Source organism: Streptomyces sp. NBC_00094, assembly GCF_026343125.1.
Classification (GTDB): Bacteria; Actinomycetota; Actinomycetes; order Streptomycetales; family Streptomycetaceae; genus Streptomyces.
Window position 1 is genome coordinate 8,067,124 of the sequence record NZ_JAPEMB010000001.1, and the last position, 57,508, is coordinate 8,124,631.

Below are 57,508 nucleotides of genomic sequence, written 5' to 3' on the forward strand. Positions count from 1 at the left end.
GGGCAAGCCCGATGAGGATCGGTGTGGCGAGGTACTGCAGGAACGTACGGACGGAGGGCCCTTCGAAGAAGGTGCCGGACGAGGAGACGCCGAGAGCGACGTAGCCGACGAGGACCACGGCGAGCAGGGTGGTCGTCGTGGAGCGCGAGAAGCGGCGCAACGCGGACCGAGCCGCCGCCTTCCGGTCCTGGAACGGGGTCATGTGGAACGCACCACCTTGCGGTAGGACACGACGGTGCGAACCCGGTCGGCGGACAGGGCCAGGAGCAGGACGCAGCCGAGGTAGATGTTGAGGCTTTCGAGGCCGACGCCGAGCAGGTCCAGGCCCTTGCGGATGACGCCGACGAGCGTCGTGCCGAGCAGCGCCCCGAGGACGGAGACGACACCGCCGGTGAGCAGCGTCCCGCCGAGGACCGCTCCGAGGAAGGACGGCAGCATGAAGTCCTCGCCGATGGAGGCGCGGAACGTACCCGTGCCCACGGCCGCCATGAAGCCGGCCAGCGCCGCGAGCAGACCCGACAGCGCGTGCGCGAGAACGATCCTGCGGCCGGTGGGGATGCCCGACAGCTCGGCGGCCTTCGGATTGGCGCCGGTGAGCAGCAGCTCACGCCCCATGCGGGTACGGGCGTAGAGGAAGCCGAGGCCGACGAGGGCGAGCAGGGTGAACTGGGCGATCTGCGGGACGGCGGCGGAGCCGCACACGGGTCCGAGACAGATGTCGGCGAGCGAGGCCGAGCGCATCTCGGTGAGCCCCGCCGGGCGGGTCGTGAACGCGGCGTTCTCGGTGAGCGCGGAGTACAGGAGGGAGACCAGACCCAGGAGCGCGAAGTCCATCGCCAGGGTCACCACGAACGAGTTCACACCGGTGCGGGCGATGATCCACCCGGTCAGCGCGCCGATCGCGCAGCCGGCCGTCAGACACAGCACCAGGCCCAGCGGCAGCGACAGACCGAGCCGGTCGTAGCCGAAGCCGGCGAAGAACGCGCCGAAGGCCGCCATGCGCCCGACGGCGAGGTTCATGTGCCCGATGGACAGCACCACCATCTGAGCCAGGGCCACCACGGTCAGCGTCGCGACGTCCCGCAGCAACGGGAAGAGGACCAGGCGCTCGTCGAAGAAGGCCGGCCGGGCCACGCCGAACAGCGCGCCGAGCAGGACGATCAGGACGAGCAGGCCCATCCGCTGGTTGACCCGGAACGGCAGCCGGTGCGCGCGCCGCGCACCCTCCGTGGGGCGGCCGGTCCCGCTCTCGGGCGGGGCTACGGCGGTCTTCACGAGACCCTCCGGTCGTCGAGGGCGTCCCTGTCCCAGTCGATGCCGATGCCCGGCTCGTCCGGGGCGACGGCCAGCCCGTCACGCACGGTCAGCTCGGTGCGGGTGACCGCGCGCAACTGCGGGATGTACTCGACGTACGCGCCGTTGGAGACCGCGGCGACGAGACTGACGTGCAGCTCCATCAGGAAGTGCGGGCAGACCTGGACGTTGAAGGTCTCGGCGAGGTGCGCGACCTTCAGCCACGGCGATATCCCGCCGACGCGCGCCACGTCCACCTGCACCACGGAGGCGGCACCGGACTCCAGATAGCTCCGGAACTGCATCGGCGCGTACATCGACTCGCCGACCGCGATCGGGATCCGGGTCGAGCGGGCGAGCCGGGCGTGCCCGCTGACGTCGTCCGCGGGCATGGGCTCCTCGAACCAGTACGGGTCGTACGGTTCGAGGGCGGCGGCCAGCTGCACCGCGGAGGAGAGCGACTGCGACTGGTTCGCGTCGGTCATGATGTGCAGGTTCGGGCCGACGGCCTCCCGTACGGCGCGCAGCCGTTCGGCGTCCTCGGCGGCGTGCGGCTTGCCCACCTTGATCTTGACGCCGGAGAACCGCGCCCGCTGCGCCGCGAGGGCCGACTCGACGAGCTCCTCGGTGGACAGGTGGAGCCAGCCCCCCTCGGTGTCGTACACCGGGATCTCCCGGCGGTGGCCGCCGGCCAGCCGCCACAGCGGTTCGCCGGCGCGCTTGCAGCGCAGGTCCCACAGGGCCGTGTCGATCGCGGCGAGCGCGAGCGAGGTGATGGCGCCGGTGGTGGTGGCACGGGTCAGGCCGAACAGCTCCTGCCAGAGCCCCTCCACGTTGCGGGCGTCCTTGCCGGCCAGCAGGGGCAGGAGGTGGTCGCGCAGCAGGGCCAGGACGGAGCTGCCGCCGGTGCCGATCGTGTACGCGTAGCCGGTTCCCTCGATGCCGTCCGTCGTGGCCAGGGTGACGAGGATGGTCTCCTGTTTGACGAAGGACTGCACGGCGTCGGTGCGGTCGGTCTCCACCGCGATGTCGGCCAGCAGGGCCGTCGCTTTCGTGATGATGGTCATGCGCGTGTGCTGACTTTCTCTCGTCGTGCCGGGGACGGTCAGCCGCAGGAGAGGTACTCGTCCGCGAACTTCTTCTTCAGCTCCACGGTCTTGGCCTTGCGCGCGTCGTCGTAGTCGGCGACGTTCTGCCGGGTGACCACGAAGGATCCGGAGTCGACGATCAGGCCCGGCTGCTTCATCGCGCACTGCTTGCTCTGGAGCAGGGCGAGCGCCCAGGCGCCGATCTCGGCCTGACCCACGGGGTTCTGCACGACGGTGGCGCTCACGGAGCCGTTCTTGATCGAGGACAGGATCTTGGCGTCGTCGTCGATGGCCACGACCTTGGCCTTCGAGCCGGTCTCCTGGACGGCCTCGGCGGCGGCGACCGCGGGGTTGTAGGCGGTGGTGACGATGCCCTGGATCTGCGAGCCCTTGGTCGCGAGCAGGTCGGAGACGGCCTTCTGCGCGGTCTGGAGGTCCTTGTCGATGTCGGTGATGTTCTGGAGCAGGGAGACCTTGCCGCCGGACTCCTCCACGGCCTTCTGTACGCCCTTGATCCGCAGCTGCGTGTTGGCGTCGACGTTGTTGCCCGTCAGATGGACGAGCGTGCCCTTGCCACCCATCGCCTCGATGGTGGCCTTGGCCGCCTTGTAGGCGGCGAGTTCGACATCGGTGGAGAGGCAGAAGTCGGCCGCGTTCTTGCCGTTGGCGGGGCACGAGGCCAGGGACGCCACAGCGAAGCCCTGGGACTTGAGGTCGGCGAAGGTGGTGTTGATGTCGGTGGGGGAGACCCCGAAGACGCCGAAGGCGTTGTAGCCGCGCGCGGCCAGGGTGGAGAGGAGGTTGTTCTGCTTCTGCTGGTCCCACTCGGCGGTCTCGTCGAAGGTGACGTCGCCCAGCTTGAGCGCCTTCCCGGCGTCCGCGCCCGCCTGCTTCCAGGGCTGGAAGTACGGGTGGGCGCCGCCCGGGACCAGGGCGACCTTGGTGCCGGAGCCGTCGGCGAGTTCGGCGGTGCCGGTGCCGGTGCCGGCAGCGGACGTGGCGGGGGTGTCGCCGGTGGCTCCGGTGTCGCCCGAGCTCTTCACGGTGCACGCCGAGGCGGACACGAGGGCGAGGAGGGTGGCGGCTGCTGCTACTGCGGTTCTGCGACGCGTCATGGTGACTGCCCTCGACTTGAATCAAATAGGATTCTGTTGCCCGTGATGCTGCGGTAGGGGCTGTCGCCTCGTCAAGGGGTGTGCGTCAGGCATCCTGAAATCTCCTCCGTGCTTCGAGGGGAGTCGCGCGGAAGAGGGGGGTGGACGGACTTCGTCGTGACAGGGCATGGACTCCACCGGGCATCGATCGCATAGGATTCCGTGTATGGGGAGAGATGCGAGCGTGCGGCGGGAAGTGCTGACGGACAGCGTCTACGAGGCCGTCAAGGCGATGGTCATGGACCACGTGATCCAGCCGGGCGCCAGGGTGGGCATCGACGCGCTGTCCCGTTCGCTCGGCGTCTCGCCCACGCCGGTACGCGAGGCCCTGGCCCGCCTCGAATCGGACGGACTGGTCGTCAAGCGATCGCTCTCCGGCTACCGGGCCACGGTCCTCCTGGACCGGCGTGGCGTGGAGGAGCTGTTCGAGATGCGGCTGCTGCTGGAGCCGAGAGCCGCGGCCCTGGCGGCGGAGCATGTCGGCGAGGCGGAGCTCGACCGGATCGAGGCCCTGGTGGAGGAGATGCAGGGGCTCCCGGACAAGGGCGAAAGCTACGCCGTGTACGGCCGCTTCGCGGTGCTGGACCAGCGGTTCCACGACGCGCTCGCCGTCGCGTCCGGCCGCACCATGCTCGCGGCGGCCGTGGAACGGCTGCACACGCACCTGCACCTGTTCCGGCTCAGTCCGGTCGCGGGTGGCAGCCCCGCCACGATGGGGGAGCACAGCCGCATCCTGCGGGCGGTCCTGCGACGTCACCCGGAGCGCGCGGCGGAGGCCATGCGGGAACACCTGGAGCTCAGCCTGGACCGTCACCTCGGCCGGTACCGGAACGAAGGTGCCTGACCACTCGCGCCGCCCATGCTGTGGTCGGACCATAGTTAGGATGGCCGGATCGGGGTGCGGTGCGGTTCGCGCCCGGTCAACGAGATGGGGAGGTATCCGTGACGGCCCAGTGGCGCCCCGTGCGGCAGTCGCGGACGCATGAGCTCGTACTGGAGAGCATCGAGCGGCAGGTGCTCGCCGGCGAACTGAAGGCGGGAGACCGCCTGCCGCCCGAGCGGGAGCTGGCTCCGGCGCTCGGAGTGAGCCGGTCCGCCCTGCGCGAGGCCCTGCGGGTCATGGAGACGATCGGCGTCCTGGTCGCCAACGTCGGGCGCGGTCCGGACGCCGGTGCCCGCATCGTGCGCAACCCGGATGACGCGCTCGGCCGGGTGCTTCGCCTTCACCTGGCCCTCGGCAGCTACGGACTCGAGGACGTACTCGAGGCGCGTGTGGTGCTGGAGCGCTCCAGCTTCGAGGCGGCCGCCCGGTCCGCGTCCGAGGAGGTCCTGGCCGAGGCTCAGGAGCTGCTCGGCCGGATGCGCGAGGCCGAGGCCGACGTGCCCCTCTTCAACGAACTGGACACCGCCTTTCATGTGTTGATCGCCCGGGCGTCGGGAAACCGGCTGATCTCCACGCTGACCTCCGCGGTCCGAGAGTCCGTGCGGACCTTGATCCTCCAGGCGGAGGAAGGGGCCGAGGACTGGGCGGCGACCGCCGCGGGGCTCAACGCCGAGCACGAGGAGCTGCTCCGCCTGCTCGCGGCCGGCGAGGGGTCGGCGGCGGCCGACCTCGTGGAACGGCACATCCGCGGGTTCCACGGCGCGGTCGTCGGTGACCGCGAGGGCGGTGCGCCGGCCCGGGAGACCCCGGATCCCTGACGCGGTGAAGGCGCCGACGCCGCTGACCAGCCACCGCTCCGGTCGGTTGCGCGTCCCGTCGCCGCAGCATGATCCGCCGGACAGGCCGCCGGTTGTTCCTACTCCTCGGTGGGGCCGAGGTCGGGCGTCTCGCGGAAGTCGACGGTACGGGCCCGGGGGCCGGCGTGGAGTTCCAGGACGACGACCTCGTTCGTGCCGGCGCGCAGGACGGGGGCGGGGACGTACAGCGAGCGCTGCGGGCCGCGGGACCAGTAGCGGCCGAGCGGGAAGCCGTTCACCCAGGCGTTGCCCTTGGTCCAGCCGTCGAGGTGGAGGAAGGTGTCGGCCGCCTCGGTGACCTCGAAGGTGCCCCGGTGGAAGGCCGGGCCCACGGGAGTCGAGGTGGTGACGGAGAAGGGGATGTCCTCCTGTCCGGTGAGCGGAAGCGGCCGGTTCGTCCAGGCCACCGGCTCGACGCCGTCGAGGAGGACCGCGCCGAGGAGTCCCTTGCGGTCGTGGATGCCCTGGCCGTAGTTCACCCGGCCCTGGTTCTCCACCAGGATCGAGAGCACGCTGCCGGCCCGGGGAACGGTGAAGGCCAGGGAGTGCTCGTGGTTCTCGCGCTCCAGGACGCCCACCGGCTGCCCGTCGACGAAGACCTGGGCACGGTCGCGGACGTGCTCGATCTCCAGCAGGGTGGGTCCGCGCAGCGGCAGGGTGGTCTCGTAGAGGACGAAGCCGAAGTCCTGCTCCAGCTCCTCCATGGTCAGCGGCCGACGGGAGTCGATCCGCGGCGCCGACGCCGCCGCGCTCGGCAGCAGCTCGGCGCTCTCGGTCAACCTGACGGCGGAGACGGCCAGTTTGGCGCCCGGGGCGGGGACGGGGCCGCTCGGCACGGGCGCGTACTTGGCGATGACGTCGCGGAAGGCGGTGTACTTCTCCGTCGGGTCGCCGGCCTCGTCGAGCGGGGCGTCGTAGTCGTAGGAGGTGACGGTGGGGCGGTAGGTGTGCTTGTCGTTGGCGCCGTTGGTGAAGCCGAAGTTCGTACCGCCGTGGAACATGTAGAAGTTGACGGAGGCTCCGTCGGCGAGCACCTCGTCGAGCTCGCGGGCGGCGTCGCCGGAGTCGCGGACCACGTGCCGGGCGCCCCAGCGGTCGAACCAGCCGATCCAGAACTCCGTCGTCATCAGCGGCCCCTCGGGGCGCAGCGCCCGGAGGGCGGCCAGGTGGTGGGCCGAGCGGCTGCCGAAGTTGGCGGTGGCGAGGACACCGGGCAGGGCGCCCCGCTCCAGGTCGACCGGCTGGTCGCAGGTGAACAGGGGGACGTCGACGCCGTGGCCGCGCAGCGCGTCGGCGATGTGCTGCAGATAGGCGGTGTCGTCGCCGTAGGCCCCGTACTCGTTCTCCACCTGTACGGCGAGGATAGGACCGCCCTGCGAGGCGAGGTGCCGGCGGAGCGGGGGGAACAGCCGGCCGAAGAAGTCGTCCAGCGCCGCCAGGAACCGGGGATCACGGGAGCGCAGCCGTATGTCCGGCTCACTGAGCAGCCACGAGGGCAGACCGCCGCCCTCCCACTCCGCGCAGATGTACGGGCCGGGGCGCAGCAGGACGTGCAGCCCTTCGGCGGCGGCGAGATCGAGGAAGCGGGGCAGGTCGAGCCCGCCGTCCAGCACGAAACGGTCGGGGCGCGGCTGGTGAAGGTTCCAGGGGACATAGGTCTCGACGGTGTTGAGTCCCATGAGCCGCGCCTTGCGGAGCCGGTCCTGCCACTGCTCGGGATGGACCCGGAAGTAGTGCAGCCCGCCGGACAGGAAACGGAAAGGTCGGCCGTCGAGCAGGAATCCGGCCTTGTCTGTCTGGAGAACGGGCATGCGCTGCTTGCTCCTGTACGTGAAGGGTCGTGCGGGTGGAGACGTCGCACGCTGCATGTTTACGCGAACATCCAGGGCGCGACAAGCCCTTTCCATGGGCTGGAGGGGGGCGGAGCCGGGATGCGGCTCCGCCCGGATCCGTAGGCTGGGGCTACTTGTTGACGGTGAAGCCCTGGTCCTTGCCGTAGGTGATGCTGGCGTCCTGCCAGGCCTTGAGGCCGTCGGTGAGGGTGGTGGGGGAGACGTAGGCCTTGCCGACGGTGTCGTTGAAGATGGAGTTGGCGTAGACCTGGTAGGGGAGGTAGGACCAGTTGGCGCCGACGTTGCGGGCGGATTCGGCGAAGATGCGGTTGGCCTGCTGGCCGCCGAAGTAGGGGAACGTGGTGTCGAGGAAGGCCTTGGATTCGAGGTCGGCGCGGGTGGCGGGGAAGGCGCCTTCGGTGACGCGGGTGCTGGCTCCGGTGCCGGTGGTGGCGAACTCGGTGAAGGCGTAGGCGAGTTCCTTGTTCTTGGCGGCCTTGGGGACGGCGAGGGAGCTGCCGCCGTTCTCGGCGCTGGTCTTGTCGCCCTTGGTCCACTGGGGCAGGGGGGCGACGCGCCAGTCGCCGGAGGCGGCGGCGACGCCGGAGGTGAGGTTGGCGGGCATCCAGGCGCCGATGGAGAGGGTGGCGAGGGAGCCGTCGGCGAGGCCCTTGTACCAGGCGTCGCTCCATGAGGAGACGGGTGCGAGGAGCTTTTCGTCGAGGAGCTTCTGCCAGGTGGCGGTGTACTGCTTGGTGCCCTTGTCGGTGAAGTCGATGGTGACGTCGGTGCCGTCGGTCTTGTAGGGGCGGCCGCCGGCCTGCCAGATGAGGCTGGTGGTGGCGCCGGCGTCGCCGGTGTCGTTGGTGATGAAGATCTTCGGGTCGGCCTTGTGGAGGGCGCGGGCCGCGTCCACGTACTCGTCCCAGGTGGTGGGCACGGCGATGCCGTGCTTGTCGAAGACCTTCTTGTTGTAGAAGAAGGCCATGGGGCCGGAGTCCATGGGCAGGGCGTGGATGGCTTCGCCGCCCTGGGTGACGGCGTTCCAGGGGCCGGGGGTGAAGGTCGTGCCGTACTTCTGGGCGCCGTAGGCGGTGAGGTTCTCTATCGACTTGCCGATGGCGAACTGGCCGAGGGCGTAGTACTCGATCTGTGCGACGTCGGGTGCGCCGGATCCGGCCGTCATGGCGTTCTGCAGGGCGGTGTACTGCTTGTCGCCGGTGCCGGCGTTGATCAGTTCGATGTCGACCTTGGGGTACTTCTTCTCGAAGTCCTCGGCCACCTTCTTGAGGGTGGGCTCCCAGGCCCACACGGTCACCTTGCCGCCCTTGTCGAGCGCCGCCTGGACGTCCTTCGGAGAGCTCTCGCCCGTGCCGGCGTCCGAATCGTCGGATCCACAGGCCGTGGCGGTCAGCGCGAGCGTGGCGAGTACGGCGAGCGCGCCGAGCAGTCTGCGGGTGGAGGAGTGAGTGCGCATGGGAGGTGCTCCTGGTCGATGGTGCGGGCGGGGAGGAATGGTCCGGTAGACGGGGAGCGAAGCAGTGGGCCTGAGGCCGGGAGCCGACCCTGCGGGAGGGTCGACCGATGGATGTTTACGTAATCATCGGTAGCGTGATGGTGGCATTCCGGCCAATGGGCGTCAAGCACGAAGTGGCAGCGAATGGGAGGCGTTCCGGTGACCGAACAGAAGGCGACCTGTCGGTCGGCGCTCGCTGTGAACGACAGCCGACGAGGGCCGCGAACCAGGCCGCGCCGCGTGTCCATGGCGGACACGGCACAGCTGGCGGGGGGCCTCCTCGCAGACGGTGTCCCGCGTCTCCACCGCTGACGCGGCCGTCGCCGAGGCTGTCCGGACGATGATTCTCGACGCGATACGAGGAGCCGGGATATCGCCCCACAGCTCCGCTCGGGCACTGAACGTGGTGAATTTCGAGCCATCGGCGCCATCGCCACGGGGTTCACCAGTGCGACCCGGCTCCCCTCCTCGCCGGGCGAGAATCGAAAAGGGCTAAATTTGTCACATGAGCGGAGAATCGGGTCAAAAGCGAGGTGATCCAGGCGAAAAGCCCGCCGGGGGCCCGTGGAGCATCGGATCCTGGTTGACCACGCGCAGCGTCGCCCGCCAGGTCTTTCTCCTTCAGCTGATTCTCGTGGTGCTCCTCGTCGCCGCCGCGGTCGTGGCGATCGTCGTGCAGGCCCAGCGCGACACCATGACCGACGCCCGGCACCGCACCATCGCCGCCGCCCAGTCCTTCGCGCACGCCCCCGGCCTCGCGCGGGCACTGGAGAACGACTTTCCGACGGTCGAGCTCCAGCCCCTCGCCGAAGGGGCCCGCAAGGCCGCCGGCATCGACGCCCTGATCGTGTACGAACTCGACGGGATCACCCTCACGCACAGTGACCCCACACAGCTCGGCAAGCACGTCATCGGCCCGTACGCCGAGGCGGCGGCCGGTCAACCCTTCACCCGCACCTTCCAGGGCGCCCTGGGCCTCTCCGTCGTCTCGGCGGCCCCCGTCAGGGACGCCCGGGGGCAGGTCGTCGGGATCGTGTCCGCGGCGGTGACGGTCGAGAAGGTCCGGGACTCGGTGGACCAGCAGCTGCCGGTCTTCCTGGGCAGCGCGGCCGGTGCCCTCGCCCTCGTCGCCTTCGGTACGGGCCTGGTGAGCCGACGGCTGCGCCGCCAGACCCACGGCCTTGGTCCGACGGAGATGACCCGGATGTACGAGCACCACGACGCGGTCCTGCACGCCGTCCGCGAGGGCGTGCTCATCACCGGACGGGACCGCCGCCTCCTGCTGGCCAACGACGAGGCGCGTCGGCTCCTCGACCTGCCGGCGGACGCGGAGGGCCGCCGCGTCACGGACCTGGGGCTCGACGCCGCCCTCACGGCCCTTCTGGCGTCGGACCGGATCGCCACGGACGAGGTCCATCTGGCGGCGGACCGTCTCCTCGCGCTCAACAAGCGGGTCACGCTGCCCGTCGGTGGTCAGCAGGGCAGCGTGGTGACCCTGCGTGACACCACCGAGCTGCGCTCACTGTCCGGGCGGGCCGAGGTGGCGAGGGAGCGGCTGACCCTGCTCTACGACGCGGGGGTGCGCATCGGGTCGACCCTGGACGTCGTGCGTACCGCGGAGGAGCTGGCGGAAGTGGCGGTCCCCGGGTTCGCCGACGTCGTCACCGTCGAACTCCTGGATCCGGTGCTCCGTGGTGAGGAACCGGCCGGGGCGAGCGCCGAGCTGCGCCGGTCGGCCATCGCCGGCCTCAGCGAGGACCACCCCCTCTACCCTTCCGGAGAGCTGATCCGCTTCGTGCCCGGATCGCCGGTGGAGACCAGTGTCAGCGAGGGCCGCTCCGTGGTGGTGGCCGACCTCGCCTCCTCGCCCGGATGGCGCGCCCAGGACGAGGAACGGGCCCGGCGGATCCTCCACTACGGCATCCACTCCCTGGCGGTCGTACCGCTGCGCGCGCGGGGTGTGGTCCTGGGGGTGGCGAACTTCTGGCGGGCGGGTGTGTCCACGCCGTTCTCCGACGAGGACCTGTCGTTCGCCGAGGAGCTGGCGAGCAGGGCCGCGGTCTCCATCGACAACGCCCGCCGCTACACCCGTGAGCACACGATGGCGGTCACGCTGCAGCGCAGCCTGATGCCGCGCACCCTCCCCGACGACGAGGCGCTGGACGTGGCCTCCCGCTACCTGCCGGCGGAGTCCGGCGTGGGCGGCGACTGGTTCGACGTGATCCCGCTGCCCGGCGCCCGGGTGGCACTGGTCATCGGTGACGTCGTCGGTCACGGCCTGCATGCCGCGGCGACCATGGGCCGGCTGCGGATCGCCGTGCACAACTTCTCGGCCCTCGACCTCTCCCCGGACGAGCTGATCGGGCATCTGGACGAGCTCGTGGCGCTCCTCGACGTGCAGGGCGAATCGTCCGAGGGCGGGGGAGAGGTGATCACCGGAGCCACGTGCCTGTGTGCCGTGTACGACTCCGTCTCCGGTGAGGTCATCGTGGCCACGGCAGGACACCTCCCGCCGGCGGTCGTCCGACCCGACGGAACCGTGGAGTTCCTGGCATCACCGGTCTCCCCTCCCCTCGGGCTGGGCGCCGGCATGCCCGTGGAGACGACCCGTACGACCCTGCCGGAGGGTTCGAGGCTCGTGTTCTACACCGACGGGCTTCTGGAGGACCGCAGCCGGGACGTCGACGCGAGCCTGGATGCCCTCCGCGAGGCCCTGGCGGGGCCCGACCGTACGCCGGAGGAGACCTGCGCCGCCGTCATCGACACGATGCTGCCGGCGGGATCGAGCGACGACGTCGCCCTTCTCGTGGCGCGCGTCGGCCGCCTGGACCCGGACCGGGTGGCCGAGTGGGAGGTGGCGCGCGACCCTGCGGCCGTGAGTCCGGTCCGCAACGCGTGCGCCCGCAAGCTGGCCGAGTGGGGCCTGGAGGACATCGCCTTCGGTACGGAGCTCATCCTCAGCGAACTGATCACCAACGCCGTCCGCTACGGCATCGAGCCCATCCGGGTGCGTCTCCTGCACAGCGGCTCCCTGATCTGCGAGGTCTCCGACGGCAGCAGCACCTCCCCGCACATCCGGCGCGCCGACGACACCGACGAGGGAGGCCGGGGCCTCTTCCTCGTCGCCCAGTACGCCGAGAAGTGGGGCACCCGCTACTCCCCGCGGGGGAAGACCATCTGGGCGGCCCAGGCGACCGGCCCCGGAGCGGGGCCCGACCTGGACCAGCTGGGGGAGGACGACATTCTCGGCCAGTGGGACGACGTGGAGCTGTGAGGTCCCGCGGGCGGGCGCGCTCCTCGCGGTCAGCCCCGGGACGCCCGAGTAGGCTGAGGTGTACCCGTACCGATCCCCTGGCCCTTGTGGAGACGCCGTGGTCGGACCTCCCCGGATGCGTGCCGCCGCCTTCGTCGCCTGCCTCTGCGCCGTGGCGCTCGGCCTCGGTGCATGCGGGGAGGGGAACGAGCCGGTGCGGGTGGTGCCTCCCTCCGCGGCGAGCTCCGCCGAGGAGGCGGGCGGCATGGACGCGCTGATCGAGGCGGCGAAGAAGGAGGGCACGCTCCACACGACGACCCTGCTGCGTCACTGGGCGAACTACGGCGGCCTGATGGACGGCTTCGAGGAGAAGTACGGGATCAAGATCGTCAACAGCAACCCGTTCGGGTCGAGCCAGCAGGAGATCGACGACATCAAGCGGAGTCGTGGCAAGGCGACCGCCCCCGACGTGCTCGACCTCGGTGACGCCTTCGCCCAGTCGGCCACGCGCCAGGGCCTGCTGGCCCCCTACCGGGTCGCCGCCTGGGACGAGATCCCGCCGAACCAGAAGGACCCGGACGGCGCCTGGTTCAACAGCTACGGCGGCTATGTGTCGATCGGCTGCGACCAGAGCCGGGTCGCGGTCTGCCCGGTCTCCTTCGCCGATCTGCTCAAGCCGGAGTACCAGGGCATGGTCGCGCTCAACGGCAACCCCACGACGGCCGGGTCGGCGTTCGCCGGCGTGTACGCGGCAGCCCTGGCCAACGGAGGCTCGTTCGACGACATCCAGCCGGGCATCGACTTCTTCGCCGAACTCGACGACGTCGGTAACTACAACCGCGGTAACCCCAACCCGGAAGCGATCGTCCGCGGCGAGACCCCGATCAGCATCGAGTGGGACTTCCTCAACCTCAGGCATGTCGACGAGCTGCGGGGTACCGATGTGCGCTGGAAGGTGTCCATCCCCTTCGACGGAAGCTTCTCGCAGTACTACGCCCAGGCGATCAACAAGCATGCCCCACACCCGGCCGCGGCACGTCTGTGGCAGGAGTACCTCGCGGACCCGGAGGGCCAGAACCTACGGCTGACGGGCTATGCGCGCCCGGTCCTCATGGACGTCATGGCCAAGGACGGCACTCTCGACGAGGTGAAGGCGTCACGTCTCCCGACGGTCGAAGGCGGAGCCCCGGCGTTCCCGACCGCCGCGCAACTGGCCAAGGCGCTGCGGGTGGTGGAGAAGAACTGGACCGCGGCCGTCGACGGGTGAACGCCGAAGGCAGCCACACGTACTCAGACGAGGTCGCGGTAGAGGCAGGTGGCGCGTCCTATTCCTGCGCGCCGACGGGTTCCGGTTCCCGGACGACGTGCCGGGTTCGGGCGGCGTCGTGAGACGCCGTCAGACGGCACTGAGCTGTGTTACCCCGGGGGCCCTGAGCCGGGTCGCCTCACCTGAGTGCGGGGTCCCGTTGATACGAGAAGGTGCCGGCTTCCTGAGCATGGGGTGCCGGGCGCGGACACGACGTCGGGCGGGGATTCGAACTTGGCCGAGCGGTGTGCCCGACGCGGATCCGGAGCGAGCAGCTGAAGGCGAGCGCTCCGACTGCGTCATCAGCGTCGAGTTCGTCTTGCCGTCGGGCGGGCGTCTCGCCGAGGCCGGCGCCGCCGTCGCCCACCTGGCACCCGGGCAGGTCGCGCGCGGCCGGGCCGTGAGTCTGCCGCAGGTCGACTGCCCGTCACCTGCCGGCTCGCCGACGTCGTCCGCGTCGCTTCCTGACCTCAGGCGGTCCGCTACCCGCTACCCGCTACCCGGTGACGTGGACCCGGAGCTCGTATCGTGCGGCGCTGCTGATCGCTTCCCCTGTCCGGTGAGGTCGACGGGGGTGAGAAGCCGAGGAGCGCGGCATCGGCGGCCTCACGCAGCAGCGGCACGATCTCGTCGGCCGGCCGTGGTGGGAGACGGTGAGCGGGTGTGGAGGCTGGGGAGGTCGTCGCGCCGGACGGCATCGAGCCACTGCGGCAGCCTTCCCCTTGGCGCTCGGTGAGCATCTGGGCGAAGGAGCGGACGTGAGTGGTGCGCGGCGACCAGTGAGGCGGCGGAGGCCTGTGGCTGGCGCTATTCGGTGATCACGGGATGGCGTCCACAGGTGCTCTCGGGTCTGGACGCGCTGTCGGCTCAACGGCGGCCGTTGACGGACCAGCTGGGCTGCCAGCCGGCCCTCCTCGCGGCCGCCGACGGGCCGGTTCCGTTCGGGGAACTGGTACAGGCGACACGGCTGCCGGCGGTGGGCCGGGCCCACGCGGTTCAGCGCTCGGTGGCGGTCGCGTCGTAGCCGGCAGGGGAAGTGGGGGGCGAGGTGGCGGTGCCGTGGTCGGTGCCGGGGGTGTCCTTGGGTTCCGTGATGCCTTCCATGCACCGACGGTATCGGGCAGGACGGACACGTGGGGTGAGGACGCGGCTCGGCGCCCCCTGGGGGTGCCGCCTCAGGGCCGGAACTCGTGCGAGTACAGGCCGCGTTCGCCGACGGCGACGAGCCCGCGGCCGTCGGGCAGCCAGGCGCAGGAAATCAGCGGCGTCTCGGCGCGGACGCTGGCGACGGTCCGGCCGGTGGCGGCGTCCCAGACGCGGAGCAGGGAGCCGGCGGTGGCGATCCACTTGCCGTCGGGGGAGACGGCGAGGCCGTTGACGGGGCCGTCGGGGTCGGCGACGGTGGTCAGGAGAACGCCGGTGAGCGGGTCCCACTGGCTCACGTCTCCGCTCAGGGACGTGGTGAGGAGGCGGCTGCCATCGGGTGTGACGGCGAGCCCGGTGAGTTTCTCGTTGCGGTGGATCTGGACCTGGCGGCCGGCGACGGCGCGGCCCCCCGCGAGGCGGACCACCTGCACCAGGGACTCGGCACCGGTCCGGCCGGACCGCGGCCGGTGGCGCAGCACGGCCAGCCAGGTCCCGTCAGGCGCGACGGCGACGGTGTGCGCCCGGCCGTCCGCACCCCACGGACCCGGCACCGTGGCGGTCCGGACCTCCCCGAGACGGTTCCACAGCTGGAGCGCTCCTGCGGAGTCCGCGACGGCGAGCCACCTGCCGTCGGGGGCGACGACGAGGGCCTGCGCGGTGGTGGAGGGGCCCAGCGGGAGGACGGCGGGGTCCACGGTCGCCGACTGGCCGATGGTCTTGATCTCGACACCGTGCAGGTGGCCCGCCGCGTACCAGCCGCCGTGCGGCGCGAAGGCGACCGGCCCCTGGTACTCCCCGTGACGTGACGACAGGGGGCTGCTCCAGGTGTCACCGTACGAGTCGCAGAGCCGGGTGCTGCCGTCGCGGTGGGCGACGGCCAGCCACTCGGCGTCGCCGACGACGGTGACCGTCCGCATTCCCTCGCCGTCGCCGGAGCGGATCCGCTCCGGCCCCCTGCTGTCCCAGACCCGTACCGTTCCGTCCTCTCCGGTGCTGATCACCCGGCCGCCGTCCGGTGTGACCGCGACGGCGTGGACCGGGCCGGTATGGGCGGTGTAGCGGGCGCGGCACTCCCGTGTCCGCCGGTCCCAGACCGCGACGGTGCCGTCCTCGCCGCTGCTGACCAGCCACGTGCCGTCCGGTGAGACCGCCACCGCGGTGGCGGGGCCTCTGTGCGCGGAGATCTGCGACGTGTGGTGGGGCGGCGTCTCGTCCCAGATCTGCAGCACGCCGTTCGCCTCGGCGGAGACGATCCAGCTGCCGTCCCGCGCGATGGCGATGGCGTTCACCGGAGCCCCGGCGGTGGGACCGCGGTCCTGCACCTGGGCGAGGTCCCAGGACATCAGCCGGACTCGCCGGCGGCCGCCGACGGCCAGCCACACACCGTCGGCGGAGAACGCCACGCAGGTGTGCTCGTCACCCTGCTGGACGTTCTGGGCGAGGTGGTTCCCGCTCCAAGCCCATGTCTCCAGAGTGCCGTCCGTGGCGACGGTCGCGATCTGGCTCACGGAGGCCGCCAGGGTCCGCACCGACGCCCGGCGGCCCCCGACCGGCCCGAGGGTTCGCGTCGGCGGGGTGGCCCGGTCGGAGGTCCAGGTGTGGAAGTTACGGCCCGGCCCGCCCGTCACCAGCTCGGTGCCGTACGGGGCGACCGCGAGGACCCTGAAGCGTCCGGGGCCGCGGACGTCCACGGTGAACTCGCCGCCGCTCTCCGGGTCGAGCCCTCGGGCCATCCCGTCGGCTCCGACGGTGATGAGCGACGTGCCGTCGGACCGGACCCCGACGGACCACACGGGTCCGGTATGGCCGAGGAAGGTGCGTAGCAGCGCCGGTTCGGGCAGGTCCGGGGGGGTACTGCGGTTGCGCAGCAGCGGCCGGGCCGCGATCTCGGGGGCGGCCTGCCGGCCTGCGATCCGGTCGCGCCACAGCGGCAGCGACTCCAGGCGGCTGTGCAGGACGTTCGTCAGGAGCTCGGGCGGGTCGGTCGGGGTGAGGAGGTGGGCGGTTCGGGTGAGGTCGTCGGCCAGCCGGGCCGCGTGCCGTGTGGGGACGTCGAACAGGTCGGCCCAGGCCGCCATGGGGCCGCGTTGGTGAAGTCGGGTCTCGATCCAGCGCAGGTCGCTCGCGACGCGCTCCGCGTCATCCGTCCGCCCCGCGGCGAGCAGGTGCTCGATCGCGTGGTCGAGGACGTATCCCTCGGACGACTCCCAGGGACGGGGGCCGAAGGCATCGGCGAGCGTGCCGTGCAGCGCGGTCGCGGCCGGTTCGCCCAACTCCTTGTGCAGATAGTCGCGGAGCACGTCGTGGATCGCGACGCGGCCGCCGTGGTCAGGGGTGAGCGAAATCAGGGAGAGCCGGTCGAACGCGGCGCAGAGCGCACGGCTTTCGTCCTCCGTCAGACCGCCCGTCGCCGTCCACAGGCGGGCGATCAGCGGGACGGGGATCGACTCGTCCTCCGCGAAGACGGACAGCTCCGCGAGGCGCCGGTCACTACCGGGCGGCAGCAGGGTCCGGGCCGCCTCCACCGTGGCCCGGACGGCCTGGGCGCGGCGGGCCGGATCGTCCAGGTCGAGCGTGACCGGGTCCGAGTCGACCACGGCGGGGCCGTGCGCGACGAGCCCTCGCAGGGTTTGCGCCGCAGCGTGCTCCGGATCGGTGCCGGTGGCGATGCGGCTGCTGATCAGCCGATTGGTGAGGCGCAGGAGCAGGGCCCAGCGTCCGGTCGCCTCCAGGAGGTCGCGGACGAGGGGTTCGGGGAGAGCGGGCAGGTCCCAGGTGAGGACCGCGCGGGCCTGGGCGGGGGACATCTGGTCGACGCGGACGCGTTCGGTGCCGCGCGGCAGGGCGCCGGGGACACGGGTGGTGACGAGGCGGACGCAGCGGGCGCCGCCGCGCAGGAAGGGGTCGAGTTGTTCGGCGTCCCAGACGTCGTCGAGGAGGAGCAGGGTGCGGGGGCGGCGGTCGAGGAGCCGGCCGAGGTGGTCGCCCGCCAGGCCCGGGTCGTCGAAGGCCGTCGTGTCGCCGGTGACGAAGCGGGTGGCCTCGGCCACCTTGGCGGCGATCGCCGCCCGGCTGCGGACGTCACGGCCGATCGTGACGACGTAGATCCGGCCGCGGAAGTGCCGCCGTACGCGCGGACTCGCGGCCACCGCCCGGGCGAGGACCGTCTTGCCGAAGCCGCCGGCGCCTTCGAGGGCGGTCGTGATGGCGACGGTACGGCTGCCGCGCCGGGTACGGCACACCGCCTTGACGGTGCCGGCCCGTTCGGTGCGGTCGATCACCCAGTCCGGAACGGTCTGCGCGGACGGGGTGGGCGGATCGTCGGCGACCGCGGCGGGCCGCTCCTGCCGCCAGGCCAGGACGACGGCCACGAGGATCCCGGCGACGGCGAGTCCGGCGACCCACCACCACGGCTGCTGCCGGATGCGGTCGAGCGCGCCGGGCCAACGGTCCTCGGACGTGGCGGCGTTGGCCGCGAGCGAGGCCAGTACGGCCACGGCCGCCGCGATTCCGGCGAGCGATGCGCCCTTGACGGCACCGCGCACGTGCCACCTCCCTGTCCTGACTGCCTTGACGATAGCCAGGGGGCGGGGCGGGCGTCAGCCGGTGGCGGCAAGTACCGGCCGGGATGCCCGTGCCAGGGCCTGGTCGTAGCGGCGCAGGATCAGCCGGGCGAGGGCCGGGTGGGGGCCGAGGGGGGCGAGCCAGGGGGCGGCGGCGCGGCCGGCGAAGAGGCCGCGTGCGCTGGTCAGCCGTTGCCGCCCGGCAGTAGGCAGTCTGGCTCACCGTCGAGCCGCGTGATCAGTGGCTGTTTGAAGGCGACGGGGTTCCCCTGAAGATCACCAACAGCGTCGCTTCTGTGGTTCGGCCACGCGGAGTGAGGGGGGAAGGTAGCGGGTGGACCAATCCCGGTGGCGAGAATGAACGGCGGTCAGTCTCCCGCCTCTGCTGCCGACCGCTTGCTGAGGAACTGCTTCGCTGCCTCAACCGATTCCCTGTTGAGTTCCTCGAAAGGGACTCCCCAGCTCCCCTCCCAGCCGTCCAGGTTGTGCGCGCAGCGGACAAGGGGTTCCAGCTCTTCGGGGTAGCCGAGGTCGTAGGCGATGTCTGCCCAAATGAGGTGGGTGCCGACGACGGGATCCAGGGATCCGTCGGCTATCTGACCGGCGATCCAGTAGGCCATCGCCCACTTCGCGGCCCGAGGGTCAGCGGGCGGGTGGAAGAGCAGTCCCAACTCCTCCAGCACTTGGTCGAAGAGTGCCGAAGCCTCGGGTTCTTCGCTCCGGAGGAGACCGGCCAGCGTAGCGAGGGACTGGCTCTCAACTCCGGCAATCAGCGCGTTCAGCCCTGCCTGAATGAGCTGGTCAGACCCGAGACGTGCCTACCGAATGTTCTCTCGCGCGCGATGTGGCTGACCTGTTTGAGAGCGTCGTCGCAGGTCGTCACAGTCTTCTCGATCGACATCTGGGAGAAGGAGGCTCGCACATGCGCAGACGGTGCTGCCATCGAGTTCCTCCGCCTGGTTCGGTGATCAGGACATGAGAACCCTCTTCCGCAGGAGGGCGAAGCCCGCGCGACCGAACATCTGGCGCTTGAGCATCTTGATGCGATTGACATGCCCTTCGACTACGCCCCAACTCCAGGGGACGGTGAGGCCGGCGGTGACGGCGTCACGGTCGCGGTCGATGCCCGCGGCGAGCGTGTGCAGGCCGGGAAGGTCCTCTTGTCGGACGGCGTCGAGCCAGCCCGGCAAGCGCTCGCCCTGACGCTCGGTGAGCATGGTCGCGCAACACCGGACGTGCTTGGTGAGGGCCTCGATCCCGGGGCAGTTGGCCCGGACGTTCTTCAGGTGGAGGTGTTCGGTCTCGGAGAGGGTTTCCGGGCGGCGGAGGACCCACCCGGCGACGGCCCGGGGCGAGGGCGGACGGGCTGTCACGAGCCGCGGTGAGGTGCGCTCCTGGCGGAGGTAGGCGCGAACGCGCTGGTAGCTGCCCTGATAGCCGAGCGGGACGATCTCTTCCCACAGTTTCTAGGCGTTGCTGCGGCCTTCATTCCAGCGGTCGTCGAGGTAGGGCTTGTACTCGTCGAGGACGGAGGCCCGGGTCTGCCACTGACCGGTGAAGAGGTCTTCCGGCCGGGCAGCGTCCGCGTACCGTTTGACGGTTCGGCTCGTCATGCCGAGCTGCCGCTGGATCGCGCGACGGCTATGCCCTGCCTCGACCAAGGCATGGATGGTGGCGTGGACGGTTCGGGTGCGGTCGGCGAACCGGTGGCCGGTCGGCCACGGAGAGCCGGACGACTCCTCGGTCGGGCCGGTCTCCGCCTCGGTCGGTTCAGGCGTCTCGGGCACCAGGACTCGCAGACATTGCTGGTGCTGGGCGATGCTCCGCTCGGCGGCCTCGCTGAGGTTGTGCCAGAGGTGCCACCGGTCCGCGACTTGCACGACCTGCGGAGCACCAACGCTGGCTCCTTCGGCGAAGAACGGTGCACGGTCCCGGCAGACCACCTCGATTCCGGGCCGCTGGGCCAACCACGCGGCCAGGCTCGATGACTCCCGGTCGGGCAGCAGATCGACGGGCCGGCGGGTTTCGATGTCGACGAGGACGGTGCCGTAGTGGCGGCCCTTGCGGGTGGCGTATTCGTCGACGCCGACCACCCGTGGAGCGGGCACTTCCGGCTCGGGAAGCGCGTCTACCAGCCGCAGGACGGTGCTGCGACTGACAGACACACCGACGATGGCGGCCAGGCGGGAGCCGGCCCGGCCCGCGAGGGCGAGACCGATCGCGGCCAGGGTCGAGCTCAGCCGCTCGGTCCGCTGGCCGTTCTTCGGGTCAGGCCAGGTATCTGCTCGACGAACGTGCGACGTCCGCACTCGGCGCTCCGGCAGGTGAACCGGCGGACCCGCAGCTGGAGTACGACACTTCGTCCCGCACTCGGAACATCAGCAGGAAACCGCAGGTAGGAACCGTGAACCCGGGCAGACCACGCTCCACAACCCGGACACGAGGCACCCGCGGCCATGCACCGCACATCAACACGCACCATCGCGATGCTCACGTCTACCGACAGCACCGCGACGTCCGCGATCGACGGGAACAACAACTCATCCAGCCGGAGCAAGATCTCATTCACAGCACCGAACTCTCAGCCCAGTCACTCGCGCCACTGCTCGTTTCGAGGCAACTTCCCGAGGTACCACAAGGGCTTCAGTCGTCACTCACAGTGCTCGGATCACACAACCTGAGCCAGAACCACTTCACGTGAACGAAGCCACGGATCGCCAGGGCGTAGCGGCTGGACACGGCCGCTCCTTAGAGGTTGTTGTCTTTCCGGGCTTGAGGACTGCGTTATCGCTGGTCAGACATAGGGTCGACGGTCTCGTGGCAGCGGTGACGTGTCGTGTCGTTGCTTTGGTGGAGGTCGAGGATGCCGTCGGTCGTGGGACTGTTGGAACAGCGTGAGCTCACCGCTCACCGCTCGCCGTCGTGTCGACGATCTGCGGGAGGAGGCCGACCGCCTCCAGGCGGAGCTGGCCGTGGCTGAGCGGGAGTGGAACGAGTGGGTCATCGCCCGCTCACGCGTTGGCGAGGTACTGGCCCCGGGCAACGACGCCGTCGTCGGCCCCGTCGCCTCCGAGGGTCTGCCGGCTCCCGGTGTGCAGCCGGCGCGGCCCGAACCGGCGGAGGCGGCGAAGCCGAAAACAGTGGTGCCGGTGTGGCGCGCGGGGCTGGCCTGGTCGGCGCTGTCGGTGGACTACCAGTGCATCCTGCAGGCCCTCAGCGACCGTAACCGACTCGGTCAAGGAGCCTTGACGTGCCAGGAGATGGCCGCCTGCTTCGGCCTGACCCCGTACCGGGAAAGGTGGAGGCACTGCGATCGAAGGCCAAGCGGCTGACGGCGCGCGGCTGGCTGATCGAGCCGGCACCTGGCCGATTCACGCTCGCGAAGGACGTGGCCGGGCAACGCGGCGGGTCATGAGCATCGTCATCGACCAGTAGACCATCGCCTCCGCGCTGGCGATGGAACGCTCGAAGTCGCGCACGAGACGGCGACTTCGCATCAGGTGGGCGAAGAACCGCTCGACGATCCACCGCTTGGGCAGCACGACGAAGCCGCGCATGTCGTCGCTGCGTTTGACGATGGCGAGGACCAGGGCGAGGGCCGCGAGGCAGTACTCGACGAGGCTGCCGGTGTATCCGCCGTCGGCCCAGACCAGGGCCAGCAGGTGGTGCGCGGCAGCGACCTGGGTGAGCAGGACCTGGGCCGCGGCGCGGTCGCCCACATCCGCTGCGGTGACCATCACCGCGAGCAGCAGGCCAAGGGTGTCGACCACGACGTGCCGCTTGCGCCCGTTGATCAGCTTGCCGCCGTCGAAGCCGCGGCTGTCAGAGCCGACGACCGCGTCCGCTTTGACCGACTGCGAGTCGATCACGCCCGCGCCCGGCTCCGAGTCCCGCCCGGCCCGCTCGCGGACCAGGCGGCGGAGCCGGTCGTGGAACTCGCGGACCAGATCGTGGTTGCGCCAGCGCCGGAAGAACGCGTAGACCCGGTCCCACGGTGGGAAGTCGGCAGGCATGGCCCGCCACTTCGTGCCGTTGTCGACCAGGTAGCGGATCGCGTCCAGCATCGCGCGGTGGCAGTAAGCCTCTGGTTGCCCGCCCCGGCCCCGCAGCCAGCCCGGCACCGGCAGCAGTGGCCGGACCACCGCCCACTCGACGTCCGACATGTCGGTGGGATACCGACGCTCGCGCGCCCCGTGGTCTCTGGCGTTCCCGAACCTGTGAGCCAGACAGTCACACGCGAGAGTGGCTGAAGTGGACCCCACTCCCGCGTTGCCGTAGAAACGTGACAACAGGGCCTCCTGGACCGCACGTTGGCTTTGACACCCTTCGAGCTATCAAGAGGCCCTGCTCTCATGCACGGCAGCCGCCGCAGTCACCCGATCGACTGACTTCTCGACGAGATCGGGACGACGGCAGTCGCGTCGCTTCTCGTGATCGCTGGGACGGACAAATTCGCACTGCCCTCCAGGTAGACGGTCGGCTTGGTGACGCCCCGAGGACGCCTCGCGGGTTTGAGCCCGGTGCCGCGACTGACGAACCTGGCGAAGAGTCGTGTCTTACCGGCTCGAGACGCGGCCAACAGCCCCCGCTACGTCCTACTTTTCCTCCGGCTCCCAGGCGCGGAGTAGGTCGAGCAGCCCTGCGTCTCCGTCAACGTGCAAGGAGTCGGCCTGGATCCGGTCGTACAGGTAGAGGACCAGCTCACTGGCCGTGCCGTGGACGGAGGCGCCGGCTGCGTCCGAGTCTTCGCCGGTCGCGGCGGTGGGCGCGGGGATGCGGGTGGTGCGTGCGCCGTCGCCGTCGACGGTGAGGCGCCAGGAGCGGCCCTCGGCGGCGTGGAAGTCGAAGGCCGTGGGCTTGTGCGGCCAGGCACTCGGCGTTGCGCAGACGGTGAACAGGAACTCCTCCACACCGTCGAGTGCCAGCTCGACCGGCAGCGGCTGCGGGGCGCCCCCGGCGAGCTGGGCGTCGTAGGTGTGCACCGCGGTCTCCTGGACCCGGTGCCGGGCGGTGCCGTCGGCGGTCTGCGGTGACTGCGACGCGGGCCACCACGTCCAGCAACCGCTCTCCGGTCCCGCCGCGCGCAGGGCGCCCAGCAGAAGCTGCGTCGACGCGTCCAGCCAGGCCAGCAGGGCCTCACGCTCCTGCGGCACTTCCAGCGCGGCGCGCGCGGCGACGGCCTCGGCCGGGGGAGCGTCGGCGGGCCCCGCGCCGACGATGGCGGCCCAGAAACGGTCTCCCCCACCCAGGTGCTTCACCAGATCGAACAGCGTCCACCCGGGGCAGGTCGGCACCTGCGCGTCGAGACCGGGCGCGGCGGCGACCACGGCGCGGAAGGCGGTCGACCGTTCATCGATCAGTCGCAACAGGTCAGGGAACTCAAGGTTCTTTTCCACGCCGGTTGTCTATCACCGTGCTCCGGTGATCGGACAGCGATTTTCACGGTCGCCGCCGGTTGGCCATTGCGGACGTCCTCGCCTCCCGCCGCTCGGGTGACAAGCTGCGCACTGCTGCGAGGACGCTTGTGGTGGCGGTACGCCAGGCGTCGTGCCTGTGGGTGCTCTGGCCTCGCCGTGCGGCCGGGCACCTCGGCGACGTGACGTCCACCCGGTGCGCGCGGTCATGCTGCCGCTCGATGTGATGGACGCGGAGGTCACGATGGCGGGGAGGACCGGTCGGGTCTGGAGTTCAGGTGACTCCCGTTCGACCAGCACTCCTCAAGTTCGGAACAACAACAGCCACTACTGTAAGCGGCGGGCGGCGACGATCGCGGCCGCGCGGGACATGCCCGCACCCGTGCGGGGAACAGGTGCGTTCAAACCGGCCGTACGGCCGCTCGCGTAAGGACGCCGCCGTCAGCTGGCCGCTGTCGCGCTCGCTGGCCAGCCGACGCCGGAGGCGGGGAGTGTCCTCGAGGCGTCCACGGCGTTGGTGTCGTCGTGGAGCTGTTGGAGCGGGCGCTGTCCAAAGCCGAGGAGCAACGCCGATCAGGTGGCGGTGAGCGCCTGCAACCTCGCGGACGAGGTCGAGCCGGATGACTGGAGCATGGCGGCCGCCGATGACGCCCTGGTCGCCATCGACACCTTGGCCGCCGCGCTCGCCCAGGTCGATCCGGAGGCCGGCGAGGTCCTGGCTGCGGTGACGGCCGCGACGGCTACGGCCCGCCGGCGCCTGGGCCTGCCAGTTGACACCGAGGCGGAGTCGGCCCCGGCTCTTGTGGCCCCGGCCATCTCGTTCGCGGGTCTCGCGTACGGACGTGTCCGTCAGCCGGCCGCCGTCCCGGGCTCGGGGCGGGAACGGCGGGGTGAGGTGGGGCCATCGCCTTGCGGGGCGGGCTCTCCGGTGTCGTTCGTGAAGGCCCCTGTTCTCGTATGGCTACGGCGAACGGACATGTAGCGCAGGGTGATGCTCGGGCTGGGTCAGACGCGGGAGGCCAGCGGTAGAGCGATTGGCGGTAGCGGCAATTCCGCTTCGAAGTCCGCTTATCGGACTTGCGGCACCTGATGGCTCGCCGGAGTGCTGCCGCAGTAAATCCGGCATCTACTGCGGCAACTGGGGTCTTCGACGAGGACATCCTGGAGGCATCGGTCAGTTCGGGACGAGAGTAACGAGGCTCAGACCTCTGGGCTGACTGGGGAGTAGAGTCCGCACGTACGTTGATTTTCCGGGCGACGGCCAAGCGCCGCCGCAGATGGTGCGGGAGCGACCCTGATGAGTTCGGGGTCGCCTGATTGGTATGCCCATCATGATGATCCCGGAGATCACGAAATGACTGCTCAGAACCACATCACCTATGACGCGTTCGTCGAACTCGCCGTCGCTGATCCAGCTGTCGTCGGTCTTGTCCTCAAGGGCTCCCGGGCTCACGTGGGGATGACCACCGAGCACTCCGACCACGACCTGTACGTCGTTCTCGCTGATGACGCGACAACCGACCTCACCCGGTTCACGGGCCACCGCACCCCGAAACTCGACCTCGTCGTCCTCTCCCTCGACGAGTTCCGCGCCGCCGGAATGCCGGGCTTCGAGCGCTACGCCCTTGCCCGCGCCCGAATCGTGCTCGACCGGCTCGACGGGGCCATCGCCCAGATCCTGGCCGAAAAGGCACGGCTCGACGCCGACGAAGCCTTCCGGGAGGCGGACGAATCGCTCGACGCCTACGCCAACTACCTCTACCGCTCGGTCAAGAACGACCGCGACGGGCACACGCTCGCGGCCCAGCTCGATGCCGCCGACAGCATCCGGTTCCTGCTGGATCTACTCTTCGCACTGGACCGTCGCCCCCGCCCCTACAACAAGTACCTGGAATGGGAGCTCGCCCGATTTCCGCTGCCCGGATGGGACACCGGACCGCTGCTCGACGCCGCGGACCGCATCGCGGGAACGGGCGACGTATCCGCACAGCGCCGCCTCTTCGCCCAGGTCGAGGCAGTGGCCCGGCAGGCCGGGCACGGCGCGGTGCTGGACGCCTGGGACGAGGACCTGCACCTGATGCGACCGCAATAGAAGCGCGGTGTGAGAGCTCCCGGCCTCCGGGGACCAGGAGAAGCGATATCGCCGCCCTTGATCGCCTTGGCGAACAGCTCCCGGGTGACCTCCCGTACGGCCAGGTCCAGGCCCTCCTCCTCCTGCGGTAGCAGGGTGCGCCGCAGCCGCAGCTCCAGCAGCGCCTTCAGCAGGGTCAGCCGGCGTCGGTGGGTCTCGGCGAGCCGGGACTGACGGATCGCCGCGTCGACGGATCTCTCGCGAACCCAGACACGGCCGGCAGTCTTCCACCGGTTCGCGGGCCGGGACCAGCCCGCCGTCACCCGAACGAGCAGTTACGCGGCATCCTCGATCTCGGCCCGCAGACGCTGGGTCACGGGCGTGCGCTGTCGACCTGAGGGGCGGGCTGCTTCGGCGCGGCGGGTTCTTTTGCTGCCGATTCGAGCGCGAGAAGAACGAGCCCGGCACAGATCGGGATGTAGACGAGGGTGTCCGCCGACTGCCACGGCTCGCCCAGGAACGTCAGGGAAACCAGCACCAGCAGCACCGGCTCGACGTAGCTGAGCACCCCGAACAGGGAGAACGGCAGGACACGGCTGGCGGTCAGGTACAGCGCGAACCCGGCGGCGCTGAGAAGCCCAAGCAGGACAAGTCCGGCGATCAGCTGTGGGCGGTGGATGACCGTGCCGAACGACGGCTTGGCCGCCAGGACGAAGACCGAGAAGGGGAGCATCGCGCTGAGCTCGAAGAGCTGGGCTGCGGCGGAGTCCAGGGCGAAGGCGCGTCGGCTGATGAAGTAGAGCGGAAGCCCCAGTGCAACGAGCAGGGTGGGCCAGTGCAGCCCGCCGGCGACGACTACGGCCGCCGTGACTCCCGCAGCGGCGCAGAGCACGGCCGCGATCCGCCAACGGGAGAGCTTCTCGTGGTAGACCGCGACGCTGACCACCACCATGACCAGCGGCAGGATGAGATAGCCCAGAGAGAGATCGAGGCCGTGCCCGCTCTGGGGCGCCCATCCGAAAAGCCACAGTTGCAGCCCCAGGAGAGCGGCGTCCACGACCAGGACGCCAGCCAGATGCGGTGTTGCGCGCAGACGGCCGACCAGCGCCGCGGCTTGGTCCCACATCCGCGCCGCGCAGAAGAAGGCAGCCAGGAAGGCGACCATAGCGATGATGCGGTATCCCAGGATCTGCTCGGGATCCAGCGGCAGAAGGTGCGGGGGGATCATGAAAATGATCCCGAAGATGACCGACGCTCCGACCGAGGACAAAATCCCGGACGCAGGGACGGAGGGGGTGCGTGCGTTCATGTGAGCGTAGGGACTTTCCGGGAGGCGGGGAGCGTGAGATGCCCTGGGACCGACCAGCGGCGACCTCCAGCGTCCCCTACCTCGTTGGTAAGGACCAGCGATGAATGATGGAGCTGATTCATTAGGATTTGTGGATGGCCTTGTCTGATCTCCGCCGCCTGAGGATGCTTCGCGAACTCGCCGAGAGGGGGACCCTCGCCGCCGTGGCCGCCGCGATCGGCTACAGCCCCTCGGCGGTCTCCCAGCAGCTGGCAGCACTGGAGCGGGAAGCCGGTGCCCGCCTGGTCGAGCCAGCCGGACGGGGAGTCCGGCTCACCGACGCCGGAAAAGTGCTCGCCCGTCACGCCGCCGTCCTGCTGAACGTCGCCGAAACCGCCGAAACCGAACTGGCGAACCTGACCCAGGAAGTCCGCGGCAGGATCCGAGCCGTGGGCCTGCAATCGGCAGCCCGCCGGCTACTCATCCCCGCGCTGGTGGAAGTGGCCCGTTCGCACCCACTCGTCGAGGTCGAGATCACCGAACTCGAACTCGAAGTGGCCCTGCCCGAGCTGCGCCTGGGAACCGTCGACCTTGTCATCAGCGACGAGTACGAAGGCTATCCCCGCCCGCGCCCCGACGGCGTGGACCATCACCTGCTCCTGCGCGAAGGGACACGCCTGATTCTGCCGGCTGGGCATCCACTCGCCGCCCGCCCCGGGCCCGTTGCTCTTTCCTCGCTGCGCCACGAGGTATGGGCTTCCTCAAGCAGCGGTACCGGACACCACGCAATGATCATCGGGACCTGCCGGGCGCACGGAGGATTCGACCCCGACCTCCGACACCGATCCAACGATGCCGACGTCCAGCTCGAACTCGTCCGCAGCGCAGGCGCAGTGACCCTGCTGCCCGACCTGACCCTGCCAGCCGCAGACCCGCGCCTGGCCATTCGCGACATCGCCGGTACCAGCCTGACCCGACGGCTCTACGCCGTGATCCGCCAACAGTCCCAAACCTCACCAGCGCTCAGCGCCTACATCGAAGCCCTGCACCAGCAGAGCTGATCCTGCCTGCGCCTGAACGTCGGTCGCTGGAGTGATCTCCGCGGGTCATACGGCTGAACGGCTGCCACCGGCCGAGATACCGATGCGGGTGGGGTGGACGGGCTGCCGGGTGAGGCGGCGGGTCATCAGCGTGACGGCCGCGAGGGTGACCATCGCCTCGGAGCGTTCGGGGTGGGCCTCGTAGTCACGGACAGTGCGCCGCGCGTTCGACAGCCACGCCAGGCTCCTCTCACCTCACCTGAATCGTATGCGCAGAGCATCCAACGGGCACTGACAGCGCCCTCCCCGCAGACCGCACAGGAGAACCGCATTCGGACTGACACCCGAAAGGTTCCCGCCTGTCGGCAAACGGTCCTTTGGTGACAGGCCGCCCGCCCGTCCAATGAACCCTGTGATTCCGGGGCCTGACGGCGGCTCGGATCCAACCAGATCCGATGGTGATTGCTGACAGGGTTTGACGACAGATGGGGTCCGATCCGCCGCACGGAAGGGGCCCTCGATGGCGAACCTGGTCTACAAGCGGGTCTCGACCGACCAGCAGTCGACCGCCCGGCAGAACCTCGTCCTGGACGAGGCCGGGGTCAAAGACCCGGTCGTCTTTGAGGAGGACCCGGGCACCTCCAGCCGCCTCCACCCCCTCCAGCGGCCGAAGTTCCGCGAACTGCTCACCTACGCACGGCCGGGCGACACCGTCCACATCTCCGAGATGTTCCGCCTCGTGCGCGGCACCGGCCACATCCTCGACGTGCTCGACGTCCTCCACCGTGACCAGGTCGCGCTGCGCATCCACGACGGTGCGTTCTCCGCGATGGACCTGACCGCTCGCCACCCGCGTACCGGAGAGCTGCTGTCCACCGTGAAGTCCATGGTGCAGACCCTCGCCGCCGCCGGCGAACTCCAGCGCGACCTCCAACGCGAGCTGACCTACGACGGACTGCGCGCCGCCGAGGTCAAGGGCAGCAAGGGCGGCCGACGCCCCGCTGTGGCGGCCGAGAAGACCGACGCCGTGCGCACCGCGTACCTGGAGGGCCGCTCGAGCGCCGCCCTCGCCCGCGACGGCGGCGTCAGCCGCAGCGCGATCCGCACGGCCGTCGCCGACCTCATGCCCGACCACGCCGCCATCGAGGAGGACGTCCCGGCCTCGGAGCTGCCGGTCACCCTTGATATGCCGGGCAAGGTCGCCGACTTCCTCCGCGCGGCCGACCTGGAGCCCGCCGAGCGCGCCGTGCTCGACCAGAGCGTGACCGTACGACGAGGCCAGGGCTACACCCTGCGCGTCAGCACCGTCCCGGCGGTACACCGCCAACTCCTCGACCGCTGCCAGCCGCTCGACAACGCCGCGGCGATCCCGGCACAGTGGCCCAGTGCAGGTCCGCGTGTCCGGTGGTGTGCTCGTGGATCCGGGGCGGGTCGACGCCCAGGAAGGAGCGGAAGTTGCGGTCGATCCACGACTGCCGTACGGCCTCACGCTCGGTCGGCGCCGCGGCAAGCGCACGCGATGCGCCGCGCAGGTCCCGCCACCAGGTGTCCGGCAGGTCGGGGTCGCGGTCGAGCACGGGGCTGCCGGCGACGACCGTCGGTGTGGTGATGAACTCGGTGAGCTCGGCCCGGTACGCGTACGAGCCGTGCGTCCAGTCCATAAGGTTCCGCAGCCGGGGACGCGGGACCGTCCGGGGCACTGCGGCGTCCGCCAGGGCGGTCCCCTCCCACAGCCGTCCACCGGCCTTATCCGACAGTGCGGAGACGACACGCAGCCAGCTCGTGCCGACGCGGCGCCCGAGCGTGCGTCCCTGCCACCCCCACACCTCCGGGCCCGACGGCGTGACGTGTAAGGCGCGGGCCGCGACCGCCAACGCGCCGCGCATCCGCGTGACGTCCTCGGCAGCTTCCGGGGCGGTGAACACCGGTACGGTCATGGTCCGTTCCCTCGTTTCGCGTCGTTGTGCTCAACGGACGTGAGCAGGTGCCTGTCACGGCCCGGACCCGCGGGCATCGGCCCCGGGACGCCAGCCGCTCCTCGTTCTCTCCAGTAGGACGCCGGGTCAGAACAGAGCACTCTGCTCTGCCTCCGTGCCCGAGGGCGGCCGTTTGGGCTGCAGTCCGGCGGCCGCGTCCAGTTCGAGGAGCGTGCGCCACCGGCCACCGGCACACCCTTCCTCCAGCAGTCGGGCCAGCACCTGGGCGGTGACCTCGACGTCCGGCATCGCCCGGTGCCGTCCGGCCGGCTTGGCGATGCCGTAGTAGCCGAGCAAGCTGTCCAGCCCGTAGGAACCGAGCCCGGGCACCACGGCCTTGGCCAGACGCAACGTGTCCAGCAACGGTGTTGCCGCGAGTACGGGACAGTGCTTTGCCTGGCGGGCGATGATCCCGGCTTCCGTGGAGGCGTGATGGGCGACCAGCCGATACGGCGGCGCGGTCAGGCGCGCCTCAAGCCGGGCCATCACCTCGGCGGCCGGCGCCGCCGAGGAGAGCATCTGCTGGGTGATGCCCTTGAGCTGGACGTCCATCACGGTCACGGGCACGTCAGCCGGCGGACGCATCAGCTCCTCGAAGCGACCGACTTCAACCAGCCGCCCGCCCATGGGGCGCAGCGCCAGCACGGCGACCTCGACAGGCTCGGCGGGCCGCCCCGCCGGGGTAAGGCCCTCGAAGTCGATCACCAGGAGCGTTGTCCCGGCGAAGTGCGGATCGTTCATCAGTGCCTTCACGACGTCCCCTCCTGCCAAACCGCCGCTGGCTTCTTCCCAACAGGGCGTTGTGCGGAGCGGAGCCGGGCCAGGGTGCGGTGGCCGCGTTCCACCAGCTCGGGGTCGCTGTGGGCGGCGCCGTAGGAGATGCCGGAGACGGCGTCCAGGACGGACAGGACCGTGAGCTGATCTTCTTCCTCCGGGGTGAACGGGCGGCCGTAGCCGTCCATCACGGCTTGGAGGAGGTCGGGGCGGCCGTGCCACGCGTCGGACAGCCGCACGAAGTCCCGTACGGCCGGCCCGTCTTCCGACCGCTCGAAATCGATCACGTACAGGGCCTCGGCGGACCCGTCCCAGCGCAGATTGCGCAGCTGGAAGTCGCCGTGCGTGGGCACCACGTCCACCCCGGGCAGATGAGCGGCCTTCTCGGCCATGGTGCGGATGAACTCCTCGTCCCCGGGCGTGAGATGGGGCCGAGCTCCGTCCAGGTGCCGCTCCAGCTTCCCCAGGGGCAGCATGCCGCCGGCCGGCCGGGCCGGGGCGCTGGTGTGGATGGCCGCCGCGAGCTGCCCGATGCGGCGGAAGATCCGGCGCTGCTCCTCGGGCGGGTACGTGGCGCCGTGCAGGGACCGGCCTGCCACCGCGGTGAGCACGACGGCCCGCAGCTCCGCATCGGCGGCCACCAGCCGGGGCGTGGCCGCGCCGAGCCCGGCGACCCAGCCGCGGAGCGCGGCGACTTCGCGCTGGTGGAAGCGGTCGCTCTGGTGGATCTTGACGTACCAGGTGCCGCCCTCGGCGCCGCGCGCCCGCCATACGCGGCTCTCCGTACGTGCCCAGGAGACATCGCTCCAGGTCGTGATCCGGCCCACCGCCTGTTCGACGAAGGCGCGCACCGCGTCCGCCGGGAGGGCACTGCGGTCGGCGTGGCCGGGGACCAGGGCCAGCCGGTCGGCAGCCGGGTCGTAGGCGATCGCGTCGCCGGGTTCCTGGAAGTGCAGCGCGACCGGCGCGCCGGCCCGGTAGGCATCGATTCCGGCTCGGCAGTAGGCGACCATCGGCTCCGGGAGCCCGTCGAGCGCGAACCATCCGATCGCGTCGCACTTGTCCGTCTCCACGACCCGCGGGGTGCCGCTCCAGCGGCGGACCTCGAAGAAGATCCCGACCCTCGCCTGACCTTCCGGCGGCCGGTGGTGCACCGTGACCGCCGCCCGCACGTCCGCCGCATCCACGACGAGACCGGTCTCCTCCAGCGTTTCGCGTACAACGGCGTCGACGACGGTCTCGAGCTCCACATGTCCCGATGGCGCGTGCCACAGACCGCTCGCGTACATGTCGGCGCCGGCCCGCCGGGACAGCAGCACTTCCGGGCCCCGATCTTCGTCACGGACGGCGAGCAGGTGCACGTCCACCGGCACGGTGTGCCGCCCGCCGCTCACGCCTTGCCTCCCGGACGTCGGGCCAGCAGCACGGTGAACACCGCGTCCTCGACGAGGCCGCCGCCCTCGCTGTGCCGCTCCAGCAGTTCCAGGGCTTCGGCTTCGAATCGGTCGTGACGGTCGCCGAAGAGGTCCGGGCGGGCGAAGCTCGTGCTGCGCAGGTAGCCGAGGACCTGAGCCGGCGACCAGACACGGCGGACAGGCAATCGGCGCTCGGTGACCTGGCTGAACGGCGACGTGGCGAGGTCGTCCTCGTACCGCCGACCCGGTCCGGCATACACGCCGGCCGTGCCCGCGCGGCGCTCCTCGCCCAGGTAAGACTGGATCAGCTGCTTGAGCGCGGCCGTCCAGTCCGCCGGGTAGGTCCACAGGCTGCCGTCCCCCATGATCGCCACCGTGGCCTCGGGAGCGGTGACACGGTCGGCCATCTTCAGGACGGCGGACCGGTCCATCCAGTGGAAGGACCGCGCGCAGGTGATCAGGTCCGCCCTGTAGCCGTCGGACGGGGGCGTGAAGTCCTCGGCCGCCACCGGGTGGAAGCCGGCCGGACGGCCGCCCAGCAGGGGTTCGAGAGCGGCGGCGGCCTGGCGGAGCATGTCCTGGTCCGGGTCGACCAGGTCCACGCGGTCGATCCGGGGAACGGCCGGGAGCAGAGCGGCCGGCACCTGGCCCGTGCCGGAGCCGAGGTCGAGGAGGGCCGGGCGGTCGGCATTCCGCATCGTGTCGGCGAGGAGCGAGACGGCCTCCGGCGGGATGCCGGGGCGGTGGCGGGCGTAGTCCGCCGCCGTCGACGTGAACAGCCCCTTGGGCTCCTTCTGCGGTGGGGTGGTCATGCGTCCTCCAGCAGTTCCCGCAGCGCAGCGGCGTCGGCCTGCAGCTGTGCCTCGTCCTGGCGCCCGTTGCCGAGGACGTCCCAGGGCAGCGGCCCGCCCGGCGCCGGGTCGGTGTCACCGGCGTACCGGGGGCAGATGTGGCTGTGCAGATGGGGTACGACGTTCCCGAGGGTGGAGAAGTTCAGCTTGACCGGTTCGTAGAAGGCCGTCAGGGCTCTGCCGAGCGCGAGGGTGTCGCGCCAGTAGGCGGCGGCGTCGGCTTCGGACAGGTCGGTGGGCTCGGCCACGTGCGGGGCACCGCGGTGGATGAGCACGCAGTAGCCGCGCAGGCGTCCGCTTCGCCACAGGTAGGCGTTGGCCACTTCACCGCGGCGGAGCAGGAGGCCCCAGCCGATGTCGTCCGCGGAGTAGTCGTTCGCGCACATGGGACATCCGTCGCCGGCGCGGTGGCGGAGGAAGGTCTCGGGCCAGCCGAACGGCACGGCGGGGCTGACGGCTTGGGGGTGAAGAGGGTTTGGTGGCTGAGGCACCCGTACTCCTTGTTGCTGTGCGGCTGGTGTGGCGGTGGGACGCGGCCTCTCAGAGGTAGCCGTGCTCGTAGGCGAAGGCGACCAGATGCGCCCGGTTCTTCAGCTGCAATCGGGTCTGCAGGCCGTGGATGACGTTTTTGACGGCGCGTTCGGCGTAGCCGGCCTTCTGGGCGGTCTCTGCTGTGTCGAGGCCTGAGGCCAGGCATCGCAGGATGTCGACCTCACGGTCGCTCAGCTCGGTCAGCCGCTGCTCGACGGGGCCGGGCAGGCGGCTGAACGCCTCCAGCACGCCGTTGACGAGGTCGTCCGGCAGATATCCGTCACCACGAGCGGCCGTCGTGATGGCCTGGACGAGTCGGTCCGGCGTCGAGTCGGCGCGACGCAGGAGACCGGCGAGGCCGCACTCGGCCTCGTCGATCAGCTTCGTCTCGTCGATGTCCGCCACGACGAGCACAGACCATGCTGTGCTCGTGTGCTTGATCTCCCGCAGCAGGCGCAGCGTCGCCTCCTCGGCGGTGTCCGTGACGATCAGCGCGACCTGGGTGTCCACGGCAGGTCCGGCGGTGTCGACGAGGGTGATCTCGGGGCGGGGCCTGAGCAGGCTGACCACCCCCGCCCGGTATATCGGGTCCGGGGCGTGCAGCATGACGGCGATCCGAGAAGGCGCGGTCACGGCGCCTGCCGGGGCACGGCGGCGAGCGGAGGAAGCGTCCAGGCCAGGGCCTTCGAGCCCGCGCCGGAGGTGACGTGCTGGACCCCGGAACTGTCGCGGAGGTCGACCCGGTACCGCTCGGGCCGTCCGGCCTGCTCCCAGCGAGTGTGGAGATCCTCGAGTTCGGCCCACACATCACGCGGCCCATGGACTCGGACGGTGCCGTCGTCCGGACCGGCCACAGCCCAGGAGTCGTCCTCGGGCGCGACGATGGACATCGTCTCGGCCTGGAAGTCCCGCACTGTGCCGGGGACCAGGTAGGCGGCGGCGAGCCAGAATCCGTACGCCTCGTCCGGCGGCGGCGTGAGCCGCGTGGACCGTGCCGTGCCGGGGTCGTCCTTGATGCGGGCGCGGTGGTCCAGGGCGTTGAGCCACCGGTAGCCGAGCAAGGGCCGGTACCCGCGCGGCCGGCCCCGCAGGACCGCCTCGACCGTGCCGGCCGCGGTGCGGGTGACGAGGAGTTGTCCCGGCCAGCTCGGCGTACGGGTCGCGAGCGTCGTGAGCAGCCGGCCGCCCGGCGCGAGCTGCTCCACCCACGGCGCCGCGACACACGGCACGCCGATGCCGGAGTGGATCCGGTCGTACGGCGCCCTCGCCTCGTGTCCTTCGAGCGCGTCACCCTCGATCACCTCCGCACCGACATCGAGACGGTCCAGGTTCCGCTGGGCGAAGGCCGCCATGGGTCCGTCCCGCTCCACGCCGGTGGCGAGGCCGGGGCCGGTGATGGCGGCGGCGAGTGCGAGGGAGACGCCGGGGCCCGGCCCGAGCTCGAGATACCGCTGCCCGGAACCGAGTTCCATGGCTTGGAGGGCTTCGACCGTGGCTGGGGTGTAGGTGGACATGGAGGTCATGTGTCCGCCGGTGACCGGCCCGCGGGGGAGAGCGTCAAGGGGTTCGCCGTCGCGCTGGAGCAGGATCGACTCGTCGCTGTGGATCAGCTCGAGCCACTCCTGACGGTCGTCGGGGTGGGAGCCGTCGAGGAGGCGCCAGTCGATCGGGTCCGCGCCCGGTCCGCTGACCCGGACGTACGCGTGCGGGAGCAGGATCTCGCGTGGCAGGCGAAGCAGCGCGTCGCGCAGCAGCGAGTCGGTCAGGACACCCTCGGCCGTGAGCCGGTCGACCATGCCGGCCCGCCGGCAACTCGTCACCGTGTGGAGGTCAAGAGCCATGAGCGGAGTCCTTCACGGGAGTGGGCGCAGCAGTGGGCATGGTGGTCAGGCGGCGGACCGGCGATACCCACAGCAGTGCTGCCGGCACGAGGTAGAGCAGGGTCCCGGCGATCAGCGCGGCGTGTACGGAGGAGGCGGTGGCGATGGCGCCGGCCGTGAGGGCGGCGGCCGGGCGCAGTCCGGTGACCAGCCAGACGGAGGTCTGCTGCGCGCGGGACTGCAGCTCGGGAGGGCACAGTTGCTGGCGGAGGGACCGCTGTGTCGTGCCCGCCGCGACGGCGGCCGCCGTCCTCAGCGCGCCGGCGGCCGCGATCACGCCCAGCCACACCGGTTCCGGCCGGGCGACGAGAAGGGGGACGCCGCACACGGCGTAGGCGAGGAACCCGGTCAGCATCACGGGTGCCGGCCCGAACCGGTCCACGAGGCGGGTGGCGACCACCGCTCCCGCGAGGCCGCCGGCGGCGCTGACGCCCATGACGAGGCCGAGACCGGTGCTGCCGGAGTCGAGCCGGGTCAGCAGCGTGTACGCGAAGTACGTCGTCACGATCCCGTCGGCGTACGCGAGACCGGCGAGCGAGAGCACCAGGGGACGCTGTATCGGATCGCGCATCACATAGCGGACCCCCTCGCGGATCGCGACGCCCATCCGTGCGGGCCGGGCAACCGCCGCCCGTCGTGCCGCGCTGGGCCGGATTCGGGAGGCGCACCAGGCGCTGAACAGGTACGAGACGGAGTCCAGCCACAGGGCTCGGCCCGCACCGAGGAGGCCCACGACGAGGGTTCCGCCGTAGGTACCGGCCGTGTCCGCCAGGGAGAAGGCGCCGGCGATCCGCGCGTTCGCCGGATGCATGTGGGCGCGGTCGACGATCTCGGGCACGATGGCGATCGACGCGGCCTGGTGCAGCACGGTCAGTGCCCCCAGCAGCAGGGCGACCGCGTAGAGCACGGGCACGGACAGGACTCCCACGGCCCAGCAGACCGGCACCACGGACACCACCGCGGCTGCGGAGAGATCCGTGCCGATCATGATCTTCTTCTTCGGGTACCGGTCGCCGGCCACCCCGGCGGGCAGCGCGAGAACGAACGCGGGCACCGTCGCCGCGGCGGCCAGCAGCGACACCTGGCCGGGGGAGGCGTCCAGCTCCAGCACCGCGATCACCGGCAGCGCCACGCCGTGGACCGATGACCCCGCGAGGGTCACCGCCTCGCCGACCCAGTACGCGCGAAAGGACCTGTTGGTGCGCAGAGGAAGGGCGGCCGCGCCTTCCGCGGCCGCGTCATGGACTGTGCTGGTGGGCGTCACGATCGGCTCCGCTCCGGTCGGCGAGCCAGGGTGTGCACGAGGTGACCCATGTCCCGGTAGGGGCTCCGGGAGGACGCGGCCCACTCCAGCTCCAGTGCCGCCGCGTATGCGGCCGGATCCGGAGCCCAGGTGTCGTCGAAGTGGTCGTGGAAGATCCGCACGCCCTGCCACGGCTGCGGACTCAGCCCGTGCTCGGCGGCGAGCCGGTCGAGGGCGTCGGGGTCGTCACCGCGGGTTTCCCGGCCGAGATTGCCGACGCTCCGGTCCGCTCCGGACACGATGAGCCGGCACGCAGTCTCGGAGTCTCCGACGAAAGCCTCGCGTACGGCGATGGCCCGGCGGTTCTTGGCGAGGATGCTCAGCAAGCCGCCCGGCGCGACGAGCCCTCCCAGACGGGCGACCGCCTCACCGGGATCGTCCAGGTACATCAGCACGCCGTGACAGCACACCCCGTCGAACGGCTCCCCGTCCAAGGAAAGGGACTCGAAGCCGGCGTTGACGAGCCGGACGCGGTCGGCGAGCTCGGGCCGGGCCGCGAGACGGTCGGCCGCGGCCGCCAGCATGGTGGCGGCCGGATCGACGCCGGTCACCTGGTGGCCGGCCGCGGCGAGGCGCAGCGTCATCTCGCCGTTCCCGCAGCCGACGTCCAGAATCCGAGCGGGCGCGGACGGGAGCTCGGCGAGAAGCCGGCGTTCCACCAGGTCGTGACGCAGGCGGCCCCGCGCACTGTCGGAGTGGGCGGCGTACGCAGCGCCCACGGAGTCGAATCCGGTCACCGCGTCCATCCCAGTTCCGTGTAGACGCGTCCGGCCCGAATGCCCTCGATCGCAGCGCGCGTGTAGGGGACGATCGGCTCGGGCAGGTCCTTGACGTTCCACCACTCCCACTGGACGCACCTGTCCGGCTCCCGCAGCTTCGGCCCACCCTCCCAGCGGAGGGCGCGGAAGAAGAGCTGGACGCGGGGCGGGTCCGTGGGCTGTTCCCTCATGTGCACGGTGTGGACGAGCTCGACGTCGGCCGACTCGATGACCAGTCCCGCCTCCTCGTACGCCTCCCGCACGAGGCAGGCACTCGCGGCCTCCGCCTCGCAGTGGCCCGCCAACACGTGCCAGGACCCGCCCGCGTACGCCGAGTCGGGATGCCGCAGGCCCAGCAGGACCTGCCCATCGCGTTCCAGGTAGAGGTGGACACCGACCACGTTCAGCACGGTCCCGGACGGCGCCTCCGCCCGCGCGGTCCCTGCGGGCGCTGTCGGACCGTCGGCGGGCAGGGGATGATCGACGGCGTGCTGCTCCAGCAGTTCCCGGGTCGAGGGCAGCATCGTCATGTGCGGGAACTTCTCCGGCCGCACCCAGGCGAGCATCACGCCCTCGGTGAGGGGCAGACGGGCCGGGTCGCCGTTCCAGAGGCCGGTGAACAGCTGGATCGGCACCCTTGTTCCGTCGGTGCCGGTGACGTGCTCGACCACGTACGGCTCCAGGCCCGCGACCGTCAGGCCGGCCTCCTCGCGCAGCTCCCGACAAACCGTGTCGAGCAGGGTACGGTCCTGCGGCTCCCGGCCGCCGCCGAGCAGCGACCAGCACCCGGGCTCCCAGATCCACGGCTTGTCGGCGTCCCGCAGGTGCAACAAGTAGCGGCCGTTGCCGTCGTGGATGATCGCGGAGGCGTTCACCGGAACGATCACCCCGTCCAGAGCCGAGCCGGCGAGTTTCTCGCGCAGCGTCGGGGAGGACACTTCGTCGAACGGCTGCCAAGCCGATCCCGTGACCTCTTCGGCTTGCAGCGTGAGCTCGGGCGCGCCGTCGGTGAGGTAGAAGACGAAGCGCACGTCGTAGTGCCAGTGGGCCGCTTCGCCTCGTGCCGGGTTGGGGTCGATGATGTGGACGTCGATGTCGATCGGCTCGTCCCGGAGTTCGGACGTCAGGACGAGAGCCGAGGCTGGGATCCCGGTTTCCTCCTTGACCTCGCGCAGGGCCGCAGCCAGGAGAGTGTCGTCGTCGGTTTCGACGTGTCCGCCGGGGGCGAGCAGCAGTCCTCCGCTCGCCTTGTGGCGGATGTGCAGGACCCGCCGGTGCCGGTCGATCACTACGGCGCTGCACGTGATGTGGGCAGGAAGGGTGGTGCGGTTGGTCGGCTCGGCGTCGGCGTCCAGGGCTGCCAGCAGGCCGGCCAGGGCGTCTCGTTCACCGGGGTGCCGGTCCAGGTAGGCGGTGACCACGGTGCGGATGTGAGAGAGGGAGGGCGGCATCAGAACCTCGGTGCTGAGGGGACGGGTGTGTTATGTGGAACCGGCTCGGGCTCTTGTTGAGCCGGGCACGGGGGCAGGGGCGGCTTGGCTGTCAGCGAGGGGACGTACGTGACGGGGCGTGATCGGTCAGCGGTCCTGGGAGAGTTCCAGCAGTTCGGCGAAAGTCCCGCCGGCGTGGACGAGGTCGTCGTACCGGCCCTGTTCGGTGATCCGGCCGTGCTCCATCACGATGATGTGGTCGGCGATCTTGGTGTTCTCCAGGCGGTGGGTGACCATGATCGTGATGCGGTCCGCGGCGATGGCCTTGATCTGCTCGAAGATCTGGTGCTCGCCGCGGGGGTCCATCTGGGAGGTGGGCTCGTCGAGGATGAGCAGCCCCGGGCGCCTGTACAGGGCCCTTGAACAGGCGATGCGCTGCCACTGCCCGCCGGAGAGTTCCGAGCCGCCGAAGACGTCGCGGGCCAGGAGGGTGTCGAGACCGGCGGGCAGGTCTTCGACGGCCTCGCGCAGGCCGACCGCGTCGACGGCCTCCCACACGGGGGCGTCGTCGTCGGTGCGGGGCTGGCCGAGGGTGACGTTCTCGCGGACCCGCAGCGGCCACTGGGCGAAGATCTGCGGCACCAGGCCGGTGTTCGCCCACACCGTGGCGGGGTCCATCTCGGCAAGGTCGGTGCCGTTCCACGTGACCGTGCCCTTGTCGGGCAGGTAGATCCCGGTCAGCAGCCGGGTGAGCGTGGACTTCCCCGACCCGTTCGCACCGACGATCGCGAGGATTTGCCCGCGCTGCAGAGCGAGCGAGACACCGTCCACGGCGGGCTTGTCCTTGCCCGGGTACTGGTAGACGACCTCCTCGAGCCGGATCTCCTCGGTCGGCGCGGCATGGGCGCGGGGGCCGCGCTTGGGAGCGCGGGCGGCGGCATCGTCGAGGAAGGCCTGCATGTCACTGAGGTACAGGCTGGTGTGGAAGACCGCGGCGCCGTTGATGACCACCTGGGACAGCGCGGCGAGCGTGGTCTGCACGGCGATGACCGCCGTCGCCGCGACCGCGAGCTCGGCCCGGCCGGAGACCGCCAGCCACGCCAACGCGCCCCAGGTCGCGACGAGGAAGACACCGCCGGCCAGCGCGGAGAGCAGGGCGATCCGCAGGGTCCGCGGCGCGGCGGCCAGGGTGCGCCGGTCGCACCGGTCGGACAGGGCCCGGTACCAGAAGATGAGGTAGTCCGTCATTGAGTTGGCGCGGACCTCGTCGCCGTACTTCGACTCGGTCGCCCACCAGCGCATCATGCCGCGCACGTTGCGGTCGGCGATGTTGGCGTAGTGGATCTCGTAGTCGACCCGGGCGGTCAGCACGGCGCCGACGCCGGCCGGCAGCACCGCGAGCAGAAGCGGCGGCAACATCCACGGGTTCAGCACCGACAGCACGCCGCCGGCGGTGAGCATGCGGATCAGCGCGGACAGGAACCGCTGAGCGTCGGTGACCATGACGTGCGTACGGATCACCCCCATCTCGGCCGCCTCATGCCGGTCCGAGAAGCCGTCCTCCGCGTAGGCCGAGGCCTCAACGCGGCACACCGCCTCGACCAGCGCGGTGTCCGTCTCCGTGGTCAGCCGCGGAGTGATCCGCCGCTCGGCGTACGCGGCGACCGCCCCCGCCGCGCGTGCCAGCGCGGCGGCGAGCGCCACCACCAGCAGCGCCGGCACGGCGCCGCGCAGCCGCTCGCCGGCGGTGCCGTCCCCGAGGACCGGTGCCATGGCGCGGGCCGTGGCGGCCAGCAGTACGGCCGCAGAGACGCCTGTGACCACCTGGCAGCCGAGCAGGAGCTGCACGGCCCGCCGGTCGGTCCGCCACGAGAGCCGCGCGATCCGGCCCAGGACGGCCGGGATCTGGGCGCACATCCGCCGGAAGGAGACCTCGGCGAGCGGATTGACGGAGTACTGCCCGCTGTACGTGATCTCCGCTGGCAGGGGCGGCGGAGGCACGGTCTTCTGCTGTTCGTTCGTTGCGGCCGAGGTCAAGGCGGGTCCCCCTAAACGGTCGTCCGGCGTCGTCGTGAGGCTCAACGACCAAGCCGAGATATCGAACTGGTGTATTTGAGTCGCTTCGGATTTCCCGAGATAGCGCGGCCGGAGCCGTATGGAGAATGCACGGACCCAATCCCCGCAACAGGTCTGTGGAACAGAGCGGTTGGCCGAATCGCCGACAGTGGTGTCCGCGCGTGCCCGTGGGCGACGTCCACGACGAGCGCGTCGACGCCGTGGTCGACGAGCATCGCGGCCCGCTCCTTCCCGTTGCCGGTGACCCCGACCGCGGCCGCCGCGCAGTCGGCCGTCACCGTCGACGGTGGCCAGCCGCGCGGTGTCCGGGACGGAGGTGTTCTTGACCGTGTTGAGGCGGGCGGGGGTGCAGGCCCGGTGCAGGACGCCGAGGCCGCCGGCCAGGGCCGGGCCTGCGGCTTGCGTGGCCATGAGGGTCATGAACTCAGCGAAGAGCGTTACGCAGGGCCTCCTCCAAGACAGGTAGCCGGTCCAGCAGCATCAGAACTGCCTCGTGCCGTGCCCGCGCGTAGGACTCAAGTGCAGCGTCGACGAGGTGCGGTCGTTCCACTGGTGCCGACAACGGAAGGCCGAGCAGAGCTTGGCTGCACAGCCGACACGAAGCGAGGACAAGAGGTCGTCCGCGGGCGCCTTAGGGTTGGCGTCTCGATAGGCCAGGGCGAGATCGGTGTATCCCTTGAGCCGGCTCTCCACACCGTTGGACAGGACGCTCTTGGGTCACAGTCAAGACGCACGATCTCCCAGGCCAGGTACCCAGGCGTGGGTGGTCCGAAGTCCACGATCGCGGCGACATCGTCGTTCTGCAACAGGACGTTGGGACCTGCCAGGTCGCCGTGCATGACCTGGACCGTCAGCTGTGGAAGCGACGCAAGAATACGCTCGACGTCCCCCAAGACGGCTTGTCGCTCACGCGCCGCCTGCAGAGCCGATGCCTCGAACTCCCCAAGCCTGGGCATGTGCTCGTACGCGAGAATCAGACTCTTGAAGCGGTCACGTGCGGCAGCCACGTCGCACACCGCGGCACCAGGTTCCAAGGTGGGTGCGGCGGAGGGGTGAGCGGCGAGTCGGCTGTGGAGACGGCCCATCGCTGCGCCGACCGCTGCCCACCGTGCACCCGTCAGAGTGCCCTCGGCAGTCTCGGTGTGCGGCACGTACGACCACAGGGACATCAGCAGACGGCCGCGGGTCTCGATGAGTTCGTGCTCGCGCGTGCGAATTGCCCGCGCGGTCGCGACACCTCCGTCGGCGGCGAACTCGGACAGTTCGACCGATGCCCGCTCCAGGTCCAGGCGATCTCGAGTGCGATAGACCTTGACGAAGTGCCGCCTACCCGTCTGGTCCGCGATGGCGTAGTTGTCCGTCGAGGTGCCCTCCGGGATGCGCGTTACTTCTGCCGGGTTCAGTCCGTACGCGAGCACCAGCGTGTCGGCGACCGCCATGATCTGCTCCCCTCCGCGGTACGGCCGGGTGTGGAAGGCGCGGCAACAGGCTTGGTGGCGGGCTGGTGAGATGCGGTGGACATGGTCTCCCCGTCGAAACGCAGCGATAGTCGTCAGATGATGAGCGGGCGGCAGGTGGTCGGGTCGATCAGGACGCGGGCACGAACCGCGGCCGCCAGGTGCTCAGCGAGCCGCGGCGGGCCGCGCCGGGTGCAGCCGGGCGCAAGATCGCCGACGGACAACGCTCCGTCAATGCGGTCATCTGATTGCGCCTCCCTCGTTCGGGTTGTGGCAGTACCCGAGCCCGACCCGGCACCACCAGCCGGCAGGGGACCGGCCGACCAAGCCGTCACCGCGGCGCCCTGCCGCGTGAATCGGCTGATCGAGGCGGTGAACGCGGTAACCGACACCGGCTTTTCGTGGCGAGGGTGACCAGTCCGGCATCGCACAGGGGCGTAGGGCCGGCCGGCGGGCGCTGCGGCACCAGGTAGGGATGCTCGTCGCATTAGAGTGCGGGCGCGCGGGGGTCCACGTCGTTCACCAAGAATGATCTTGGACACCTTCGTTCTCGTTTCCGCAGGCATCCCTCGGGCCGCACCACCAGGAGGAACCAGTGTCATCCCCGCAATTGATCACCCTCGTGGAGAAGCTCGCCGAGGCGAAGAAGCAGTTGGGCTTCCCGCGTATTGTTGCTATTTGCGGCTCCACTCGTTTCATGGACGAGATGGCTGAGGCCGATGTGCGGGAGACCAAGGCCGGGAGGATTGTCGTCAAGCCGGGTTGCGATCTGAAGTCGCCGCACGAACTTTGGTCCGATCCTGTCGAGGCTGAGGCGCTGAAGGTTCGACTCGACGAACTGCACCGGTCGAAGATCCTGCTCGCTGATGAGGTGCTCGTAGTCGGCGACTACATCGGAGACAGCACCCGAGCCGAAATCGCCTACGCCCGGTCGCTGGGCAGGCCCGTGCGGTTCACGCACCCCGAAGTCGACCCCGGCGCCTGAGGGCCCACCCCCACACCCTCCGCAGGTACCCCCTTGGAATTGATCATCTAGCGGGTGGCGTGGCGGTGGAAGCGAGCTCAAGCAGCGGCGGAACGCATCGCGGCCGTTATGGCGGCAGCGAGCGGCCGCCGGTGGTTCATCAAGTAGAAGTGGTCACCCTCGTACCTCTCGAGTCCGCGGAAGTACGTGGTGAACGCCTGCCAGGAGAGCAGACGGTCCTCGCCGATCAGCCTGTCGCGGTGGCCCCCGAATACCGAGAGCGGAACGGGCAGCGGTTCGGGGGCGCGGGGAGGAGCCCAGGTGTCCAGGAGTTTGAAGTCGTCACGGAAGACCGGGGCGAACGTGCGCCAGACGTCGTCGTTGTCGAGGAGCTGTGGCTGGCTGCCGCCCACGTCCCGCAGCCAGCCGCGCAGTTGCTCGTCGGACATCAGGTGAGGGCGGCCGTCGGCGCTGGCCTCGACTCGCGGGGCGCCGTAGGCGGACACGCCCAGCCAGTCCGGGAGCGGGTCCCCCTCGTGGTGAAGTCGCCGGGTGAGCTGGTAGGCGATGAGTGAGCCCATGCTGTGGCCGAAGAACCCGAAGGGCCGGTCGAGCAAGGGAGCGATAGCGGTGTGGAAGTAGTCGACCGGCCGGTCGCAGTCGTCGATCAGCGGCAATGCCTGCAGCTGGCCGCGGCCCGGGGCCTCCAGGAGGCAGAGCTCCCAATCCTGGGGGAAGTGTGCCGCCCAGCCCCGATAGAGCAGGTGTGAGCCGCCGGCGTGGTGGAACAGGAACAGGCGCGCCGCCGGGTCGCTCAGCGGCCTCGGGCGGATGACCGGGCCGGCAGACGTCTCGCCGACGAGCTTCGAGACGACGAAGACGTGCAGTTTGGCGAGGGTCTTGGCACCGCTGATGACCACGGTGTTCTCCGGGATGCCGAACGTAGTCTCCACGCGGGTGGAGATCTTGAGCATCAGCAGCGAGTCGATCTCGAGCTCGTCGGAGAAGTGCGCCTCGTCGGTGACCTCCTCGGGTTCGATCTCCAGTACGCCGGCTATCAGAGCGCGGAGATCCTCGATGTTCACGGACGCAGTGGTCATTGGTGTTCCTCAAGCTCCCATGTGGATGGACGAGTGGTCGGTCAAGGGGTCAGCAGCAGAGCGGCTGCCGCGTCGTGGTGAGGACCTCCAGCCGTGGCGAGCACGTTCCCGGTGGCGTCGCTCTCCAGATGGGCACCCGCAGCGGGGCACTGCAGGACGCCCAGTGCCCCGGACAGCGGGCCCTGCTGCGCTTCCAAGTCGATCCGGCGCGTGGCGGCGAGCAGCTGGCCCGCCCCGGCACCCTCCTCGTCCACGAGCCACAGTCCGACGGATTTCTCCTCCGTCACACCGGCGGAGGTCAAGCGCGCGGAACGGAAGATTGGGTATCGCCTGCCCGACCTGCTCCGGCGCATCTACACCGAGATCGGTGACGGCGGATTCGGACCAGAAGGCGGTCTCGCGTCGCTGACGGAGGGCCGCCGACCGCCCGGCTATCTGACGGACTGGCATTGTGCGCTGACCGTCCACGACCAGCGCCCCGGCTGGGCACCGCCCAGGTCGTGGCTCTACCTCACGGGCGGCGGCTGCACCATGGAGTGGTACGTCTCGCTCATAGCGGTCGACCACCCCGTACTGCTCTACGACGCTGACGGATGGGATCCGGACCGGGGACAGGAACCTCACGACGGCCTGCGTTACGCGGCGTCCTCGCTGCGCCACTGGCTCTGGACCTGGGCAGACGGAGGCAACGTCTGGGACGAAGCGCTGCAAGTGATCGGTGAGGACTGAGCAGTATCCAGAGGCGGTCGTGTGAGGGGTGGTGGGGCAGCAGCCGGGCCCTCAAGAAGACGCCCCCGCGTCCTGCGTTGCGGCCGCGTTCGTCTGGGGATGGCGGAGGGGCGCCGTAGGTGTATGCGGTGCGGATGTGCCCGTCCTGGGCGTGGACGATGACCTGCGAGGGTGTGTGTTCCTTGGCCCGCTGGCGTGCGGAGCCGAACGCGTCCTTCTACGTCCGGTGCGGCTCGTGCAGCAGCCGGCGGCCTTCCCGGCCCTCGACCTGCCAGCCGCTCAGCCCTCCGCCAGCGCTGCTTCTCCGCCGCTTGGGGCCGGGGCAACGTAGACGGAGACCTGGGTCGGCCTTCCGCTGGTGTCCCGGGCTTCAGCGAGGGATGCGGCCACGTCGCGGAGGATGCTCAGCGCGATCCAGAAATCGCCCTCGGCGCCCGCAACGGGCCGGGCGTCGGGCCAGACGATGACCACGCGAGGAGACTTCAGCTCGTGGAGCCCGCCCCAGACCGAATCAGAGAGGGCGTCCCACACCATGCGGAAGGTCCCGAGTGACGGGTCCAATGGGAGTGCCTCCCGCACGGCCCCGAAGAACGCCTCCTTGTCGGTCCGCCCGGCAGTGGCGAGCGTGAACACGGGTACGCCCTGGCGGGCGGCTTCGTCGAGTATCCCGGGAATGTCCGCGCCAGAAACCTCGTGAAAGCCTCTGTCGATCACCATGCTCAGAACCGTACCGGTGCGTTCTCCCGGTCCGGATTGCTCCCGCTGGTCGGCGGGTGATCGGCCTGCGCCCGGGCAGCGACTCGGTCGTTAAGGCAACTGGCCGGCGAAGGCCCCCAGCAGCCCGCCGGGCAGCAGGGAGGCGTCCTGCTCGCCGAGGTGGGTCAGGCCGGAGTGACGGAACTCGTGCGGGTCCCAGCCGGTGCCTTCCCCGCCGCCGACGCAGGTGTGTCGGTCCAGCAGGGCGCGCAGCTGGCCACTGTTCCTCGTGGGGCTTCTTCCTGCGCGCTCACGTTCTGTCGCCGTGAGGCGACCGGGAGCTCTCTGTGGCACTCGTACGTTGCTGGCGAGCAAGGCGGCGGTCTCGCCGTCGGCCAGCTCTCGCATCGTCCACCAGGTGCTCGAACTCCTCCACTCGCCTGTACAGGTTCGAACGCCCGACACCGGTACGGGCAGAGCCGGCACCCGGACGCCGAGCGCATCGAGCGCGAGCTCCTGGACGACCGCGCCGACCCGGGGGGCGGCACGGCTGGCCACCGTCCTCGGGCAGCCGATCGAGGTCGGCACTGCCTACCCGGAGCGAACCGCGAAACTGCCCAGGTAGCGGGCACCCGTCGAGCCCGATGCCGCAGCGAAAGCCCGTGGCGGTGTCGCAGCGGGTCCGGCATCATCCTTGCGTGATGGTGATGCAACCCGTTCTGGAGATCTTCGCTGCCGACGACTTCGCGCTCTGGCCGGTTGGCGAGCACGAGTCGTACGGCTACCTCGTGCTGGACGGGGAACTGACTCCGGCGGAGGTCGGCACGGCGGTTATGCGGATCGCCGACTGCAACGACTTCGGGCCGGAGGAGGAGCACGGGCTGTGCCCGACCGACCCGCTCGGCGCGTTCCTGCACGGGCTGCTCACCATGCCCGACCTGTTCGCCGCCGGCGGGTTCCGGGTGACCGACATAGCCACCGACACCGTCTTCGTCGAGCCGGGCTGCTGCAACGGCCTGGAGACCTGGCGGGACTGGCGGGAGGTGCTAGACGGCACCGGCTGCTCCTACTTCGGCCACGACCCGTCCTCGGCGGCCGAACGTGTCGGCGACACCGTCCGGCTGACTCTCGACGCCCACGCGAAGGACGGCAGCCCGGTGATCGAGCTGCCGGTGGACCAGGTGCGCGCGCTCGTCACCGGTGCCCAGGCGGACTTGCAGGACTTCCTCAGCCTCGCCGGAACCTGGGCCGAACAACACCTGCCGACACACGCCGCCCCCGTCACGGCCGCCTTGGCCCGGGCACTGGACCTAGTGCTGTGACCGCATAGGTTCACCGGGTTGCTCGTTGTGCTGGTTGGAAGCGATGTCGCTTCCAACCAGCAGGGGAGGCGGGATGGCACCACCGGTCAAGGTCCGCAGGCTGACGGAGCAGGAGGGACAGAAGCTCCAGCACATCGTTCGGCGGGGCAGTACCAGCTCGGTGCGGTTCCGGCGGGCGACGATGCTGCTGGCCTCGGCCGGCGGCAGCACTGTCCCGGTGATCGCGCGGCTGGTCCAGGCGGACGAGGACACCGTCCGCGACGTGATCCACCGCTTCAACGAGATCGGGCTCGCATGCCTGAACCCTCAGTGGGCGGGAGGCCGTCCCCGCCTGCTGAACCATGACGACGAGGACTTCGTCATCCAGACGGCCACCACCCGCCCGACCATGTTGGGCAAGCCCTTCACCCGCTGGTCGATCCGCAAACTCGCCGACCACCTGCGCCGCAACATCGCCAGGCCCGTCCGCATCGGCCGCGAGGCCCTGCAGTGCTTACTGGCCCGCCGCGGGATCACCTTCCAGCGGACGAAGACCTGGAAGGAATCCCCAGACCCGGCCTTCGACGCCAAGCTCGCCCGGATCGAGTACGCGGTCAACGAGCGGCCGGACCGCACGTTCGCCTTCGATGAGTTCGGACCGCTGGGTATCCGCCCCACCGCCGGCTCCTGCTGGGCCGAACAGAGCCACCCCGACCGACTGCCGGCCACCTACCGCCGCACCCACGGCATCACCTACTTCCACGGTTGCTACTCCGTCGGCGACGACAAGCTGTGGGGGATCAACCGGCGCCGCAAGGGCATCGATCACACCTGGGCCGCCCTGCGAACGATCCGAGCCGCCCGCCCGGACGGCGCCCCGATCTACGTGATCCTCGACAACCTCTCCGCCCACCTGAACTGGAGAATCCGCAGATGGGCGGCGAAGAACAAGGTCGAGTTGTGCTTCACACCCACCTACGCGTCCTGGGCCAACCCCATCGAGGCCCACTTCGGGCCGCTTCGGCAGTTCACCCTGGCCAACTCCCACCATCCGAACCACACCGTCCAGACCCGGGCCCTGCACGCCTACCTGCGCTGGCGGAACAACAACGCCCGCCACCCCGACGTCCTGGCCGCCCAACGACGCGAACGCGCACGCATCCGCAGCGAACGGGGCATCCGCTGGGGCGGCAGACCACTACCGACCGCAGCCTGACACTCCGACCCCAAACCTTCCGAACCCCAGGCTTAGCATCCCTGCCATGAGCGATTCCGGACATGTCCTTGGCTGGCTGCAGGACTGGTATATGGAGCAGTGCGACGGTGACTGGGAGCACGAGTGGGGCGTGAAGATCGACACGCTTGACAACCCAGGCTGGACAGTCCGCATAGATCTAGAGGAAACGGACCTCGAAGAGCACGAATACCCGCGTCAGGATGTCGAACGCACCACGCACGACTGGGTCTCGGCATGGACATCCGACAAGGTTTTCCACGCTGCTTGCGGCCCCGGCAACCTCACCGAGGCCCTCACGATGTTCCGCTCCTGGGCGACCGAGAAGACCCCGCGCAGGACAGCGGGAGACCCTCAACCCGGTAAACCTTCCCGGTCAGAGCACTAGGGCCTGTTGCGAAAGTGGATCTTGTTCGTTGATGATCACTCGTTGTGGGACGTGGGGATCTGACGAACGACCAGTGGGCCCGGCTTGAGCCGCTGCTGCCACAGGGCATCAAGCCGGGCAGGCCGCAGGTATGGACGCGGCGGCAGTTGATGGATGGCATTCGGTGGCGGACCCGGACGGGCGCCCCGTGGCGGGATGTGCCGGAACGGTATGGGCCGTGGGACCGGATCTACGACCTGTTCCGGCGTTGGCAGCGGGACGGGACCTGGGCCAGGATCCTCACCCAGCTTCAGGCCGAGGCGGATGCGAAGGGCCTGATCACCTGGAAGGTGAACGTCGACTCGACCGTCTGCCGGGCCCACCAGCAAGCCGCCGGAGCGGTGAAAAGGGGGATCTCCAGAAGGAGCCGCCCGGCGGAGTCTGTGCCGAGCCGGCCGACCACGGCCTTGGACGTTCCCGGGGCGGCCTGACCAGCAAGATCCACCTTGCCGTCGAGCAGGGGCAGAAGCCCTTGTCGGTAGTGATCACGGCCGGGCAGCGGGGTGACTCTCCGCAGTTCGAGCCAGTCCTGGAAGCGATCCGGGTGCCCCGGCTCGGGCTCGGCAGGCCGCGCAAGCGGCCGGATCGGGTGCGGGCAGACAAGGCGTACGACTCCCGCAGTAACCGTTCCTACCTGCGTAGACGCGGGATTAAGGCCACCATCCCGGTCCCGGTGGACCGGGTCCGCAACCGCCTGGGTCGCGGATCGCGCGGAGGTCGGCCGCCAAAGTTCGACAAGGACGACTACAAGCAGCGGCACGCTGTGGAGTGCGGGATCAACCGGCTCAAGCGCCACCGGGCTGTCGCCACTCGTTACGACAAACTTGCCGTCCGCTTCGAAGCGACCGTGCTGGTCGCAGCCATCAACGAATGGCTGTGACCAGCACTTTCACACGGCCCCTAATCGTACGGCGGGCCGATGACCGCCTGGCCGATCTGCCCGGCCAGCCAGGCGGCGTAGCTCTGTGAGTCCCCGTTCTTGTGGACGTCGACGCATACAGTGTGGGTCCCGATTTGTCGGGTGGTTCCTGCGTCGTCGCAGTTGAAGACGAGGGTGACCCCGTCGTGATTGACCCGCCCGTCGTACCCGTGCTCTGGCACCGCCGGCCAGATCACCTGGTCCCAGTGGATTGAGGCGTATCTCGCACCAACCAACGCGGTGAAGGCGTCCTCGAGGCTGCCGACCGGCTGGTCCAGCATCGACGCCCAGAGCGGGAGCAGGGGAACGAGGCCATCCGCATCCTCAGAAAGCTCGGCCGCGTGCCAGTCGCACCGCAAGCCTGCCTGCGCATCAAACTCCCTCGCCCAGAGCTCTTCGTTCTCCGTGCGGAACCAGGCGTCCGGCAGCACCTGACGCAGTTCCAACACCTCCGCGACCGTGCAGAGCTCCACGTCCACCGATACCTGGGCATAGCCCCGATCGCCCAGCGCGAGGAGCCGGCGCCCCGTGGCGAGGGCCGCTGCCGGGTCGGACGTGCGGAAGACGGGATAGGAGACGCCGTTGGACATGTGAGCACCCTGTCACACGTCGATGTTGGCCAGCATTTGCGTTTCGAATGCCTGTGACCAGCACTTTCACAACAGGGCCTAAGGGCTGTCCCGTAAACGATCTTCAGAGGGCGACGCGCGGTCCAGCACGCGGCCTTGCTGGGCCCTCTGCTCGTGTCCTGCCCCGCTTCAGGCCCGTGCGGGGAAGTCAGGATGGTCGGCGTAAGGCGAGGCAAGGTCACGTAGGTCGTGGCACGGCCAGGGGTCGCGGGCGTGACGGGCCAGGATGCGCCGCTTGGCTTCGACCTCGCGTAGGACGCGGGCCGGGTCGTGCAGTGCCACATGCAGAGCAATCGTGGGGTGGAATCCGGAGAGGTCAACCTGGCAGAAGTCGACCGTGTGTCCGTGGGCAGACCATTCCCCGCATCCGTCGCCGTCGCAGCGTCGTGCCAAGTCGGCCTCCTCGTCGAGCCGCGCCTTGAGAAACTTCACCAGCTTTTCAGTCATGGGAGCATTCTCGACGTTGTGTCGGCACCATGAAACGATCTTGTGGTGTCTGGTGTGATCACGGCGTCGGAGTCGTCCTGGATAACCCCGTTCACGGGGCTGAGCCCACGTGTCTTCGGCAAGTTGGTGACTGAACTGCGCCGCGAGGGTGCGGATCCGGTGCGCAAGGGCCGCCCGTGGTCCCTTCCGCTGGAAGACCGGGTGCTGCTTGTCGCGGCGTACTGGCGCACGAACCTCACGTTGCGCCAGCTTGCCCCGCTCTTCGGGATCTCGAAGTCCGCGGCCGACCGCATCATCGATGACCTCGGCCCGTCGCTCGCGCTGCAGCCCCGCAAGCGATTCCGCAAGGACACCGTGCTCATCGTGGACGGCACTCTGGTGCCCACCCGCGATCACACCATCGCCGAGCAGTCCAAGAACTACCGGTACTCCACCAACCACCAGGTTGTCATCGACGCTGACACCCGGCTCGTCGTGCTGGTCGGCCGGCCGCTGCCCGGCAACCGCAACGACTGCAAGGCGTGGGAGGAGTCCGGTGCGAAGGCCGCCGTCGGCACGACCACGACGATCGCCGACGGCGGCTATCCAGGCACCGGGCTCGTCATGCCCCACCGCCGCCGCAAAGGCGAAGAGCTGCCCGACTGGAAACAGGCCCACAACAAATCCCACAAACAGGTCCGAGCCCGCGTCGAGCACGTCTTCGCACGCATGAAGACCTGGAAGATCCTCCGCGACTGCCGCCTCAAGGGTGACGGCGTCCACCACGCCATGCTCGGAATCGCCCGACTCCACAACCTCAACCTCGCCGGATAGACGGGCAGTCGGGTTGGTCACCGACCACGTCCACACGGCTCAGAGATCATTTACGGGACAGGACTTAGCCTGACCTGTGGAAAGGCCGCCTGTCTGCTGCGGCTTCGGTGGCACCCCAGCAGGACTCGAACCTGTGGCCAAGCGCTTAGCGGGAGGTGAATGGGATCGGCCTCCTGCCGATCGCGTGTACCTGCCCTGTGCTGCCCTTCCTGTTGTCGGGGCGTTTCTTGAAGTTCATGAAGAATCTCGCTTCCTTTCATGAAGGTGATTCAAGTCATATGCCGCATTGAGAGGTGTGACTGTTTTGGTGTGAATGCTGTTTCGTGATGTCCCTGCAGTTCCTGACTTGGCTCTCTTTGATGAGCGTTGACGATCACTTGGTGATCGCTAAGGGTGCCAAGAGGGGGCGGGATGCATCGATGGGAGCGCAGGCGCTTACGCCTGCGAGGACGACGGAGAAATGCGTGGTGCGCGACGGCCGTCCTGGCTGTCGCGTCGTTGTCGGCGGGCGTCGTGGCCGTGCCGGCCGCGGCGGTGGACCGGGGGGTGTCTATCGGCGGCGTGGAGATGACCGCGCCGCCGGACACGCCGCCGGTGACGGAAGAGGCAGCGCTGGCTCAGGCGCGCCGTACCGGCGAGAAGGTGGAGGTGCTCGCCCTCCGCGGCGAGAGCCGTGAGGTCTTCGCTACTCCTGCGGGAACGTTGGAAGCGCGCGAGCACCTGCGGCCCGTGCGGACCCGGGTCGACGGCCAGTGGCAGGACATCGACACGACACTGGCGACGACGGATGCCGGAGTGGTGTCCCCAAGGACCGCGGCGGTGGGGCTGGAGTTCTCCGCTGGTGGCGAAGGGCCCCTCGTCCGCTTGGAGCGGACCGGACGGACACTCGAACTCTCCTGGCCCGGGCAGGTGCCGGCCCCGGAACTGAGTGGGGACACCGCTACCTATGTGAACCTGCTGCCGGACGTAGATCTCCGGCTGGCGGCGCGACCGGAAGGGTTCACCCAGCTCCTGGTCGTTAAATCGGCCCAAGGAGCGAAGAACCCGGCGCTTGCGACCCTGCGGATGGGGCTCGCCGCTGAAGGAATGGCGGTGCGGGAGACCGAGCAGGGCGGACTGCAGGCCACCGACACGGGATCGGGCGGCACGGTCTTCGAGGCAGCCACGCCCATGATGTGGGACTCCAGCGACGGCCCGGCCCAGCTGCCCGTCACCAGCGCTCCGGCGCAGCGGACCACCGTGGCCGATGAGCCGGGGGCCGGGACTCAACAGAGCACAGACCCCGAACCGGGCGCCGCTGAGTCCGGCCGCCTGGCCCCGCTGGATGTGGAACTCACGGACGGAGGCAACGAACTGCTCCTCACTCCGGACCCCGAGGTCCTTGCCGGGGCCGACACGGAGTATCCGGTCTACATCGATCCGCAGTGGTACTCGCCGAAGGCGACCGCGTGGACGATGGCCTCGAAGTACTGGGCCTCCTCGCCCCAGTGGAAGTTCAACGGCGAACCCGACGCCGGCTTGGGTTACTGCGGCTGGGCCTACTGCATGCCGCACGACACTAAGCGTCTCTTCTACCAGTTGCCGACCACGACCTACGCGGGCAAGACGGTGCTTTCCGCGGAGTTCGTCGTGCGCAACACATGGTCGGCGTCCTGCTCGCCGCGGACCGTCGAACTATGGAAGACAAAGGGTATTTCCTCGTCCACGACGTGGAATTCCCAGGACAACGACGAATTCTGGATCGACCGACTGGCCAACCCGTCCTTTGCCTACGGATACGAGGGCTGCGGGGACCGGGACGCAGAATTCGACGTGAAAGCTGCGGTACAGCAGGCCGCGAACAACAGTGCGTCGACCATAACCTTCGGCCTGCGGGCGGCGAGCGAGACCGATCCCTACGCCTGGAAGAGATTCTCCGACGACGCCTACCTCCGGGTGCAGTACAACCGGCCTCCCGGGCAGATCAAGACCTCCCAGCTGACCCAGGATCCCGGCGGCGCCTGCGGTTCCCCCAGCAACCCCAAGAGAGTCCGCTCCGTACCGAAACTGACCGTGAACGGGGTCACCGACCCCGACAAGGACTCGGTGTCCGTCCAGTTCAACGCGGCCTGGGACTCCGGTGACGGCAAGGGATTCGTGACCCGCTGGACCTCGACAAGGACCACCGCCAAGGCATCGGGTTCCTCGTTCACCGTCGCCATGCCTTCGACGATCCCCCAGAACAGGACCATCGGCTGGTCCGCCCGATCCTGGGACGGCGCACAGTGGTCGCCATGGTCTTCGGCCGGATCAGCGACAACCTGCTCCATGGTGTACGACGCCACTGTCCCTAGCGGACCGGTGATCTCGTCGCCCCACTACCCGCAATCGAACCCGGAGGACCCGAACGACCCCTGGGTGGACGGCGTCGGACGCTACGGCTCCTTCAGCATGGACTCGGGCTCCGGGGACGTCGTGAAGTACTGGTACGGCATCAACGGCGACCCCTCGGCCAAGCTGAGCGTGACCACGTCCGGTGGTGCCGCGAGGACCGTCAAGACCATGCCGACCAAACCCGGCGTCAACTTCCTCACCGCCCAGGCCTTCGACGCCGCCGGCAACGGCAGCGAGATCCGCACCTTCCAGTTCCGGGTACGCTCCGGCCAGCCCGACCGGCTGTCCTGGCCCCTCGACGAGTCGAACGGAGCCGCCAAGGCCACAGGGCGGGGCGGAGACTGGCCCGCCACGCTGTACGGCGGGGCAGGCACCGGCGCGCCGGGAGCCTCCGGTACCGCCCTGGAGCTGGACGGAACCGACGACTACGCGGCCAGCGACGCCCCCGTGCTGAACACAGCGAAGAGCTTCTCCGTGTCCGTGTGGGCAAAACCGACCTCGGTGCGCCCGGAGTTCGGATCGGTCGCCGTGGCCCAGACAGGCCTCAACCGCTCCGCCTTCGAACTCTACTTCTCGCCGTCCCGTCACGGATGGGTCTTCGTCCGGCATGAGACGGACACGCCGCATCCCGCCGCGGCCCAAGCCATGCAACCCGCCTGCGCCGCGACCGACACGCAGTGCGCTGCGTCCCGCCTGAACAGGTGGACCCACGTGACAGGTGTCTTCGAGAACACACCCAAAATCATGAGGCTCTACGTCGACGGCAAGCTGGTGGGTACAGCCCCGTTCGACGGCCCCTGGGACGCGCGAGGCCGCACCATGATCGGTGCCACATCCGTCGGCGATGCCCTCAACAGCTTCTTCACGGGCAGCCTCGACGACGTCCAGCTCTTCGACTATCCGCTGAGCGATTCCCAGGTCGGCCGGCTGGCCACCAAACAGCCCGTGGACACCGGCCGCCCGGCCAAGCTGGTCTGGCCCATGGATGAGGCACCCCAGGCCTCAGAAGTCATCGGCACGGCCCAGCAGGTCGACGCCGAGCTCCGGGGCGGGGCGACCGCCGGAGCGCTGGGAATCGCGGGCCGCGCCCTGAAACTGGACGGCGCTGACGACTACGCCACCAGCGGCCGGCCGGTTCTCGACACCTTCCAGAGCTTTGCAGTCTCCGCCTGGGTCAAGTTGCCCAAGGACAAGGAGAACCGCACCATGGTCGCCGTCGCCCAGAGCGGCCAGACAGGACGCGGATTCGAGCTCTACCACTCCTCGGCCTGGGGCGGCTGGGTCTTCAGCCGCCACCACGGCGACCAGCCGGGCGCCGCGGTCACCAGGGCCACCCAGTCGGACTGTCCCAACACCGCCAACTGCATCGGCTCCTGGACCCATCTCGTCGCCGTAAACGACTACGACACCTCCGAGATACGGCTGTACATCAACGGAGCTCTAGCGGACACCCAGCCCTTCACCACGCCCTGGGCGGCTACAGGCCCGGTGACCCTGGGGGCCCTCCCCGCGTCGACCGGAACCCTCAACCACCTGAAGGGCGAGGTCGACGCCGTCCGGCTCTACGACCGGGCCGTATCGGGCGATGAGGTCCGCCAGCTCTTCAAACAGAACCCGACGGTCACCGGCCGATGGAAGTTCAGGGCGGACGAGGGGACCAATGCGTCCACCCCGAACGACGTCGTGTCCGCCAACCCCCTCGGCCTGAAAAACGGAGCGAAGACCACGGGCGGCTGGGTGGACGGCGGGCTGACACTCGACGGAGTCGACGACCACGCGATCTCGTCTGCCACCCCAGTGGACACCAGCTTCGGCTTCAGCGTGACGGGCTGGTTCCAGGCGTCTGCCGCCCCAAGCGCACCAACGACGGTACTCAGCGTGCCCGGCAGCCGAAGGGACGCGTTCACGGTCCGCTACCTACCCGACCCCGGCGGAGCCGGCCCCGGCAGCTGGCGGATCATCACTGCAACCTCGGACGGAACCACCGCCGAGCAGACCACCGTCGCCAACCGGCAGTTCTTCACACCCACAGAGTGGACCCACCTGGCCCTCGTCTACGACGGATTCGCCCGGCGTCTGTCCCTCTACGTCAACGGTGAACTCGAACAGACCACCTGTGCGGACGACGACGCCGACGGCACACCCGATGACCCGGACTGCGAGGTCAGCGTCTCGTGGGCAGAGAACACCCTCACCTACAAGGCCGTCGAACCGCTGTGGGTCGGTCGGGCCAAGTCGGGAACGGACCGCCCCTGGTCCGGCCTCGTCTCCGACCTGTGGACATTCCAAGGCAGCCTGAGCGACACCCAGGTCGCATTCCTCGCACTAGGACAGCCGGACATGCCCAGCACCGTCCCCCTGGGCTGAACGACGGGCCCGCCGGGCGAGCACCCACGCCGCCCGGCGGCCTGTCACCGCTCGCACCGATTCACGTCTTCCCTCCCCATCTCCGCGGCGACACTCCCTGTGCCCGCGGTCGCGAACGAAGGATGAGATGAACGGCAGACCACGCAGGAACGTCCGGCCCTGGTGGCAACGGACCGCCCTGACCACCGCCCTTGTCACGATGGGATCCCTCCTCACGGGCACCGGCGGCGTCGCCATAGCCCTCGACGACGGCCGGGGCCGCCCAGAGCTCCCCGCAGCAGAACGGGCCCATCCCGGCACCGCGGCCCCGGTAAAGCCCCGCCCGGCGCAGCCGCGCACCCCGAACCGGGCACCTCGCGCCGCCTGGCCGAAGCCCGGTGCCGCGGTCGTGACCCTGCAGGACGCCGCCGACGACACGGCACGATCCGCACGGCTGACGGCCAGACCACCCGTCAAAGCCGAGGGCCTGCCGCTGACGCTGACCGGGACGGGCACCGAGATCACCGCCCGAGTCGTTGACCGCACTCAGGCCCTGGCGGCCGGAGTGGACGGCCTGGTCGTCACCCTCAGACGCAACAACCCCGCTGCGGGCACAGCCGCACAGCCGGTCGGGACCCAGATCGACTACGCGGGATTCGCCGACGCCTACGGCGGCGGATACGCCTCCCGCCTCACCCTCGTCGAACTTCCCGCCTGCGCGCTCACCACGCCGACAAAGACCGAATGCCGCACCCAGAAGCCCGTCGAGACCGTCAACGACACCGAGACGGCCACCCTCACCGCCCCGACGGTACGCGTCGGATCCGCCCAGGCGACGGTCCTGGCCGCTGTTGCCGACGACAAGGCCGTGAGCGGCAGTTACCAGGCGACCAGCCTCACACCCTCCGCGACCTGGCAGACCAACCTCAACACCGGCGACTTCAGCTGGTCCTACCCCATAGCCCTGCCCGAGGTACCCGGCGGCCTGAAGCCGGCCCTCGGACTCGGCTACTCCTCCGCCTCCATCGACGGCCGTACGACCGAGACCAACAACCAGTCCTCCTGGGCCGGCGCCGGCTTCGACCTGTGGCCCGGCTACATCGAACGCCGCTACAAACCCTGCGCCGACGACGGCGTCAAGAACGCCGACGGCAAAGAGCCCGGTGACCTCTGCTGGGCGTACGACAACGCGTTCATCAGCTTCAACGGCAAGGGCGGCGAGCTTGTCCCCATCGGTAACGATGAGTTCAAGCTCCGCACCGACGACGGCACGCGGATCAAGCGCCTGACCTCAGCCGACCGCGCCAACGGTGACGACGACAACGAGTACTGGGAACTCACCGACCCCGACGGAGTCCGCTACTACTTCGGCTAC

General features: G+C 69.9%; 49 protein-coding genes and 4 pseudogenes (2 of these 53 running past the window's edge). 18 read left to right on the forward strand and 35 right to left on the reverse strand.

The window, feature by feature from the left end:
• The 4 genes from OG580_RS35610 to OG580_RS35625 all read right to left on the reverse strand — a co-directional run.
• Positions 1–202, reverse strand: partial view of an ABC transporter permease gene (locus tag OG580_RS35610; protein ID WP_267047790.1) — the 5' portion only. The gene continues 881 nt to the left of window position 1, outside the view; only the first 202 of its 1,083 coding nucleotides appear in the window; it begins with the start codon at positions 200–202; its stop codon lies beyond the left edge, outside the window.
• The gene (locus OG580_RS35615) at positions 199–1,203 is read right to left on the reverse strand and encodes an ABC transporter permease (protein ID WP_267048235.1); all 1,005 of its coding nucleotides are present in this window, start codon (positions 1,201–1,203) and stop codon (positions 199–201) included. The genes OG580_RS35610 and OG580_RS35615 overlap by 4 nt, the downstream gene beginning before the upstream one ends.
• Before the next feature lie 68 nt (positions 1,204–1,271).
• The gene (locus OG580_RS35620; protein WP_267047791.1) at positions 1,272–2,360 is read right to left on the reverse strand and encodes a mandelate racemase/muconate lactonizing enzyme family protein; all 1,089 of its coding nucleotides are present in this window, start codon (positions 2,358–2,360) and stop codon (positions 1,272–1,274) included.
• A gap of 38 nt (positions 2,361–2,398) precedes the next feature.
• Entirely contained in the window at positions 2,399–3,496 is a 1,098-nt protein-coding gene (locus tag OG580_RS35625; RefSeq protein ID WP_267047792.1) for a substrate-binding domain-containing protein, read from the reverse strand.
• Positions 3,497–3,701: 205 nt separating this feature from the next.
• Here OG580_RS35625 and OG580_RS35630 point away from each other — a divergent pair, with 205 nt between their 5' ends.
• Together OG580_RS35630 and OG580_RS35635 are read left to right on the forward strand one after the other, a co-directional pair.
• The gene (locus OG580_RS35630) at positions 3,702–4,379 is read left to right on the forward strand and encodes a GntR family transcriptional regulator (RefSeq protein ID WP_267047793.1); all 678 of its coding nucleotides are present in this window, start codon (positions 3,702–3,704) and stop codon (positions 4,377–4,379) included.
• Between the two features lie 98 nt (positions 4,380–4,477).
• Positions 4,478–5,236, forward strand: a complete 759-nt coding sequence (locus OG580_RS35635; protein ID WP_267047794.1) for a FadR/GntR family transcriptional regulator — start codon at positions 4,478–4,480, stop codon at positions 5,234–5,236.
• A gap of 98 nt (positions 5,237–5,334) precedes the next feature.
• Here OG580_RS35635 and OG580_RS35640 read toward each other — a convergent pair whose 3' ends face one another.
• Together OG580_RS35640 and OG580_RS35645 are read right to left on the reverse strand one after the other, a co-directional pair.
• The gene (locus OG580_RS35640; protein ID WP_267047795.1) at positions 5,335–7,086 is read right to left on the reverse strand and encodes a beta-galactosidase family protein; all 1,752 of its coding nucleotides are present in this window, start codon (positions 7,084–7,086) and stop codon (positions 5,335–5,337) included.
• Positions 7,087–7,237: 151 nt separating this feature from the next.
• Positions 7,238–8,584, reverse strand: a complete 1,347-nt coding sequence (locus tag OG580_RS35645; RefSeq protein ID WP_267047796.1) for an ABC transporter substrate-binding protein — start codon at positions 8,582–8,584, stop codon at positions 7,238–7,240.
• A gap of 610 nt (positions 8,585–9,194) precedes the next feature.
• On the opposite strand from OG580_RS35645, the gene OG580_RS35650 reads away from it, so the two are divergent.
• Both OG580_RS35650 and OG580_RS35655 read left to right on the forward strand, forming a co-directional pair.
• Positions 9,195–11,897 carry a SpoIIE family protein phosphatase/ATP-binding protein gene (locus tag OG580_RS35650; protein ID WP_267048236.1) on the forward strand — a complete coding sequence of 901 codons (2,703 nt, stop codon included), beginning with the start codon at positions 9,195–9,197 and terminating at the stop codon, positions 11,895–11,897.
• 115 nt (positions 11,898–12,012) lie between these two features.
• On the forward strand, positions 12,013–13,143 hold the full coding sequence (locus OG580_RS35655) for an ABC transporter substrate-binding protein (RefSeq protein WP_267048237.1): 1,131 nt from the start codon (positions 12,013–12,015) through the stop codon (positions 13,141–13,143).
• 1,214 nt (positions 13,144–14,357) lie between these two features.
• Here the strand turns inward: OG580_RS35655 and OG580_RS35660 are convergent.
• From OG580_RS35660 to OG580_RS35685, 6 genes and pseudogenes are all read right to left on the reverse strand, one after another.
• Positions 14,358–17,873 carry an NB-ARC domain-containing protein gene (locus OG580_RS35660; protein WP_267047797.1) on the reverse strand — a complete coding sequence of 1,172 codons (3,516 nt, stop codon included), beginning with the start codon at positions 17,871–17,873 and terminating at the stop codon, positions 14,358–14,360.
• Positions 17,874–17,927: 54 nt separating this feature from the next.
• A pseudogene (locus tag OG580_RS35665) lies at positions 17,928–18,074 on the reverse strand (sirohydrochlorin chelatase); the annotation flags it as partial.
• A gap of 185 nt (positions 18,075–18,259) precedes the next feature.
• Positions 18,260–18,574, reverse strand: coding sequence for a hypothetical protein (locus OG580_RS35670; RefSeq protein WP_267047798.1), 315 nt, complete (start codon positions 18,572–18,574; stop codon positions 18,260–18,262).
• Between the two features lie 285 nt (positions 18,575–18,859).
• The gene (locus tag OG580_RS35675; protein WP_267047799.1) at positions 18,860–19,264 is read right to left on the reverse strand and encodes a transposase; all 405 of its coding nucleotides are present in this window, start codon (positions 19,262–19,264) and stop codon (positions 18,860–18,862) included.
• A gap of 93 nt (positions 19,265–19,357) precedes the next feature.
• Entirely contained in the window at positions 19,358–20,200 is an 843-nt protein-coding gene (locus OG580_RS35680; protein ID WP_267047800.1) for a transposase, read from the reverse strand.
• On the reverse strand, positions 20,128–20,373 hold the full coding sequence (locus OG580_RS35685; RefSeq protein WP_323182697.1) for a transposase family protein: 246 nt from the start codon (positions 20,371–20,373) through the stop codon (positions 20,128–20,130). Before OG580_RS35685 ends, OG580_RS35680 begins: the two co-directional genes overlap by 73 nt.
• A gap of 412 nt (positions 20,374–20,785) precedes the next feature.
• On the opposite strand from OG580_RS35685, the gene OG580_RS35690 reads away from it, so the two are divergent.
• The gene (locus OG580_RS35690; RefSeq protein ID WP_267047801.1) at positions 20,786–21,223 is read left to right on the forward strand and encodes a hypothetical protein; all 438 of its coding nucleotides are present in this window, start codon (positions 20,786–20,788) and stop codon (positions 21,221–21,223) included.
• A gap of 39 nt (positions 21,224–21,262) precedes the next feature.
• Here OG580_RS35690 and OG580_RS35695 read toward each other — a convergent pair whose 3' ends face one another.
• Both OG580_RS35695 and OG580_RS35700 read right to left on the reverse strand, forming a co-directional pair.
• Complete coding sequence (locus OG580_RS35695; protein WP_267047802.1) at positions 21,263–22,054, reverse strand: IS5 family transposase; 792 nt, start codon at positions 22,052–22,054, stop codon at positions 21,263–21,265.
• Positions 22,055–22,486: 432 nt separating this feature from the next.
• Positions 22,487–23,287 carry a maleylpyruvate isomerase family mycothiol-dependent enzyme gene (locus OG580_RS35700; RefSeq protein WP_267047803.1) on the reverse strand — a complete coding sequence of 267 codons (801 nt, stop codon included), beginning with the start codon at positions 23,285–23,287 and terminating at the stop codon, positions 22,487–22,489.
• Positions 23,288–23,888: 601 nt separating this feature from the next.
• Here OG580_RS35700 and OG580_RS35705 point away from each other — a divergent pair.
• Together OG580_RS35705 and OG580_RS35710 are read left to right on the forward strand one after the other, a co-directional pair.
• Positions 23,889–24,287 (forward strand): hypothetical protein, encoded by a 399-nt coding sequence (locus OG580_RS35705; RefSeq protein ID WP_267047804.1) that lies wholly within the window; start codon positions 23,889–23,891, stop codon positions 24,285–24,287.
• Between the two features lie 372 nt (positions 24,288–24,659).
• The gene (locus tag OG580_RS35710) at positions 24,660–25,397 is read left to right on the forward strand and encodes a hypothetical protein (protein ID WP_267047805.1); all 738 of its coding nucleotides are present in this window, start codon (positions 24,660–24,662) and stop codon (positions 25,395–25,397) included.
• Positions 25,398–25,749: 352 nt separating this feature from the next.
• Here the strand turns inward: OG580_RS35710 and rarD are convergent, their stop codons facing one another.
• Positions 25,750–26,685: an EamA family transporter RarD gene (gene rarD / locus OG580_RS35715; RefSeq protein ID WP_267047806.1), complete on the reverse strand. Its 936-nt coding sequence runs from the start codon at positions 26,683–26,685 to the stop codon at positions 25,750–25,752.
• Positions 26,686–26,819: 134 nt separating this feature from the next.
• On the opposite strand from rarD, the gene OG580_RS35720 reads away from it, so the two are divergent.
• On the forward strand, positions 26,820–27,725 hold the full coding sequence (locus OG580_RS35720) for a LysR family transcriptional regulator (protein ID WP_267047807.1): 906 nt from the start codon (positions 26,820–26,822) through the stop codon (positions 27,723–27,725).
• 45 nt (positions 27,726–27,770) lie between these two features.
• On the opposite strand, the pseudogene OG580_RS35725 reads toward OG580_RS35720, so the two are convergent.
• Positions 27,771–27,956: pseudogene (locus OG580_RS35725) on the reverse strand (hypothetical protein); the annotation flags it as partial.
• Positions 27,957–28,224: 268 nt separating this feature from the next.
• Between OG580_RS35725 and OG580_RS35730 the strand changes: the two are divergent.
• On the forward strand, positions 28,225–29,313 hold the full coding sequence (locus OG580_RS35730) for a recombinase family protein (RefSeq protein ID WP_267047808.1): 1,089 nt from the start codon (positions 28,225–28,227) through the stop codon (positions 29,311–29,313).
• 454 nt (positions 29,314–29,767) lie between these two features.
• Here the strand turns inward: OG580_RS35730 and OG580_RS35735 are convergent, their stop codons facing one another.
• From OG580_RS35735 to OG580_RS35790, 12 genes are all read right to left on the reverse strand, one after another.
• On the reverse strand, positions 29,768–30,433 hold the full coding sequence (locus OG580_RS35735) for a PolC-type DNA polymerase III (RefSeq protein WP_267047809.1): 666 nt from the start codon (positions 30,431–30,433) through the stop codon (positions 29,768–29,770).
• Positions 30,430–31,848 carry a phosphotransferase gene (locus OG580_RS35740; RefSeq protein WP_267047810.1) on the reverse strand — a complete coding sequence of 473 codons (1,419 nt, stop codon included), beginning with the start codon at positions 31,846–31,848 and terminating at the stop codon, positions 30,430–30,432. Before OG580_RS35740 ends, OG580_RS35735 begins: the two co-directional genes overlap by 4 nt.
• Complete coding sequence (locus tag OG580_RS35745) at positions 31,845–32,681, reverse strand: class I SAM-dependent methyltransferase (protein ID WP_267047811.1); 837 nt, start codon at positions 32,679–32,681, stop codon at positions 31,845–31,847. The genes OG580_RS35740 and OG580_RS35745 overlap by 4 nt, the downstream gene beginning before the upstream one ends.
• A complete protein-coding gene (locus OG580_RS35750) occupies positions 32,678–33,211 on the reverse strand; it encodes an HIT family protein (protein ID WP_267047812.1) in 534 nt (177 codons plus the stop codon). Before OG580_RS35750 ends, OG580_RS35745 begins: the two co-directional genes overlap by 4 nt.
• Positions 33,212–33,260: 49 nt before the next feature.
• The gene (locus tag OG580_RS35755; RefSeq protein ID WP_267047813.1) at positions 33,261–33,884 is read right to left on the reverse strand and encodes a response regulator transcription factor; all 624 of its coding nucleotides are present in this window, start codon (positions 33,882–33,884) and stop codon (positions 33,261–33,263) included.
• The gene (locus OG580_RS35760) at positions 33,881–35,092 is read right to left on the reverse strand and encodes a methyltransferase (protein WP_267047814.1); all 1,212 of its coding nucleotides are present in this window, start codon (positions 35,090–35,092) and stop codon (positions 33,881–33,883) included. The genes OG580_RS35755 and OG580_RS35760 overlap by 4 nt, the downstream gene beginning before the upstream one ends.
• The gene (locus OG580_RS35765; protein WP_267047815.1) at positions 35,082–36,395 is read right to left on the reverse strand and encodes an MFS transporter; all 1,314 of its coding nucleotides are present in this window, start codon (positions 36,393–36,395) and stop codon (positions 35,082–35,084) included. Before OG580_RS35765 ends, OG580_RS35760 begins: the two co-directional genes overlap by 11 nt.
• On the reverse strand, positions 36,392–37,180 hold the full coding sequence (locus OG580_RS35770) for a bifunctional 2-polyprenyl-6-hydroxyphenol methylase/3-demethylubiquinol 3-O-methyltransferase UbiG (RefSeq protein ID WP_267047816.1): 789 nt from the start codon (positions 37,178–37,180) through the stop codon (positions 36,392–36,394). Before OG580_RS35770 ends, OG580_RS35765 begins: the two co-directional genes overlap by 4 nt.
• Complete coding sequence (locus OG580_RS35775) at positions 37,168–38,643, reverse strand: NUDIX domain-containing protein (protein WP_267047817.1); 1,476 nt, start codon at positions 38,641–38,643, stop codon at positions 37,168–37,170. The genes OG580_RS35770 and OG580_RS35775 overlap by 13 nt, the downstream gene beginning before the upstream one ends.
• A gap of 126 nt (positions 38,644–38,769) precedes the next feature.
• The gene (locus OG580_RS35780; protein WP_267047818.1) at positions 38,770–40,659 is read right to left on the reverse strand and encodes an ABC transporter ATP-binding protein; all 1,890 of its coding nucleotides are present in this window, start codon (positions 40,657–40,659) and stop codon (positions 38,770–38,772) included.
• Positions 40,660–40,700: 41 nt separating this feature from the next.
• Positions 40,701–40,913 carry a hypothetical protein gene (locus tag OG580_RS36305; RefSeq protein ID WP_354006211.1) on the reverse strand — a complete coding sequence of 71 codons (213 nt, stop codon included), beginning with the start codon at positions 40,911–40,913 and terminating at the stop codon, positions 40,701–40,703.
• 300 nt (positions 40,914–41,213) lie between these two features.
• Positions 41,214–42,137, reverse strand: a complete 924-nt coding sequence (locus tag OG580_RS35790) for a phosphotransferase (RefSeq protein ID WP_267047819.1) — start codon at positions 42,135–42,137, stop codon at positions 41,214–41,216.
• A 613-nt stretch (positions 42,138–42,750) separates the two neighbouring features.
• Between OG580_RS35790 and OG580_RS35795 the strand changes: the two genes are divergently transcribed.
• Positions 42,751–43,140 carry a hypothetical protein gene (locus OG580_RS35795; RefSeq protein WP_267047820.1) on the forward strand — a complete coding sequence of 130 codons (390 nt, stop codon included), beginning with the start codon at positions 42,751–42,753 and terminating at the stop codon, positions 43,138–43,140.
• Between the two features lie 77 nt (positions 43,141–43,217).
• Here OG580_RS35795 and OG580_RS35800 read toward each other — a convergent pair whose 3' ends face one another.
• Both OG580_RS35800 and OG580_RS35805 read right to left on the reverse strand, forming a co-directional pair.
• Complete coding sequence (locus OG580_RS35800) at positions 43,218–44,219, reverse strand: thioesterase domain-containing protein (RefSeq protein ID WP_267047821.1); 1,002 nt, start codon at positions 44,217–44,219, stop codon at positions 43,218–43,220.
• 41 nt (positions 44,220–44,260) lie between these two features.
• Positions 44,261–44,416 (reverse strand): hypothetical protein, encoded by a 156-nt coding sequence (locus OG580_RS35805; protein ID WP_267047822.1) that lies wholly within the window; start codon positions 44,414–44,416, stop codon positions 44,261–44,263.
• A 13-nt stretch (positions 44,417–44,429) separates the two neighbouring features.
• Between OG580_RS35805 and OG580_RS35810 the strand changes: the two genes are divergently transcribed.
• On the forward strand, positions 44,430–44,948 hold the full coding sequence (locus tag OG580_RS35810) for an SMI1/KNR4 family protein (protein ID WP_267047823.1): 519 nt from the start codon (positions 44,430–44,432) through the stop codon (positions 44,946–44,948).
• 127 nt (positions 44,949–45,075) lie between these two features.
• Here the strand turns inward: OG580_RS35810 and OG580_RS36310 are convergent.
• The 3 genes and pseudogenes from OG580_RS36310 to OG580_RS36225 all read right to left on the reverse strand — a co-directional run.
• Positions 45,076–45,153, reverse strand: a pseudogene (locus tag OG580_RS36310) (DUF2188 domain-containing protein); the annotation flags it as partial.
• Between the two features lie 74 nt (positions 45,154–45,227).
• The gene (locus OG580_RS35815) at positions 45,228–45,665 is read right to left on the reverse strand and encodes a barstar family protein (RefSeq protein ID WP_267047824.1); all 438 of its coding nucleotides are present in this window, start codon (positions 45,663–45,665) and stop codon (positions 45,228–45,230) included.
• Positions 45,666–45,797: 132 nt separating this feature from the next.
• Positions 45,798–45,932: pseudogene (locus tag OG580_RS36225) on the reverse strand (site-specific integrase); the annotation flags it as partial.
• A gap of 413 nt (positions 45,933–46,345) precedes the next feature.
• Here OG580_RS36225 and OG580_RS35825 point away from each other — a divergent pair.
• From OG580_RS35825 to OG580_RS35840, 4 genes are all read left to right on the forward strand, one after another.
• Positions 46,346–46,966 carry a hypothetical protein gene (locus OG580_RS35825; RefSeq protein WP_323182672.1) on the forward strand — a complete coding sequence of 207 codons (621 nt, stop codon included), beginning with the start codon at positions 46,346–46,348 and terminating at the stop codon, positions 46,964–46,966.
• Positions 46,967–47,039: 73 nt separating this feature from the next.
• A complete protein-coding gene (locus OG580_RS35830; RefSeq protein ID WP_267047826.1) occupies positions 47,040–48,161 on the forward strand; it encodes an IS630 family transposase in 1,122 nt (373 codons plus the stop codon).
• Positions 48,162–48,207: 46 nt separating this feature from the next.
• Positions 48,208–48,567 carry an immunity 53 family protein gene (locus OG580_RS35835; RefSeq protein ID WP_267047827.1) on the forward strand — a complete coding sequence of 120 codons (360 nt, stop codon included), beginning with the start codon at positions 48,208–48,210 and terminating at the stop codon, positions 48,565–48,567.
• 44 nt (positions 48,568–48,611) lie between these two features.
• Positions 48,612–49,486, forward strand: a protein-coding gene (locus OG580_RS35840; RefSeq protein ID WP_267047828.1) for an IS5 family transposase whose coding sequence is annotated in 2 segments (ribosomal slippage) — positions 48,612–48,947 and positions 48,950–49,486 — 873 coding nt in all. Because the reading frame shifts where the segments join, the coding sequence is not laid out codon by codon here.
• A gap of 20 nt (positions 49,487–49,506) precedes the next feature.
• Here the strand turns inward: OG580_RS35840 and OG580_RS35845 are convergent.
• On the reverse strand, positions 49,507–50,115 hold the full coding sequence (locus tag OG580_RS35845; RefSeq protein WP_267047829.1) for a hypothetical protein: 609 nt from the start codon (positions 50,113–50,115) through the stop codon (positions 49,507–49,509).
• A gap of 168 nt (positions 50,116–50,283) precedes the next feature.
• Positions 50,284–50,601: a DUF6221 family protein gene (locus OG580_RS35850; RefSeq protein WP_267042791.1), complete on the reverse strand. Its 318-nt coding sequence runs from the start codon at positions 50,599–50,601 to the stop codon at positions 50,284–50,286.
• Positions 50,602–50,646: 45 nt separating this feature from the next.
• Between OG580_RS35850 and OG580_RS35855 the strand changes: the two genes are divergently transcribed.
• The 3 genes from OG580_RS35855 to OG580_RS35865 all read left to right on the forward strand — a co-directional run.
• Positions 50,647–51,414: a transposase gene (locus OG580_RS35855; protein ID WP_267042792.1), complete on the forward strand. Its 768-nt coding sequence runs from the start codon at positions 50,647–50,649 to the stop codon at positions 51,412–51,414.
• 567 nt (positions 51,415–51,981) lie between these two features.
• Positions 51,982–56,154, forward strand: coding sequence for a LamG-like jellyroll fold domain-containing protein (locus tag OG580_RS35860; RefSeq protein WP_267048240.1), 4,173 nt, complete (start codon positions 51,982–51,984; stop codon positions 56,152–56,154).
• A 127-nt stretch (positions 56,155–56,281) separates the two neighbouring features.
• On the forward strand, positions 56,282–57,508 hold the 5' portion of the coding sequence (locus OG580_RS35865) for a polymorphic toxin-type HINT domain-containing protein (protein WP_267047830.1). It continues 5,700 nt past the right edge of the window; the window shows 1,227 of its 6,927 coding nt (coding positions 1–1,227); its start codon is at positions 56,282–56,284; its stop codon lies off the right edge, out of view.

What these genes read in the sequence shown, in the direction of transcription:
- OG580_RS35790 (WP_267047819.1), bottom strand. Translation starts at nt 42,137, where the DNA reads ATGGCGGTCGCCGACACGCTGGTGCTCGCGTACGGACTGAACCCGGCA.
- OG580_RS36305 (WP_354006211.1), bottom strand. Translation starts at nt 40,913, where the DNA reads ATGCTCGTCGACCACGGCGTCGACGCGCTCGTCGTGGACGTCGCCCAC.
- OG580_RS35630 (WP_267047793.1), top strand. Translation starts at nt 3,702, where the DNA reads ATGGGGAGAGATGCGAGCGTGCGGCGGGAAGTGCTGACGGACAGCGTC.
- OG580_RS35640 (WP_267047795.1), bottom strand. Translation starts at nt 7,086, where the DNA reads ATGCCCGTTCTCCAGACAGACAAGGCCGGATTCCTGCTCGACGGCCGA.
- OG580_RS35770 (WP_267047816.1), bottom strand. Translation starts at nt 37,180, where the DNA reads ATGGACGCGGTGACCGGATTCGACTCCGTGGGCGCTGCGTACGCCGCC.
- OG580_RS35825 (WP_323182672.1), top strand. Translation starts at nt 46,346, where the DNA reads ATGGTGATGCAACCCGTTCTGGAGATCTTCGCTGCCGACGACTTCGCG.
- OG580_RS35850 (WP_267042791.1), bottom strand. Translation starts at nt 50,601, where the DNA reads ATGACTGAAAAGCTGGTGAAGTTTCTCAAGGCGCGGCTCGACGAGGAG.
- OG580_RS35645 (WP_267047796.1), bottom strand. Translation starts at nt 8,584, where the DNA reads ATGCGCACTCACTCCTCCACCCGCAGACTGCTCGGCGCGCTCGCCGTA.
- OG580_RS35695 (WP_267047802.1), bottom strand. Translation starts at nt 22,054, where the DNA reads ATGTCGGACGTCGAGTGGGCGGTGGTCCGGCCACTGCTGCCGGTGCCG.
- OG580_RS35730 (WP_267047808.1), top strand. Translation starts at nt 28,225, where the DNA reads ATGGCGAACCTGGTCTACAAGCGGGTCTCGACCGACCAGCAGTCGACC.
- OG580_RS35835 (WP_267047827.1), top strand. Translation starts at nt 48,208, where the DNA reads ATGAGCGATTCCGGACATGTCCTTGGCTGGCTGCAGGACTGGTATATG.
- OG580_RS35625 (WP_267047792.1), bottom strand. Translation starts at nt 3,496, where the DNA reads ATGACGCGTCGCAGAACCGCAGTAGCAGCAGCCGCCACCCTCCTCGCC.
- OG580_RS35860 (WP_267048240.1), top strand. Translation starts at nt 51,982, where the DNA reads ATGACCGCGCCGCCGGACACGCCGCCGGTGACGGAAGAGGCAGCGCTG.
- OG580_RS35800 (WP_267047821.1), bottom strand. Translation starts at nt 44,219, where the DNA reads ATGACCACTGCGTCCGTGAACATCGAGGATCTCCGCGCTCTGATAGCC.
- OG580_RS35620 (WP_267047791.1), bottom strand. Translation starts at nt 2,360, where the DNA reads ATGACCATCATCACGAAAGCGACGGCCCTGCTGGCCGACATCGCGGTG.
- OG580_RS35815 (WP_267047824.1), bottom strand. Translation starts at nt 45,665, where the DNA reads ATGGTGATCGACAGAGGCTTTCACGAGGTTTCTGGCGCGGACATTCCC.
- OG580_RS35745 (WP_267047811.1), bottom strand. Translation starts at nt 32,681, where the DNA reads ATGACCACCCCACCGCAGAAGGAGCCCAAGGGGCTGTTCACGTCGACG.
- OG580_RS35760 (WP_267047814.1), bottom strand. Translation starts at nt 35,092, where the DNA reads ATGGCTCTTGACCTCCACACGGTGACGAGTTGCCGGCGGGCCGGCATG.
- OG580_RS35710 (WP_267047805.1), top strand. Translation starts at nt 24,660, where the DNA reads ATGACTGCTCAGAACCACATCACCTATGACGCGTTCGTCGAACTCGCC.
- OG580_RS35830 (WP_267047826.1), top strand. Translation starts at nt 47,040, where the DNA reads ATGGCACCACCGGTCAAGGTCCGCAGGCTGACGGAGCAGGAGGGACAG.
- OG580_RS35845 (WP_267047829.1), bottom strand. Translation starts at nt 50,115, where the DNA reads ATGTCCAACGGCGTCTCCTATCCCGTCTTCCGCACGTCCGACCCGGCA.
- OG580_RS35655 (WP_267048237.1), top strand. Translation starts at nt 12,013, where the DNA reads ATGCGTGCCGCCGCCTTCGTCGCCTGCCTCTGCGCCGTGGCGCTCGGC.
- OG580_RS35775 (WP_267047817.1), bottom strand. Translation starts at nt 38,643, where the DNA reads ATGCCGCCCTCCCTCTCTCACATCCGCACCGTGGTCACCGCCTACCTG.
- rarD (WP_267047806.1), bottom strand. Translation starts at nt 26,685, where the DNA reads ATGAACGCACGCACCCCCTCCGTCCCTGCGTCCGGGATTTTGTCCTCG.
- OG580_RS35685 (WP_323182697.1), bottom strand. Translation starts at nt 20,373, where the DNA reads ATGGTGCGTGTTGATGTGCGGTGCATGGCCGCGGGTGCCTCGTGTCCG.
- OG580_RS35720 (WP_267047807.1), top strand. Translation starts at nt 26,820, where the DNA reads ATGGCCTTGTCTGATCTCCGCCGCCTGAGGATGCTTCGCGAACTCGCC.